Raw genomic sequence first — 57,671 nt, 5'->3', positions numbered from 1 at the left:
CCCTTTCCTTACAGCTTGTAATTTAATTAACATTTTACCGTCGTATAATTCTCCAGTAAATAATTGTGATAATTCTAAATTAAAATAAGCTTTCAATTCGTTATCTAAATCTATGCTATTAAATACTGTTGAATCAATACCAAAACTCGTTAATTCTTCTGGAGTTAAATCTACGATTTCTTCTATAGGATAAATTTTTCGTCCTTTATAATCTAAAAAATCTGAACCATCTTCATTCTTATAATTTTCTGTTCCAAATTTGCTTACTCGAGCTAATGAAAGCTTATAAGTCGTACAAAAATCTGGTTTCTCTATAATTATAGGTTCTGCTGCACATATTTCGGTTACATCTTTAGGATCTTGTTGAGTACTAAAAGCTAATAATGGGTTAATTCTAATATCATGGATATGAATACCATCACCTAAATTTACAGATACTGTATTAAACTGTTGTAACTCAACTTCATCATATATAAAATTAACTGGTCGAGATAAAATTGCTCTTCGTTTATCCTTAAAATTAAATAATCCAATATCTAAAACTCTAAATTTTTCTAAAAGCTCTTCCCCTACTTTTGCTCCTTTATTATAATAAACAATTTTAAAATTTCCTAATTGAAGTAAGCTCAAATTAAGAACATTAATATTCGGATAAGCTAATGTTATCTGAACTTGATCCCCGGGACGTGCCGCTTGTCTTAATTTAGCTCTTAAAAATTGTTTATTTAACACCCCTGCTGTTGCATTAAATAAGGTATAACTATCATAGTCATCGTCTATAGAATAATAAGGAAAAACTACAGATGATAAAGAAGATGCAACATTTAACACCTCAGAATAATTTCCCCAAAATGCATCTTCTGCCGATCTATTTAATTTAATATTCTGATTTTCAATTTTATCAGACCCTGACTTGACGTAAGATGCATCAACATCACGTTGATTGTCTGGATATTGTAACGATGAAGGTGGTGATACAATAATATCAGAATTAATTAAAGTACAATAATCGTCATTATTTGTAATTGTTTCTTCCTCTTCAATATAAGCATAAAATACTGATGCTAAATCTGCTACTCCGATTAATGATCCTAATTGAATACGTACACCATTAAATTCTACAGGTGATCCTGATGTAGTTGATGGAATAAAAGAATATTCAAATACATTATCACCTTTTAAAGCATCTAAAACACCTCCTTTAACCCCGTAGGTTGCACCTACTAAGTTTGGATTTACCCTTAAATTATTTACTGCTCTATCTTCTTTAATTGCTCTAACCGATAGCCCTCCTGCAACTTTTAAACCTGAATATTGTTCTCCTAATTTAATTACTACTTTTTTATTTTTTAGATTTAATAAATTTCCTGATTCATCTGTAAAATATAAATCTACCCCAACAGTACCTATACCTAATAGTACTACTCCACCAGTAAGTGTTGCAGCGTTAGCTCTATTTATACGAATTTCTCCATTGTAATCTTGAGGTATAGCTTGTTCTGGATTGGCAACACCGCTTAATCCTGAAATCCAAGACTTAACATGTGTTGCAAATGTTCTTTTAGTATATACATTACATTTTCTTACATCATATACAGTTATAACAACAGTTTGAGATACTTCACATCCCACAACAGGCGCTCCATCAATTGATTTAGCAGTTAATGTAAAACGATGTTCTCCTTCAGAAAGGGCTAAAGTAGGAGGTGTATTCCCTAAATTCTCTCCATTTTGATCATAATAAGTAAGCTCTACATTATTATTTGAATTGGTCCCGTTTACAGAAATTAATCCTTGCGGTAAAGTATATGTTACAGGCAACAAATCTCCATCTTCAGAATAACTTTGACCTGCTACTATAAATGAATTAACGTTATTTGGTAAAGAAAGATCCAATTTATAAGGCTCAACTGTGATTATATTAGACACAGAATTTAGTTCTTCAGATTCTGTATTATAAACAAAACGTCTAATTATAGTTTTCTCTGTAATATTAGGAATTGTAACATTATCTGTGTTAGAGAAAACTTTATCTGGTTTTTGTTCATTTTCTGAATCTAAATCTTTTAAAAATTCCCAATTTATGCCATTATCTCTACTTACTTCATATTTATATCTTAATCCAGATCCTGCCCCTTGTACATTAGAAGATGCTGATGTTTTATTTGATATTATAACACTCCCATTATAACAAGTATATTTTGATGTTGGTCCGTTAGAATTGTCGAAAGCAATCTCACCTGGATTTGGTGAATTAAAAATTTTTAAATTATATGAATTATTCAAAAGATTTACAGGATTAGAATATTCTAGATTAAAATTGATTGTTCTAATTTGATTATCTCCTACATTAAGCCTACCAAATCCCTTTTCTTTTTTGAATTTGGCTTCATAAAATTCACCAGGATTAATTGTTATATTATTATTTAGTTTAAAGAAGTGATCTCTACTTGTGTCGATTCTATAATCATCTGAGTGAGTAAATTGTCCATAACTATTTGTAAATGCTAGAATAATTTTATTTGATAACTCACCTGAATAACTTGTGTATGGTAAATTAAAAGATACTTTAATATTATTACCATTTGAGATTATTGGATTCTTCCCAACATTCGTTACTCTTATAGTGAAAACATTATCTTCTACGAAAGTTTTTTCATTTTGAACAAAAACCATTAAAGACAAATCGTTATCTACCAAATCGATATTAAGATTTTCAATAGATGAATTATTTTCAAAATAATTTTCTGAAACATTTAGCCCAGTTACTTCAGTTTTAGATAAAATTTTATTTTCAATAATAGCATTTAATTTTAAGCTAATAGTCAATTTTAAACTACCCTCAGCTGGAATTGTAACCGTACCAATCAAATTATTATCTTCATTTACTGTCAAATAATTAGAACTTAACGTAATTTCTTCATTAGATTTAATCTGCTTAATATCCCACGAATTGAATTCTACTATATTTTTATCTAGAATTAAAACATTTTCTGTATTTAATAACGCCTCATTTATTCTTACTAAAGCATCTTTATTAGAAGAATTAGAAATTTCAATAACATAATTTAAAATTTCACCATTTTTTCTTGACTCAGAATTATTAGTTTTATTAATAGATAAAACATCTTGTTTTTCTTGAAAAGAAAATGAATTATTCTTACAGAACCCATCAACACAAACTTTATAGTCAAACATCATTTGAGGCCTAGAAGTTACGATAGATGGATCCACTGTAACTATACCTGTTTGAGTATTTAACGAAACCCCATTAGTCCAGTTACCTACAGTTTCAATTGAAGCACCATTTGTACCTAAAACTATATTAGTCTCTAAACCATTTGAATTCATGTACTTATCATTTTCAATAATATTAAATGATTCGTGATTAACATTCCAAACAATATTATCAAACCCAAAAATGATATCTGGTTCAGCATATTTTATTTTAAAATAAGAATACTGATTGATTAAATTATATGAATTTTCATTTTTCCCTATCATTTTATGGAAAAAATCAGAGTTACTTACATTAGCTGACACATTAATTTGAAGCAAAACGAGTAAACAACTAAGGAAGTATTGAATATATTTATACATACTATAAGATGTTTATTTTACTTAACCTTTAAAACAATATTCATAAAAGAACCATTTCTAATTATTTTATTTGGATCTACTTGATAACTCAAAATTCCTTCAGGAGAAATTGATGTGTTTAAAAACAATGATTCATCTATAAAAGTTACATAATATTCATACTTATCACTAGAAGAAACGAAACCACATAGTCCTTTACTTGGATTTACATTACAGTCTAAATTTTGAATTTCAGAACTTGATAATGCTGAAGATGCTACGGGTTTTAAAAATTGCTCTTTAAAAATATTATATAAGTCTACCGTAAATATCGTTTGATCACCTTGAGTTACAGTAAAATTAGCATTATTCTCATCTGTAATTCTAGCATCATCAATTCTTGTAGGCAATGCTACAGAGGGCATATAAAAGAATTTAGACGATGAATCCATACGTTCCCAAATTCCTTCAATATTATCTCCTTCTGGGTGAGAATAATAAAAATATCCTGGAGAAGTAACTTTAACAGTTTTTCCAGCAGGAGCAGAATCCGCTTCAGTAACATATACAATTGCACCATTTTGAGCAGTTGTATATAAGTCATTTTTTGCTCTTAATTGATTTCCAGTAATACGAGGCGCAATAACTCCATCAATAACATTGTTATCATCCCCTTGTCCAATAATATCTAATGTTGCTTGAGGTGTATCGGTACCAATACCAACCTGAGCTTGCGCTAATGTAAAAGACATAGCGAATGCTACACCTAGTAAATATTTTTTCATGAAATTTAAAATTAATTAACCGGTGCGAAGATAGGACTTCTCTGAAAAATAAAAAGACCTAAAACATTAAAAATTAGCCAGAAATAATATTTCTCATAAAATATTCAACAACTATTAAACAAGTTGAATCGTTATAAGAATAGAATTTCTGACTATTTCTATTGATTTATACAAAAAGAAAGATTAAACGCTATTGTTTTTTACGCTTTTAATCTATTTATTTTATGAATAATTAAAGCACTTCTGCAACTACAAATGTTGATCCTCCGATGTAGATCATATCATTTTCTTCTGCTGCTGCTTTCGCAGCAGTGAGCGCTTTTTCAACCGAATCAAAATAATGGATATCTTTCAATTCTTTCGGTACAACCATTCGCAAATCATCGATGGGTAATCGACGAGGCACATCTGGTTCACAGAAATAATAGGTTGCCATTTTTGGGAAGAAGGATAAACTTTGCTGCACATCTTTATCATTAACAAAACCTAAAACTAAGTGCAAATGATTATAAGCTTGTTCATTAATTTGGTTGGCGACTTCAATTAATCCATGCGGATTATGAGCAGTGTCAGCAACAATTAATGGATGTTGACCTAAAACATCCCATCGACCTCTCAAATTTGTATTTTTTACCACATTCAAAAGTCCATTCGAAATGTTAGACGCTGTAATATTCCACCCTTGTGCTTGAAGTTGTTCCACAGCTGTTAAAACTGTACGTCTATTTTTTACTTGATAAGATCCTTTTAAATCAGATGGTAAATCTTGGAAGAACTTTTCTTCGGCGAATATAATTTCTGAATGTCGTTGAGCAGCTATTTCAGAAAATACTTTTTTTGTTTCCATTGTTGTTTCTCCAATAACAACAGGTGTATTCGATTTTATAATTCCTGCTTTCTCGAAAGCGATTTGCGCTAAAGTATCTCCCAAGAATTGAGTATGTTCTAAAGCAATATTGGTAATTACTGATAATTCAGGTAAAATAATATTCGTTGAATCTAATCGTCCACCTAATCCGGTTTCAATGACTGCGATATCAACTTGTTGCTGAGCGAAATATTCAAATCCCATTGCAATAGCAATTTCAAAAAATGAAGCGCCTTGGTCTAAAATTTTTTGTTCATGCTGAGCCACAAAATCTACAATAAATTCTTCTTCACACATCATTCCGTTAATACGAATTCGTTCCCGAAAATCTTTCAAATGTGGAGAAGTTGTTAAACCGACTTTATATCCTGCTTCCTGTAAAATGGATGCCAACATATGAGATGTACTTCCTTTACCATTTGTTCCAGCAATATGTATCGATTTGAATTTCTGCTGTGGATTTCCCAAGTATTCACATAATGCCGTAATATTGGTTAAGTCTTTTTTCATTGCAGAAGCGCCTACACGCTGAAACATTGGTAAATTAGAAAATAGCCAATCAATAGTTTCTTGATATGTTCTCATTGTTCATAATATTTATACGAAGATACGGAGGGATAAAATAAAAGTCGATTTCTTCCTAAGAAAAAATCGACTTTATCATATTTCATAATTCATTTAATCCGAATAATCTTGACGTTGCGTTAATGTCGTCTTCAGATAAAAGAACCCTAACAACGCTGCGGTTACAGATGCAACCAAAATCATCAATTTGGCTTCGTTGATATACGCCGGATCTTTAAATGCCAACATCGACACAAATATCGACATGGTAAATCCAATCCCTCCTAACATACCAACTCCAAAAACACGTTTAAAATTCACTGCTGTAGGAAGTTCACATAATCCCATTTTCACAGCTATCCATGTCATTAAAGTAATTCCCAAAGGTTTTCCAATTACTAACCCTAAGAATATCCCTGTTGCTAATGGTAAACTAAAATGTGAAAAACCACCTCCTTCTATTGTAATGGCTGTATTCGCTAAAGCGAATAAAGGTAAAATGATAAATGCAACTGGTATATGTAATGCTTCTTGAACTTTATAAGAAAGAGATTTAGAATCATCTTTATCAAAAGGAATGGTAAATGCAACTAATACTCCTGCTATTGTGGCATGAATTCCTGAGTGCAACATAAACCACCATACAATAATTCCTCCAATAATATAAGGAACGATTGATTTCACCTTCAATTTATTCATCACTCCAAGTACCGCCAAGACAGCTATTGCTATCCCAAATTGTGTAAAATCCAATGGGAGTTCTGGATTAGGATAGAATAAAGCAATAACCACTATTGCACCTAAATCATCAATTACAGCTAATGCTGTTAAAAATATTTTTAAAGAAAGAGGGACACGTTTCCCAAGCATCGTAATAATTGCTACGGCAAACGCAATATCAGTAGCCATAGGAATTCCAAATCCATTAATGGTATCTGTTCCCATATTAATGGTTGCAAAAATTCCTGCTGGAACCAACATTCCACCTAATGCAGCAAAAATGGGCAAAATCGCCTTTTTTATATTCGAAAGTTCTCCAACAAATATTTCTCGCTTAAGCTCAAGTCCGATTAGAAAAAAGAAAATCGCCATTAACCCATCGTTGATCCAATGAGCAAAAGAGTGACCAAATACATCCAAATGCCAAAGACTTTGATAGGACTCCGCAAATAGGGAATTGGCTACGATTAATGAAAAAATTGTACAGAAAATTAATGTTATACCACCTGATGTTTGGCTGTGAAAGAATTTTTGAAACAGTTTAGAAACCATCTTTTATAAATTGAATTTGCAGTAAAATTACAGAAGTTCAATTTTGTATACCAAATATTCCATAATGAAATGTTTTAAATATGCAGAATTAAAGTCTAAAGACGCATTTTATTATTTAATCTTCATTGCAATATTCTTAATCATTCTATAGGTTCATAAACTATTCCAGACGAATGATCTTTTATTGCTCCAGTAACCGATGCCAAACAATTTACTTTTCCTAAATATCTGCGATAGCCTAAATAAGCAAAAATCAAGGCTTCCTTAAAATCGATTAAATTATCATTTGGAATGATTAATTCAGTATTTGATTTCGATTTTAAAACGTTGAATAAGAATTGATTTCGAACTCCACCTCCAGTTATCAACACCTTGTTGATATCATATTCCTTGAAGGTATTATTTAATTGATGAACCATATGTTCAACACAGCTAAATAGCTTATCTTCAATGCATAAATCATACTTTTCAACAATTGTTAAAAACTCTTTTTCTACCCATTCAAAACCTAAAGATTTTGGATAAGATTGGTGATAGAACGCTAATTGATTCAATTCTTCCACAAGACTTTGATTGATTTTACCTGTGGAAGCGATTTGACCATCTTTATCATAATCCAATCCCAATTGATTCGCATAATGATTTAATATTATATTAATCGGACATATATCAAAAGCGATTCGTTTTCCATTACGATTCATCGAAATATTCGAAAACCCTCCCAAATTCAAACAAGCATCGTATTCATTAAATAATAATTCATCGCCAATCGGAACCAAAGGTGCTCCTTGTCCACCTAAAATTACATCTTGTGTACGGAAATCACAAATCACACGTTGCTGACATTTGGAAGAAATGGCCGCGCCATTTCCAATTTGTAATGTAAAATTTTTATCCGGTTGATGAAAAATCGTTTGTCCGTGCGAGGCTACAAAATCTAAATGTTCGATGTGGTATTTATCCACAAACAATTTGACTTGTTCCCCTAAATAATACCCAAACTGTACATCCAATTCGCACAATTGCATCGCCGATAATTGATACGCATCCTTCAATTGATTTTTCATTGCTGAAGAATAATTGATTCCTTCTGTTTGTAGAATTTCGAACGAAGTATCCGAATCAAATCGAACATAACAAATATCTAATCCGTCCAAAGAAGTGCCGGACATTAAACCAATGCAGTAAATGGGATTTTTCATACCGCTAATTTAGGGATTTTTGAGAAGGAGATATCATTCGTTATTTCGAGTAAAAATCTTTGATTTTTATGTCAAGAACTTAGACAAATTCCCGTTTTACTTCTCGATACAAATTTTCTGCAGAGCATTTCGAAAATTCACTCGAAGTGACGGAACTTAGAACAAAATTAAAAATCACAACCAAGGAAAACACCCAAAAAATAATAAACGCCTTCTTTTTTTGAATTTAAAATAAAAGATAAAAATCTTATCTTTGGTTGCATAAATTACAAACAAACATAAAATGGCACAAGACATTATCTTTGATTTGATCGAAGACGAAAAAGAAAGACAATTAAACGGAATAGAATTAATCGCATCAGAAAACTTTGTATCTGAAAATGTGATGCGTGCAATGGGTTCAGTTTTAACAAATAAATACGCAGAAGGTTACCCAGGAAAAAGATATTATGGAGGTTGTGAAGTGGTTGATCAAATCGAAACAATTGCCATTGAAAGAATCAAAGCTTTATTTAATGCAGAATATGCAAACGTACAACCACACTCTGGTTCTCAAGCCAATGCTGCCGTTTATTTAGCATGTTTAAAACCAGGGGATAAAATCTTAGGATTTGACTTATCTCACGGTGGACACTTAACACACGGTTCTCCTGTAAACTTCTCGGGAATGACCTATCAAACTTCTTTCTACGGTGTAGATAAAGAAACTGGTCGTATCGATTATGAAGCAATGGCTGAAACAGCTCGCAAAGAAAAACCTCAATTAATCATTTGTGGTGCTTCTGCTTACTCACGCGATATTGATTATGCCAAATTCCGTGAAGTAGCAGACGAAGTTGGTGCATTATTATTAGCAGACGTTTCTCACCCTGCTGGTTTAATCGCTCGTGGAATCTTAAATGACCCAATGCCTCACTGTCACATCGTAACAACAACAACACACAAAACATTACGTGGACCTCGTGGTGGAGTTATTATGATGGGGAAAGATTTCGAAAACCCTTGGGGATACAAAACGCCAAAAGGTGAAGTAAAAATGATGTCTCAATTATTAAATGCTGCTGTTTTCCCAGGAACACAAGGTGGACCATTAGAGCACGTGATTGGAGCAAAAGCAGTTGCTTTCGAAGAAGCTTTATCGGATGGATACATGGAGTATATTTTACAAGTGGTTAAAAATGCAAAAGCTTTAGCAGATGCGTTAGTAGCTAAAGGATACGATATTGTTTCTGGAGGAACAGATAACCACTGTATGTTAATTGACTTACGTAACAAAGGAATTTCTGGTAAACAAGCTGAAAACGCTTTAGTAGAAGCTGAAATTACGTGTAACAAGAATATGGTTCCTTTTGATGACAAATCACCTTTCGTAACTTCTGGTATCCGTTTAGGAACTGCTGCGGTAACAACTCGTGGTTTAGTAGAAGCAGATATGCAAACGGTTGCTGATTTCATCGACGAAGTATTAATGAACATCGATAACGAGGAAATTATTGATGCCGTTGCAGACAAAGTCAATGAATTTATGGCGGATCGTCCATTATTTCAAATGAATTAATTTACTAATTTATTAGTCATTAAATAATAGTATATAGAAAGTCCTAAGCACTGCTTAGGACTTTTTATTTTCACAAGTATTGACCAATTCGACATCGAATTCATTAACGACTTGTTTCCCCCATTCCATTAAATGTTCCAAGACGGGTATAAAACTTTTACCCAATTCGGTTAAACCATACATTACTTTTAAGGGTGGTTTATCTCCATAAACTTCGCGGTAAACCAAACCATCAGCTTCCAACTGTTTCAATTGTAAACTTAACGTACGTTCTGTCACATCTGGTAATTCCTTTCTTAATGCATGGTAACGTTTTTCTCCATCCATCAAATGAGCCAAAATAACCGTTTTCCATTTTCCGCCTACCATATCCATGGCTAAACTAATCGCACAAGGATATGTTTTCCCTACAATACGAGATGATGTATCAATCATAATACTTTCGACTATCCAATTGGATAGTTCTTGCGAAGGTAAACTTGCGGTACTAAATTTGCAACTATAAAAAGTATAGTTTAATGCAAAAAATAAATACAATCCTGCTGATGTTATTCACATTTATCTCAGGATTTGGACAAATCAATAATCAAAAGAATATGAAGGAGAAAATTTTATTTGTGATTACAAGTCACGAGGAAAAAGGAAATACAGGGGAAAAAACAGGTTACTACTTAGGAGAAGTAGCTCACCCTTGGAAAGTATTAGTGAATGCAGGATATGAAATCGATTTTGTGAGTCCGAAAGGTGGAGAATCTCCAATTGATGGATTCGATTTAGAAGATCCTATCAACAAAGAGTTTTATGAAAATGAATATTATCAGAACAAAATCAAAAACTCGATGAAACCGGAAGAGGTAAAACCAGAAGAATACCAATCGATTTTTTATGCAGGTGGACACGGAGCGGTTTGGGATTTTCCACAAAACGAAGCCATCGCTGCATTGGCTACAAAAATCTATGAAAACAACGGTATCGTTGCCGCTGTATGTCATGGACCAGCAGGTTTATTAAACATTAAACTTTCTAACGGCAAATACTTAATTGATGGAAAGAAAGTCAACGGGTTTACCAATGTAGAAGAAGAGGCAGTTGGTTTAACAGAAGTTGTTCCATTCTTGTTAGAAGATGAAATGAAAAAACGTGGTGGAATCTTCGAAGCGGTAGAACCTTGGCAACCTTATGTCGTAGTTGATCAACGTGTAATTACAGGACAAAATCCCCAATCCGCAACCAAAGTGGGCGAAGCAATGGTTGAAGCTTTAAAGTAAGAGGTATTAAATATTAGAAGTTAGAAAGTCCTGAGTTTTACTTGGGACTTTTTTTATGGTCCAATGCATAAGGTGGAAGGTGGAAGGCAAAATTACATATTGAAAATTTTATAATGCATAATCAAAAAAAAAGCAACCTCTGAATGAGATTGCTTTTTTAAAATATGTCGAATATTAAATTCTAATCTTACGCATTTAATGCTTCCGCACCACCAACGATCTCTAAGATCTCGTTTGTAATAGCAGCTTGACGAGCTTTGTTGTATTGAATTTTCAACGCTCTTTGTAACTCGCTTGCATTATCAGTTGCTTTATGCATTGCCGTCATACGTGCACCATGCTCAGAAGCGTTAGCATCTAAAACAGCTTTGTATAATTGCGTTTTTAACGTTTGAGGAATTAAATCATTTAAAATCTCTTCTTTCGATGGAGTGAAAATGTAATCTAATTCAGCTGCATTTTCTTCTGCCCCTTGTTCTAAAACTACAGGTAAGAATTGTTCGTCTTGAACGATTTGTACTGCCGCATTTTGGAATTGGTTGTATACGATACGAATTTGATCATATTTCCCTTCCTTAAATTGAGCTACTAATTCGTCAGCGATTTTTGCAACATCCGCAAAGTTTAAGTTATCCCATAAAGCCGATTCATTAGAAGCAACCATGCCAGTTTTTTTGTACGCTTCGTAAGCTTTCTTACCAATCGTAATTAACTCAACATTTTTACCTGCTAATTCACCTTCTAATAAAGCGTTAACTTTTTTAATAATACTAGAATTATATCCTCCACATAAACCACGGTTAGAGTTAATCGCTACTAAAAGTACGTTATTCACTTCACGTTGTTCTGTTAAAGCTCCTCCTACACCAGCATCTAAAGTAGAACTTACATTTTGTAAAAGTTCACGTAATTTATTTGCATATGGACGTAGTTGAACAATAGATTCTTGTGCACGATTCAATTTAGCAGCCGATACCATTTTCATAGCACTTGTAATCTGCATTGTTGAACCTACAGAAGTAATTCTACCACGGATTTCTTTTAAATTTGCCATATAACTTTATAAGTTGAAGGATTATATAAAATCAACAAGGAACCGAAGCTCCTCGTTGAAATAGATATTATTAATATTTAGCTGTTGTATCTGCTACCACTTGGTTTAATGTAGCGATGATAGCATCATCCCATTTACCTTTACGGATAGTTTCTAAAGTATCAGCGTATTTGTTTCTTAATAATTCAACAAAGTCAGCTTGCCACTCTTTTACTTTTTCAGTAGGAACATTTTTCAATAAACCATTTGTTCCTGCGAAAATTACAGCAACTTGCTCTTCTACTGGCATTGGAGAGTTCACTCCTTGCTTTAAGATTTCCACGTTACGAACACCTTTTCCGATAACCGCCATTGTAGCAGCATCTAAGTCAGATGAGAATTTCGCGAACGCTTCTAACTCACGGTATTGAGCTTGGTCTAATTTTAATGTACCAGATACTTTTTTCATTGGTTTAGTTTGTGCAGAACCACCAACACGAGATACAGAGATACCTACGTTGATCGCTGGACGAACCCCTGAGTTGAATAAATCTGACTCTAAGAAGATCTGACCATCTGTAATCGAAATTACGTTTGTTGGGATATATGCAGAAACGTCACCGGCTTGTGTTTCGATGATTGGTAAAGCAGTTAATGAACCACCACCTTTCACGATACCTTTCATTGATTCTGGTAAATCATTCATTTGAGATGCAATTGTATCATCAGCGATGATTTTAGCTGCACGCTCTAATAAACGAGAGTGTAAGTAGAAAACGTCACCAGGGTATGCCTCACGTCCTGGAGGACGACGTAATAATAATGACACCTCACGGTATGCTACCGCTTGTTTAGATAAATCATCATAAACGATTAACGCTGGACGACCTGAGTCACGGAAGTACTCTCCGATTGCAGCACCTGACATAGGAGCATATACTTGCATTGGAGCTGGATCTGATGCGTTAGCAGCAACTACTACTGTATATTTATCAGCACCGTGATCTTGTAATGTTTTCATGATTCCTGCAACTGTAGAACCTTTTTGTCCAACAGCAACATAAATACAGTAAACTGGTTCCCCTCTGTCGTAGAATTCTTTTTGATTTAAGATTGCATCAATAGCAACAGAAGTTTTACCTGTTTGACGGTCACCAATGATTAACTCACGTTGACCACGACCAACTGGAATCATCGCGTCGATAGAAACGATACCTGTTTGTAACGGCTCGTTTACTGGCTGACGGTAGATAACCCCTGGAGCTTTACGCTCGATTGGCATTTCATATAATTGACCTTCGATTGGACCTTTACCATCGATAGGATTTCCTAACATATCTACTACACGTCCTAACATTCCTTCACCTACGTTGATAGAAGCAATTTTATTAGTACGCTTTACAGTATCACCTTCTTTGATTCCTGTAGACGTTCCGAAAAGTACAATACCTACGTTATCTTCTTCTAAGTTTTGTACCATTCCCTCTAATCCATTAGAGAACTCTACTAACTCACCGTATTGAGCATTATCTAACCCATAAACGCGAGCAATACCATCCCCAACACTTAGAACGGTTCCTACTTCTGCTAATTCAACTGATGAATCGAAGCTAGAAAGTTGTTGTTTTAAAATAGCTGATACTTCAGCTGGATTTATTTCTGGCATCTTTGAAATATTTAATATTTAGGAATGTAATCGTTATTTGAAAATTGTTTTTTAAGTGAAGCTAATCTTGTCTTGATTGATGAATCAATTTGAGTATTTCCTACTTTTAAAACGAAACCTCCGATTAATGAAGCATCAATTTTGCGGACTACTTTCACTTGTGCATTTGCATCTAAACCTTCTTTAGCTTTAGCTACAATTTTGTCGATTGTTGGTTGATCCAACTCAACAGCTGAAGTAATTTCTGCTGTTACAACATTGTTCATGATATCGTAAATTGCATTGTATTGCTCTGCAATTTTAGATAAAATGTTTTCTCTTCCTTGTCTTACAACTAATGAAATGAATGTTTGAGAAGTTTTAGAGAAGCTCGCAAAAATTTGCGCTAAAGTAGCTTCTTTTGTTTTTGCATCTAAGATCGGAGAATTTAAGAAAACTCTTAAATCATCACTACCTTTAATGATCTTAACAACTTCATTCATCTCAGCATAGACAAGGTCAGTTTGATTTGCCTCTAAAGCAAATTGCATCAAACCTTTTGCATATCTATTTGCTGCTCTGAATCCTGCCATTATTAGTTGAATTTAACTTGGTCAATAACTTCGTTTACTAAAGACTCTTGAGCTGTTTTATCAGCTAATTCTTTAGTTAAGATTTTTTCAGCAATTTCAATTGATAATTGACCTACTTGGTTTTTGATATCAGCCATAGCAGCCGCTTTCTCATTAGAGATTGCAACTTTAGCAGACTCGATTAAACGGTCAGCTTCTGATTGAGCAGTGTTCTTCGCTTCGTTAACGATTTTATCTTTCATTTCACGAGCTTCTTTCAAGATTGCATCACGCTCAATTTTAGCTTCTTTGATTAATCTTTCGTTTTCTGCGTTTAATGCTACTAATTTTTCTTCTGCTTTCTTAGCTGCATTTAAAGCATCTTCGATAGATTTTTCTCTTTCTTGAACTGCAGATAAGATTGGTTTCCAAGCTACAGATCTTAAAATCACTAATAAGATGATAAAAACAATCGCCGTCCAAAATATAAGACCAACCGAAGGAGTGATTAAATCCATTTGTATGTTTTATTTGATATTTAAAATTTACTTTAATTTTTTAATAAGAATTAGCTCCTATAACCAACCGTTACGGGAGCTAAATCTGTGTCAAATTCTTATCCGTTACCTAATAACGCAACTACGATCCCGAATAAACCAGCACCCTCGATTAAGGCTGCAGCGATAATCATAGCTGTTTGAATTTTTGAAGCTGCTTCTGGCTGACGAGCGATACCTTCCATAGCTGAAGAACCGATTTTACCGATTCCGAAACCTACTCCTAATACTGCTAATCCAGCTCCTAAAGCTGCAATACTTCCTGAAATTGCCATAATAATATGATTTAGATATATTAAAAAATTATTTTATACTTATTTGTTCTTGTTGTAATTACTGCTTAGTGTGCATCGTGGTGTTCGTGTTCTGCAGTTGCAGTACCGATGAATAATGCCACTAACATTGTAAATACGAATGCTTGTAATACCGCTACTAATAACTCTAAACAGTAGATAAATAATGCTAATGGTAATGAACCACCGGCCATAAATTCTGTTTGGAAGATAAAAATTAACGAGATTAACGACATAATGATGATGTGACCTGCGGTAATGTTCGCAAATAAACGCACCATTAAGGCGAATGGTTTTGTTACAATTCCGATTAACTCGATTGGAGCTAATAAGATTTTAACTGGAACTGGTACACCTGGCATCCATAACATGTGTCCCCAGTACTCTTTGTTTCCTGAGACATTGATCACAATTAATGCGATTAATGCTAAAACAAATGTTACGGCGATATTTCCTGTAACGTTAGCTGCTCCTGGTAATAATCCTAATAAGTTATTTACCCAGATAAAGAAGAATAACGTTAATAAATAAGGCATGTATTTCGCGTATTTTTTCTCTCCGATATTTGGAATCGCAACTTCGTCACGAATAAAGATAATTACTGGCTCTAAGAAACCTGCAATTCCTTTAGGAACTAAATTTCCTTTTTTGTAGTTTGAAGCTACTGTAATAAATACTAAAACTAAGATCACGAAAGATAATAACATAGAAGCTACGTTTTTAGTAATCGAGAAATCTAATGGTTTAGCATTTTCTAAATGAGACTCACCTTTTTCGTCTACGTGGATATTTACAGTACCATCTGCGTCTGTTTTGTAAACTTTTTCGTGGTAAAGTAAATAGTGGTTTCCGTTGCTTTCAACAACTTCTTCTCCGTGGTGGAATTTAGATGACATGAAAACATTTAATCCGTTATCATCCCATAAAATTACTGGTAATGGAATAGAAACACTGTTCTCTCCTTCTCCCCATAAGTGCCACTCGTGTGCATCCGAAATGTGGTGCATAATCGTTGGTACAGGATTAAAAGTAGATTCACCAGCTTTAACTTTAGCCATTTCCTCTTCTTTCGCTTGCTTATCCTTTTGTACTAATTCACTGAACGTCTTTGGCGCATCCCCATGATGGTCTGCTGCATGAGCAAAACCAAATGTGAATAACATTAAAAACGTTAATAACGCTGAAAATTTCATGTATAATTCCTTTGTATCTAAATTGCGTGCAAAATTATAGTAAATTAACCACTTACCAAAACGTAATGCTAAAAATCATTAAAACTTTTTAAACTCCAATTTTATTAGGCGTAAAAACACTAAAACTTCGATGAGCAAAATTACGAAATAAGCCAATACCAAATGCAAAACATTTGATTTAATTTGTTCATTTACAATTATCAGCACCAAAACAATCGCCATTTTAGCAACCATCCCTCCCATAAAAGTAAATCCTACAAAATCAGAACTTTTCGCTTTTACGACGAAACCTACTTGTAAAATCATAAAGGTAATCAAACCCAAAATAATATAAATTTTGTACACTATTGGCGGATTTTCGCTCAAATTCATCGACAACACTACTCCGTAGTGAATTCCACCCGCAAGAAGAACACCAATTAAAAATAGTACTGCAATTTTAAAATATTCTTTTCCCATAAATTAGTCTTTTGGCAATTGGCGAATCACCGAAAATATTCCTCCAAACACTCCTATAAGCGATAATGCTGCTGTCCAATACGGTTGTTTTGTTTCATATTTCCCATCTAACCAATAACCAATTCCGGCAAAGATAGCAATCGTTAAGGCCATTTGAATTCCCATTCCAGAAAATTTCAAGAAATTATTTACGTTTTTTGTCTTAGGGTCTTGTTTCATAATAATTCCGTAATTTTGCAAAAAATTATTTCTAGTGGTAAAGATAGGAAACATAGAGTTACCAGACTTCCCTTTGTTACTTGCACCGATGGAAGATGTAAGTGATCCGCCATTCCGTCGTTTATGTAAGGAACATGGCGCAGATCTAATGTATACGGAATTTATTTCCTCTGAAGGATTAATTCGTGACGCCATAAAAAGTCGAATGAAGTTGGACATTTTTGATTATGAAAGACCAATTGGGATTCAAATTTTTGGTGGAGATGAAGAAGCAATGGCGATGTCTGCTAAAATTGTGGAGACTGTTGAACCTGATTTGGTAGATATTAATTTTGGGTGTCCAGTTAAAAAAGTAGTTTGTAAAGGGGCTGGTGCTGGCGTGTTAAAAGATATTGATTTAATGGTGAAATTAACCAAATCAGTTGTAGAAAGCACACATTTACCCGTAACAGTTAAAACACGTTTAGGATGGGATCATGATTCGATTAATATTGATGAAGTGGCGCAACGCTTACAAGATACCGGAATTAAAGCATTAGCTATTCACGGTCGTACACGTGCACAGATGTATAAAGGTCATTCGGATTGGTCGCATATTGCTCGTGTAAAAGCAAATCCAAATATCGAAATTCCAATTTTTGGAAATGGGGATATCGATTCGCCTCAAAAAGCCGTAGAATATAAAGAAAAATATGGTGTTGATGGTGTGATGATTGGGCGTGCAGCAATTGGATATCCTTGGATTTTTAATCACATCAAACATTATCGTGAAACAGGAGAATTGTTACCAGAACCGACCATTTTTGAACGCATGGAAGCGGCTAAAAACCACTTGAAATGGGCAATTGAATGGAAAGGAGAACGTACAGGAATTTTAGAAACACGTATGCATTATACAAATTACTTTAAAGGAATTCCTAATTTCAAACCTTATCGTACAAAGTTGGTCACACAAGATAATTTAGCTGACCTAGAGGCGACGTTTAATGAAATCGAAGAAGTATTTATTCCTACTTTATTAAATAGTTTGTAATCGATTTTAAGACTATAAAACAAATGGCCACTATTTATACTTTTTAGATAGTGGCTTTTTTTATGATTTAAATACCAAAAAGGGTTCAAAGGGTGATAAATTCCTCGACAACATACAGATGCAAGAACATGTTTTTTTACGATTAAAAATATTGCATTCGTATATATTTTATGATTCACTTAAATTCTTCTTTACAAAACGTAAATCATTGAATAATATATTATAAAATTATTCAAATCATGAATTTTATTTTACTATAAGTTCAAGCATTAGAAATTAGAATATTTGTCGTTATTTCGCAACCTTAATATAACCCCTACCATATAAACTTTAAAAATGTTTGCTATCATGATTGATTTTTGATCATCCATGACATGAAAAGTATATCATTTTATTTTCTAATGTTCTGCAGTATGCTATTGCATGCCCAGCTAATAGAAACACCTATGGATTCAGTCCATGAATCCGAAAAACATTTGTCTCCACCTCAAAAAGAATGGTCTGTTGATTTTTCTGGTTTTGTACAAGCGGATGTTATTATCGATAACAAAAAAGCAGTTTTTGTAGATGGATTTTATCCTTCTTACTTAGAATCCAATCGTACCGATTACCATTCTTACATTTCCATGCGTCAAACACAATTAGGATTAGGAATAACTAATAATTCTACTGGTATTAGAGGTTTTGTACAAATTGACTTCATTGGGCCAGACAATAAGACTCAACCCCGTTTAAGAAAAATATTCATTACCTACAAAAACTGGAAAATTGGTCAAGATTGGAGTACAGTGGATGATATTAATACTTGGCCTAATATCCTTGATTTTAATGGACCTAATGCAGCAGCTTATGGACGCCGAATGCTGATCCAATATGCAAAGCAAATCAATTCAAAAAACCGATTTGAAGTTGCGTTAGAAGATCCAGCCATTCCAAGTGTTACTTTACCTGATAACGATTTATGGAAATCTAAATCATTATATCCTAACTTAGTTGGAACGTATAAATATGGTCAGCATTCCTATGTTCGTGCAGCAGGAATTATTAGTCCAATTTCATATCAAGAACGACGAACATCAGAAGATGAATTTGAAACCAACACAAAATTTGGGTATGGGATTAATCTGACCTCAAATATTTACACCGATGAATTAAGCAATTTCAAATTAGGTGCATTTGCAGGTAAAGGGGTGTCAACTCGTGTCGTAGCATTTAGCGGAGACGGATATGATGCTGTTGTAGATGCGAGAACCCAACAATCCCTTAAAACACTTCCTGTATTATCTTTATTAGGTGCATATGAATATTGGTGGAATAAAAAGTGGAGTTCTGTACTTTTCTACAGCTACTCAACTGTTGGAAAAAAAGAATATATGGATGGGAATAGCAATAAAAATTTAAAATCGGTTCAGCATGTGGGATTCAATACCATGTATCAACCTACCGCAAATTTTAAAACGGGTATGGATTTTACTTACGGTTTTGTTGATCGATACAATGACAAATTAAGTGAACAAGCGCGTTTACAATTTTCAGCTGTTTATATGTTTTAATAAAAGCCATCTTGTTTAAGATGGCTTTTTTTTTATATGTGAATTCCGATTCCACCATTCTTGCAAATCGGATTCGTGTGCCAATCGGCATCGTCATCAAACAATAAATCAAATTGATGTTCTTGATAAAATTCTAATTTATCTTCTCCATCGGTATAAATGATTTTATTTTCGATTCCTAATTCTTTCGCATCTCTTAACAAATCTTCGTTTCGACCTTCTAATTTAGGTTCAAGATTCATTCTTTTATAATGTTCTAAATACTGTTCATTACTTGTACGAACGGTCATTATCCAAACATCGTGACCTTTACGAATTAATCGCTTTGCCAATTGAAACAAAACGTCATCGGTTAACGTATCATCATAGTCGAAAGCTACTTTCAATTTATAATTTCCTTCTTGATCTTTGAACATGATAAATTGATTTAATTAAAAACTTTACCTGACAATGCATTACGAATCTCTATATCTCTCTTAGTTTTCAATGCATACAATGCAAAAGTTCCTAACCAATGACTTCCCATATAATCGTCATTTGAAATATTATTGAACGAATAATTAAAATGATGATCGGCCCACGTGTTTAAATAATTTAATTCTGGTAATTTATTTGCAATTTGATACAATGCTGTTGCACGACTAAAATTTAATCCATCCAAATGTACCAATTGTCCATCCGTTCGATCCGAAACAATTCCTGGTTTTAGTTCGTGTTTTCGATCAAATAATGGTGGTAAAAACGCTTTTAACCATTTTTTATATTCTTTTTCAGGTGTAAACTTCGACATTAGTAAAGCTTCTTCTAAACAAGCCGAAAGAAAATCGGATCCACTTGGTTCAAAACCAAGATTACATCCTTTATCTTTTTGATATAATCGATTCGCATTTTCGATAATCGATTGTTCAAATGCTTTATCATTTACCGATCGAGCATAATCAATCGCTAAACTCAATCCAAAAGCCGTATTATCATGTGTTCCGGTACGCACAGGATAAACCAATTTTGGTAAATAGACTTTATACTTTTCAACAATCAAATCACTTAAGGGTTGAAGATTTTTCGCCCAACGTTGCGCATCTGCATCTTGCCATTTGTTCAATTCCATTTGTAGTTGAAGTAACCACGCCCATCCGTAAGTACGTTCGAAATTTCGGTTATTCTTATCTTCGAAAAAGGCTTTTTCTACGGCCACATTTTCAGCAGTGATTAATGCATTTAACTGTTGTCGAACTTCGCCATTTTTATCCAATTCCGGAAAATCTTTCATCAACTTTACAATCGACCAAAATCCGTGAACCGAAGAATGCCAATCAAAACATCCATAAAATATAGGACGTAATTGTTTCGGTGTTTTCAAATCCGCATCGCTTCCTAAAACATTTCCCAATTTGTTGGGATATTCTATCGTAATGCAATGCGTCGGTAATTCGAAAATCTTTTGTGCTTGTTCTATTTTCAACTCTTGTGCAAAAGCTGTAGAAGAGACTAAAGCAGATAAAAATAATAAGCGTTTCATAAAAGTTATTTTTACGAAGCTAATAAATTTATAAACAAAAAAACGACCTTCTCAGAAGTCGTTTTTATAACCTAAAATTAATTCCCAATAAAATATAACGTTGATTTAGAGAATAACTTGAAAAATTATTATAATAATCGCTAATATTTTTCATCTCAAAAGTTTTATTATTCAGCAGATTTGCACCTTTTAAATACAGAGTATAATTGTCTTTTTTCGGTTTGAAAAACATATAAGTATCTAAAAAATGATATTCACTTTTTGAATCTAAATTTGGTTTAAAATAGTCCCAAGTAATATTAAAGAATAAAGATTTACTTGGTTTGATTAAAACCTTAGCTGAATTTGATAGTGAAGAAAACTTAAATCGTTGATTGAAACCTTCTGTAAAATTTTGATTATTTAAATACGTAAGGTTGTTTTCGAAGTTAATAGGAAAATTAAAAGATGATTTTACAAAGAAATTCACATTAAAACTTTGATTAATATTTGTTCTTAAATCAGAATTATTTACTCTGTTTTGATAATTCATCCAATTGTAACCTAATCGTAATCTAAAATTACTTCTTAAAGGGTAATAATATTTTTCTAAAGAAGTTGAGGCATCAAAAGTTTTATTTTTTGTGTTTAATAAAAATGTTGAAACTTTCGTTAAATCATTTTCGATTACTATATCAGAGAATAGATTGTTTTGATTGATATAATAATTACTATTAATTCGCCACGTAAATTGATGATAGGCACTTTGATTGGAAAAATCTAAACTAAACTTCTGAAATTTTTGTAACTTAAATGTATCTGTATTATTGCGAAGCGTTCGATGATTAACTAAGATATAATTTTCATAAAAATTATTGTCTTGTGGTAATTTTTCGTCTGCTGTATAATTAAAACTTAAACTATTTTGAGGATCAAAGCGATAGATTAGATTTACATTTGGATTAAAAACAAGATGATATAAATGATTTTGCTTATTCTTGATCCAATAATTTTTAAACTTCAATGAATTTATCCACGTTAATTTTCCTAAAACAAAAGTGTATTTACCTTCTATTGCACTATTAATAATGTCATATTTCATATTATTGAAATATTGATTTTCTAAAATGGTATTTTCTTGAAAAATTTGTGATGATAATTTATTATTTACTAAACTTTGAATAGCATTTAGTTCGTATTTACCCAACGAATTACGACCATAGAAATTAAATCCTATAGAAGTGAAATATTTATCAAAAGCACTAAATTGATTGGTATTTGTGATATGTTGATTTAATCCTAATAAGTCAACACCTGGTGAAAGTGTAAATTCTTGAGGTTTTTCATTTATAGAAAATTGCGAATGCAATTGTAAACTTTGTTTATTGTTGATTTTTTCTGTGTATAAAAAATGATTTCTTAAATAATTGTTTTTGGAATATAAACGACTTTGGAAATTGTTTCTATAATTCGATTCATATAAATTATCAATTGTTGTATGGTTATAACGATAAACAAAATCATATTCAATCATCGATTTAGTTTTATTTTTCCATGTTAGTTTTACATTCAAATCGTAAAGTGTAGGTCTTTTGATTACTTCATTTAACTCAGAAAAAATTAGTTCATTTTCATCAAATAAGTAATTCGTTAAATTTGACGATTCATATTGTATACGATCTTTTAACGCAGTAAAATTTAATCGAAGATTAGTTGCTTTCGAGATTTTGAAAATGGTATTTGTATTTCCGTACCAATATTTATTGTTGTTGGCACGTTGCGCACCTACATCACTGTTAAATGTATTTTCACTAACTAAATTTGCTCCCAAATTTTCTTGAATTTTAGATTGTGCAACATCTGAATTTCCAGAAAAATAATCAAATGGAGTTTCATTTAATCCAGTATTATTATAAGAAATTGTAGTGAAATTTTTAATAGCATTAGAAACCGTCAATTCATTTCCTTTTACTTGGATTCTATCTTCTAGCCCTCCTGCCAAATCAAAATTAAAAGAAACGTCAGCCATTCCTTTTTTCAATTTAAGATTAAGAGCAACTTGATCGGTATGTTTTATATTTTTAAGAAGAGGATTTTCTTCAAAATTATCTATCGCTTGTACTTGATCGATGATATCTGGCGAAATGTTTTTAGAACCATTGGTATATTGATGACCAAATAAATCATCACCATCAAGCAATAATTTTTCGATGGGCTTATTTTTATATTTTATTGTCCCATTATCCTCTACAGTAATTCCAGGCATTTTCTTTAGAACATCTTCTATGCTCTTATCCAAATCACTCTTATAATGATTAACGTTATAATTTACGGTATCATCTTTTATCGTAAAAGGTTTTGTACTCTTAATTAAAACTTCTTTTAATTGTACATTACTTTTAGATAAAATAAAATTGATTTGATTTTCTAATTTCAAATCAGATTTGATGATTGACTGATATTCTTTTTCGTATCCTAACTTATAAACTTCTAAATAAATTGTATCATTAACTTCGGATAAATCCAACTGAAATTGTCCATTAAATTTAGTGGTCGTAAATTTTTCGATTAATTGCGTCGATTGATTTTTCACCAATACAGAAACAGATGAAAGTGGTTTTCCATCTTCATCTGTTATATTTCCTTTAATAAGTTGTCCATGCACAAGATTTCCTAAAAATATTAGAAAACCTAAGATTATATTCTTCAAATTTTATACAATTAATCAACCAAACATTCAATTTGACATTTAGGCATACTTTCAGAACTTGTACTACCATCAGCATTAATTTCAGTTTTGTTAGCCTCTTTATATTTTTGTTGATAAAGTCTTTGATATTCTTTAAAATCGATAAACTTTTTAGTCTCCTTATACGGATTATCAATTATTATGTCTTCGTTTTTTAACTGAATTTGTGTAGCTGTTATTTTGAATTCATTATCCAAAGAATAAACTTCTAATATTACTCCTGGTAAACCATCAAATTTCCAAGGCCCTCCATGTGTAAAGCCTAATTCTGTCGTAAAAAAAGCATGATATGTTCGTCCAAAATGATGTACAACTGCACGTTGACATTCGTACCCCAATACGTTTTTTGTTTGATTGGTTAGTTCCCAATTAAAAATTTGAATGGGATCTTTTGTAGGAAAATGTCTAAACTCAATTACATTGTCATAATAGATTGTGTCTTTTAAATAATCTTTAAAATAAGCAACAAAATTATTTTTTGATTTTACTTGTATAATATTATTCGCCTCTAATTCTTCATCATTAAATCCATTTCTACTATGATCTATAATAAATAAAGATTTATCTTCACTCATTTTTAATAAAGAAGGAACAGTATAATTTGGTGCATTCTTCCAATTGTATTCATATTTATAACTTATTTTAAGGTTACTTTGTGCAATTAAAAACGTACTTATTATTATTAATAAACAACTTAAAGTTTTCTTCAATTTCATTGTATAAAATTTATTTTCATCAACATCCCAAATAAATAAATAAATAAATAAATAAATAGCAAAAATTAATTAGTTAAAAATGAGTAACTTTAATTAATATTATCATTAATTCATCGATAAGCTTAGAGTAATTTAATCTACAGATTTAAAATTTTCAAACGCTTCTTTCGCTTGTTTACTTTGAGGAAACTGATTCACATTATATTCAAAATACTTCTTCGCTAAATCAAATTTCTTTTGTTTGACTAAATAAGTAGCCACTAAATGAATATAGGTTTCTTGCGGTTGAAATGTATAATTTCTTTTCGATGAAAACGCTTTAAATGTATTTTCAATTAGATTTGGTTGGTTTGGAACATCTTTAATATTGATGCGATAACCATCGAACATCCAACGCATAAAATCAATGTTTCCAATCATTGGTACCGATCCGTGTTCTTCGTCTGCATATTGACGGTAAGTATAATTTAACGATTGATTTTTTGAATCGTTAATCAATGAATGAACCGCTTTTATTCCTCCATAATGCTCTTGCAAATGTCCAAAATTTTGACGTTCACCTACTTGGGTAATCATCAAAAAGCGATTTTTAAAATCATTCGATTTTACATTTTGATATAAATTTTTCAATTCAAAATCGTTGAACCAAATACTTGGATCGTGGGCTACATACCCGTTAAAAGTTTCTGGTTGATGATATAGTGTTTTTAAAGCAAAATATCCACCCAAAGAATGCCCAAGCAATAGGCGATAATCTTGTACACGATAATGCTTTTCGATAAATGGAAACAATTCCATTTGGATAAATTGAAGAAAATGCTTGTCGTTATGATGGGTAAAATCTTTGGTACGATCACCATTTTTATTGGTTATTCCGACAACAATCGATTCGGGCATTTCTTGGTAATGTCCTTTTTGAAATTTATTGACAATTCCTGTTAAAAACGTAAATTGATCCTCAGCATCCAAAACATAAATAACCGGATATTTCGCGGGATGCAATCTTGTGTCGGAATAGGAAGCAGGCAGATTAATCCATATTTCTCTTTCAGTTCCAAGAATTTTGGATTGAATTTTCTGAATCTCACCAATCGTAACTTTTTCTTGTGCAAAGGTCAATTGACTGATAAATAAAACAATTAAATAAAGTAGTTTTTTCACTATGTTGATTTTTCTTTAAAATTAATTATTTAGAATCAATCTAAAGAATGATTTTACACATAAAAAAAACGACCTCATCAGAAGCCGTTTTAAAGTTATTATGAATACTCTTCGATAGATTCAGACTCACAATTTAATTATGTAAAAATATTCCATTTCAATCCCACTTGGAATTTGAAAGCGCGGTATGGAACACCTGGTGCAGAAAAATAATTTGGTTCTTTAGAAAACATTGAATTCAAATGTTCCGCACGAATATAAAAACGCATATTTTGTACTTTAAAATTCAAGAAAGCATCAATAATAGGAAAGTTTCCAATTTCTTGAATATTCTCTTGATCCTGAAGCATCATTTCACCAATGATTGGATTATAGCGTAAGGCGTCATATTTCGTAAAATACGATCCGTTAAGACCTGCTTGTACTTCTGCTTTACCCTCAAAAATTTTACCTTGCCAATATAAGGTTTCACGTAACATAAAATCAGGCAATGGCATATATCGCTCATTCTTCGTTACGTTTTGGTATTGCAGTGTAGAAACTAAGTGAAAGTTTTTAGCAAACTTCAAATGGTTCGCAAATTTTAATTTGAAATAATTAATGTTATCATCCAATTGCTTCGGTAAATAATCCGAATCAACGTACACATAATGATCTAAGTTATGTACTGCAGCCTCAACTGAAGTATTGATTTTATCAAACGATAATATCCCATAAATTTTTTGAGAATTTTCTTTTGCAAAATCATTCAGATAATTATAATCCGCATAGAAACTTTGATTATAAATCATATTTAGCGATGGCATATTTGATTGTGCTAATATACCCGCCGTTAACGTATAACCTGCTACCGGTTGAATGTCCAATGCAGCATCCAAGTTGTACAATCCATTGTATTGACTACCTTGCAATAATTCTGCATTCGCTCTTAATTTCACTTTTTCATTCCAATCGAAATTCAATTGACCTACCACCCCAAAAAGACTTTCGGACCATTTGGTTGGCAATGGTTGAACTGTAATCTCGGGATTATTATTTACCAATAATTCATCTACACCAATGGATACATTCTGAAATTTAATCCCTGCTTCAATGGCTAAACGATCATTCCATTGAAATCCAGCAGTGGTAATATTACTGAAGTTTTTTGAAAATTTATAATCCGTATTGTAGCTCCCTATTACAGGAGAAGTAAAGTATTCTGGTGTTTGTTGTTCAAAACGTAATTTCTGCTTCTCGTAAGAAATTGTATTTTTCAATTGAATGGGATGATACACCGAAGAATCAGTTGGATTGATACGTTTTAAAATACCGTAAGATCCCGTTAAATGCACACGACGTGCATCAAATTCTGAACGCGCATTTTGCAAATTCATTTTGATGTTTCTCACATTCGATAAACGACGATCGTCTTGATATATAAAATCATAAATATCTTGTACACCACCATTCTCCGAATTTAAAAATTTCTGAGAAGCCCAATGCCCTTGAATTTTTAAACGTTCATTCTTGGATTTAAAATTGGTCGAAAATACAAAGGAATTGTTTTTACTTGCTTCTTGTGCAAATCGTCCTTCAGAATTTAAACCACGATAGTGTAAAGTATAGTTGAATTGTTTGCTAATATTATGCGAAAACGTCGTTGACAGAAAATTTCCTTCCTTGACTCCTGCTTCATAAATAAATTCGGTATAAGGTGTTTTAACATCATAATATTTAATATCATCAACGCCGTAGTAATTATACTTTTTACCGTGAGGAAGTAAAGCAATGGCAAATGGCTTATCTTGCAATTCGAGATCCACCACTACTGATCCACTATTTGGAAAAATCATTTTACCAAATAAATCTCGCTTCAGAAAATTCTGATTATAATAGTTCTTTATCGATAAAGTCGTATCGATAATTGACGTTTTAGAATTTTCAGTCCAATATTGATAATCCTGAATTTTAGTTTTAAAAATCTGGATGGAATCATTGGTTGTATTTCCCTTTAAAGGTTTTAAAGATTTGGTTTGTATTGAGTCGCTAGATTGTGCATTAACCCAAGCTGCGAAACTCAATAAAGACATGAAAAAATACTTCTTCATAAAATTGTTATAACAATACAAAAGTAATGCAAAATATGAGAGAACAAAAAAACCCACTCGCATGGAGTGGGTTAAAATTTATATAATTTTAGTTGGACTTATTGCCAGTCTGGATATTGTTTGATTTCTGGTACCATATCACGTTCTGTTAATGGCATTGGGAAAACAAAAATTCGATCATTTGCCGGAACATCACAACGACCTGCTCCACAATTTGTCACTTTATCGAAACCTAAGTTATTACGTTTTAAATCATAAAAACGATGACCTTCTCCAATAAATTCTTTTTGTTTCTCTAATAAGATTCCTTCTAAAACATTTCCTTCATTATATACAGCAGAGCTTCCACGAGACGCTACATATTCATTTAGTAATGTTACAGCTTGACCTTTTTGTCCAGCTTTCGCTAAAGCTTCCATCTGAACAAATAATGCCTCTGTCATACGGAACACTTTTATATTTCCAGCATAATTATTATTCGCATTATCCACAATCACATAACGAGGATACTTACGTAACCAAACCCCTTTTGGATCATCTGTGTTTGGGGTACCTGCTGTATTAAACAATGCACGACGAACATCTGAAGTCTCGAACGAATTATAAAATGATAAACGTGCTAATAACGATCGATGTGCTCCTGTATTAGAATAAAAAGCTGCTGGGTGAGAGTTGATTCCTAATGTATTTACTAACGTTTGTTCAATCTCCCAAATGGTTTCATTCTGATCTTCATGTTTTGTAACTTCATTAGCCGTAAAATAATCGTATAATTGACTTGATTCAATCATTTCGAAATTTGCTGGTGAATTGTACAAGACTTCAGAAGCCAATTGCGCAGCTCGTTCATAATCTCCAGCTTTACCTCTTGTTAATAACACTTTGGATAAAATAAATTTTCCCGCTGTTGGAGATAAATAAGATTTAGATGCACGGCTTGATGGAGACATCTCAGTAATACCTTCTTCAAGATCTTTAACAATCTGATCATACACTTCTTCAACAGTTGCGCGACCTTTATTATCATAAATGTTATAGATTCCTAACTTTAAAGGCACACCATATTCTTGATGCATTCCTGAAGTTGGATTAGGAGCAAATAATTGCATTAAATAGAAATATGATAAACCTCTAATAATTTTTGCTTCCCCTTGAAGACTTTTGACTTGATCCGTTTCTGGTAAATTTTGCTCATTAATTACAAAGTTTACACGTTGAATCGCTGTATATAATCCTTGGTATTGACCAAAGGATGTATCACCAATCCATGACAATGCATTTTCTGTTTGGTAATATCCATCATTTGTTTGAGAAACAAAGATATTGTCAGAGATTAAATCACCATAAATCAATAAATTGGCTCCGAAATTTGTAGAAGAAGCTAAAGATGTATAACCTCCAACAACAAAACGCTCCATCTGCTCAACATTTTTAAGACCATCTGTTGGTTCAAAAACATCACCAATTAAAGGACGCTCATCCAATCTTTCCTCATCACAAGAATAGAAAAATGGTACTAATGCTAAAACTGCTATTTTAAATAAATTCTTTCCTTTCATAATAAAATCATTAATTGTGTGAATTAGAAATCAATTTGGAATCCTAAAGAGATTGATTTCATAATTGGAGAGGTATAATCATATAAACCTTTTCCTGCCCAACCTCCATAAGCATTTGAATTTGATTCTGGGTCAAAAGTCAAGTCTTTATCGAAAGTATATAACCATAAGTTAACCCCCTTCATATAGATAGTTAAGTTATCAATACCCGTTTGCTTTTTAAATTTATCTCCAAACGAATAAGCAACACGAGCTTCTTTTAAACGGATATGATCACCATCTCTCATCCAACGAGAAGATAATAAATTCGATTGAGAAGCATTTCCTGCTAACTGAATAGGGTTTTTTGCATCTTTATTGTCTGGTGTCCAAGAATCATATAACGCATCTGTTGTTTGGTTATAGTTTAATGAAGTTCCATCACCTAACACATAATTTTGCCACATGTTATGAACAGCATATTCAAATTGTCCTGTGAAGAATACACTTAATGAAATTCCTTTGTAAGCAAATTCACTTTTAATACCTGCTGTATATTTTGGGAATGGTGAAATACCTTGCCACACACGTTTTGCTTGACCTTTATCTGTTGTCGTAGCCGTACGCGTTTCATCTGTATAGTATAACGCAGCACCCGTCTCGCGATCTACACCAGCCCATGTATAAGTGTAATATTCTCCAATTTCATGACCTTCTCCTAAGGCTCTAATTCCGTTCCCTGAAGCAGCAATAATTTGATCCGGATTATCTGAGAATTTTTCTAGAATATTCTTGTTGTACGCAAAGTTTCCATAAAGGTTCCAACGGAACTCTTTATTGATTGGTTTTGCATTAATCGTCATTTCTACCCCTTTGTTCGAAATTTCCCCAATGTTAGTTAAATAACTTCCTGGAGTACCATTTTGTGGAGCAATTACACCATTATAAATTGCATCTACCGTTCGTTTATGGTACACATCAACACCGAAAACTAATTTATTTTCAATAAATCCTAAATCTGCTCCAACGTTCCATTGTTTCGAAATCTCCCATGATAAATTTGGATCTCCAGCTGTACCAATGTACTCACTTGAAGTATTATCACCATATAAACCTAACGATGAAATTGAGTAAGCATTATATTGAGATCCCCAGTTATCTGCGTAAGGAATATTACCAATTTCACCATAATTTGCTCTTAACATGAAAGTTGATAAAACTTTAGGTGCAAATAATTCTTTTGCTAAATTATAACTACCTCCAACAGACCAGAAAACTCCTGATTTATTATTGATTCCTAACGTTGAATTGGCATCATGTCTTAATTGAGCAGATAATGTGAATTTAGTATTATAGATATAGTTTAAACGAGAAAAATACGAAATCTGAGTCCATTTATAAAAACTATCAGAAGTTCCTAATCTTTCTTTTCCATACGATAAGTAAGGTCTCGGTTCTTCTAAATCAGAAACCGTTGCATAATATCCATTGTATTTATGCTCTTGGTATTCTACCCCAGCCCATGCAGATAAATCGTGCATATCATTGAAAACGTTACGATAAGAAACCGAGTTTTGCCAGTTCCAGTCAAATACATTGGTAGCAGCCTTAGAAACCATACCATTGTAATTTAGACCATCACCCATCGTTGGTCCCCAATATTCCTTTTCGTCTAATTTTTGGAATTGCGCTCCAAATAATGTATATAAATAGAAGTTTTTAGCAAATTGCCATTCTCCATTGATCGAACCTAAATAGGTTTGAATTCCTCCTTTTAAGAAATCTGTATTTTGTAAAGCTACTGGATTGAAGTTATCATTACCAGGCCCTAAAGCTAATTGGTTGTATGAACCATCAGCGTTGTAGATTGGACGCGTTGGCGAAATAGCCCATGATTGTAACCAAGGATTACGGAAAGCTCCACCATCACTAACAGATGTTCTTTCAACATTTGTAAAGTTTAAGCTAATCCCTAAATTTAATTTATCCTCAATTTTATGTTCAAGTGCTGTATTCACACTTAAACGATCAAATTTTGAATTTAATACTAATGGTTTGTTTTCATAGAATGATCCTCCAATACGGAAAGATGTATTTTCTGAACCTCCAGAAGCAGAGAAATTGTACGTACGAACAGAAGCTGTTTTTCGCATGACAGCAGATTGCCAATCGGTATCCGTTACTCCATCATAATTTAAGTAAGAATCTCTAAAGTAAGTTGTAGCTGCTTCTCTGCTGGCATAAGCACCCGTATTGAAATAGGCTAAACCTCCCCATTGGATATACTCGTCCGCATTCATCCAGTTTTGCTTATCATAAGCAATGGATTGCATCGCCATATCCGAAGATAAATTAAATCGTGTTTTAGATCCATATTTACCTTTTTTCGTTTTAACGACGATTACACCGTTTGCACCACGTGCTCCATATAAAGCCGTAGCCGATGCATCTTTTAAAACTGTTACATCTTCAATCATATTTGGATCAATTGAGGCAATTGGATTCCAAGATTCCATTAATCCTGCATTATCTGAACCTTTACCTACAACCACTCCATCAATAACATATAATGGATTTGGAGTACCAATGATGGATCCAACCCCACGAATTGTAATGATATTTGTTGACCCTGGATCTCCTGAATTCGTTGAGAATACTAAACCGGCTACACGACCATTTAAAACCTCATCAATCGATGCAGTTGGAGCTAATTCAAAATCCTCCTTTTTAATGATATCGTATGCTCCTACTTTTTGAGAAGCGTCCATTTTAATCCCTCCAACCAAATTAACTGTTCCTAAATTAATTTCATCTTTTGGATTTTGGAATTTAATTTCACCGATATGGTTTGAAGCAACTTTAATGACTTTCTCCTCCCCATTAATATCAATTACTTTTAACGTATCACCAATTTTTGCATCGATTGAAAATGCACCCGACTCATCGGTCAAAACTGTTGCACCAGTTCTTTCTAATATAACTTCTGCTGCCTCTAATGGGAATCCATTAGAGTCCTTAATTACCCCTGTGATTTGCGCATAGGCCATACCACCCATTAGGAATAATGATAATACGCCTAATGACGTAAGTTTTTTCCTCATTTGTTAATTTTTTAGTGCTAATTATGACAAATATGTATAATTTAACAGAAATTAACAAATTTTAATTCAGAAAAATCATTAAACGCAATAAACATTTAACATTATAAACGAAAAAAGGGATTCTTTTAAGAATCCCTTTTTAAGTTTTTATGTATCAGAACATTTTAAAATGTATACGTCGTTCCGTCTTTACCATCTTTTAATTGGATGCCTAAAGCAGCTAACTGATCACGTATTTGGTCAGATAACGCCCAGTTTTTATCTGTACGTGCTTGAACTCGCATATCAATTAACATTTTGATGACTCCATCTAATTTTTCTGTATTTGCATTACCATCTTCTTCATTTTGAATTCCTAAAACTTCAAAAACAAATCCTTTGATGGTTGTCGCTAACACTTCTAAATCTTCTGCAGTAATCGTCTCAGAACCATCTTTGATTGAATTAATCATTTTAACCCCATCAAATAAATGCGCAATTAAAATTGGCGTATTAAAATCATCGTCCATGGCAGCATACAACTTAGTTGCCCACTCTTGAATATTTACTGAAGATGTAGCACTTGTCGTTAAACCTTCTAATGTTTTAATTGCTTCCATTAAACGATTGTATCCTTTCTCTGAAGCCAATAACGCATCATTAGAAAAATCTAACATTGAGCGGTAATGCGCTTGCATCATAAAGAAACGAATCACCATCGGAGAGAAACCTTTCTCGAAGAAATCATTATCCCCTGTGATTAATTCGTTTGGTAAAATGGTATTTCCTGTCGATTTCGACATCTTTTGTCCATTCAAGGTTAACATATTGGCGTGTAACCAATATTTTACAGGCGAATGACCATAAGCACCTTTGGCTTGTGCAATCTCACATTCGTGATGAGGGAATTTTAAATCCATTCCTCCTCCGTGGATATCAAACTGTTCTCCTAAATATTTTGTCGACATTACCGTACACTCTAAGTGCCATCCTGGGAAACCATCTCCCCAAGGTGAAGGCCAACGCATAATGTGCTCTGGTAATGCTTTTTTCCATAACGCGAAATCTTGAGGATTACGTTTTTCATCTTGCCCATCTAAAGTTCTTGTATTTGCAAATAACTCTTCGATGTTACGGTTGGATAAAACACCATAATCACCACCTTCTTCGTTGTATTTTTTGACATCAAAATACACAGAACCATTGGACTCGTAAGCTAATCCTTTGGCAATTAAATCTTGCGTAATTTCAATTTGCTCTACAATGTGTCCCGTTGCAGTAGGTTCGACATTTGGTGGAAAGTTGTTGAATTTTCTTAAAACTTCGTGGAAATCTACGGTATATTTTTGTACAATTTCCATCGGTTCTAATTTCTCTAAACGTGCTTTTTTAGAGATTTTATCTTCATCTGTATCGTCTAATAAATGCCCCACATCCGTGATATTACGAACGTAACGCACTTTGTACCCTAAAAATTGAAGGTAACGATAAATCATATCGAAAGACATAAAAGTACGCACGTTTCCTAAGTGAACATTGCTGTAAACCGTAGGTCCACAAACATACATCCCAACGTAATCTTTGTTAATTGGCTCGAATGTCTCTTTTTGTCCCGATAAGGAATTGTGTACTTTTAATTGATGTTCTTTTACCATCTTTTCGATTTTATGTTTTGATTCTTATACTTGAAAAGGTGTTTTCATCCCGATATAGGCAATAAACTCTTTTCTTAATTGCTCATCATCTTTAAATGCTCCACCAAACTCTGCTGTAACAGTGCTTGATTCGATATCTTTAATACCACGAGAATTCACACATAAGTGTTTTGCATCGATAATACATGCCACATCATCCGTACCTAAAGCTTCTTGCATCGCTTTTACAATTTGCATTGTTAGACGCTCTTGTACTTGAGGACGTTTAGCATAATATTCTACAATACGATTCATTTTTGATAATCCGATTACTTTTCCTTTCGAAATGTAACCTACGTGAGCACGACCTACAATTGGCAAGAAGTGGTGTTCGCACGTGGAATAAACGACGATATCCTTCTCAACCAACATTTGGTTGTAGTTATATTTATTGTCGAAAGTAGACATACCTGGCTTACGCTCTGGTAATAATCCTCCAAAAATCTCTTTCACGAACATCTTCGCTACACGTTTTGGTGTCCCTTTCAAACTATCATCTGTTAAATCTAAACCTAAAGTTTCCATGATGTGACGGAAATCCGATTCAATCATAGCAACTTTTTCTTCTACTGACAACTCAAATGCATCGTCTCTTAAAGGAGTCTCTAAGTTCGCTGACATGTGGTCGTCTCCTATCTCGTCATGAAGATGTTTATCACACATTACTTTAAAATTTTAGCAAATTTATAAAAGTTGAGGAGATAAAACCTTATCTCATGTCAATTATTAGCTCTATTTCAATAGTATATTTTAAACAATCCGAGAAAAGTTTATCTTTGGTTGAACGCAAACTACCATAAATGAAAACAAAAACTCTAGGAGTAGACTTTATTTCTTTCGAAGATTTTAAAGCAATTCAAGCTGGAAATAACCAAATTTTACTGACAGAACAAAGCAAAGCTCAACTCTCCACTTCACAACAAAATGTAGCTAAAATCGTAGCTTCTGGTCAAACCGTTTACGGCATCAATACTGGTTTTGGACCTTTATGCGACACCAAAATATCCGAAGAAGAAACCAGAAAATTACAACATAACTTATTAATCAGCCATGCCGTTGGGGTCGGAAATCCAATTAAAAAGGAATTATCCAAGACCATGTTAGTAGCCAAAGCACACGCATTAGCCAAAGGTTATTCGGGTGTAACCTTAGAAGTCGTGGAACGAATTCTATTAATGGTGGAGAAAGATATTATCCCCGTTGTCCCTGAAAAAGGTTCAGTTGGTGCCTCTGGAGATTTAGCGCCTCTATCTCATTTATTTTTGCCTCTGATTGGAGAAGGTAAAGTATGGGAAGGAGACAAAATTATTTCAACGAAAGAAGCTTTAGCCAAACACAATTTACAACCCCTACATTTATCGGCTAAAGAAGGTTTAGGATTAATCAATGGAACTCAATTCATCTTATCACACGCCTTACACGGCTTAAAGAAATTTGAATATTTATTAAACTTAGCGGATGTCGTGGGTGCTTTATCCTTAGAAGCTTACGAAGGTTCTCCAAGTCCGTTCAAAGCCGAATTACACGAAATTCGTGCGTTCAAAGGAACGGTTTTGGTTGCCGAACGTATGCGAAAATTATTAGAAGGCTCGGGCATTGCTCATTCACATATCAATTGTGGACGTGTCCAAGATCCTTATTCGTTACGATGCATTCCCCAAGTACATGGCGCATCAAGAAATGCCTTTTTCCATTTACAAGAATTAGCTGAAATCGAATTGAATTCAGTAACCGATAATCCGATTGTCATTTCAGATGAAGAAGCGATTTCAGGCGGAAACTTCCACGGGCAACCATTAGCCATGGCGTTAGATTATGCAACTGTTGCCGCTTCTGAATTAGGAAATATCTCCGATCGTCGCCAATATTTATTAATCGAAGGAAAATACGGTTTACCCAAATTATTAACGGAAAGCTCTGGTTTAAATTCAGGATTTATGATTCCGCAATACACTTCTGCGGCTTTATGTACAGAAAACAAAACCTTATGTTTCCCTGCTTCTGCCGATAGTATTCCAACTTCTTTAGGACAAGAAGACCACGTTTCGATGGGAAGTATATCAGGACGAAAATTCAATCAAGTGTTAGATAATGTGGAACGTATTTTAGCCATCGAGTTAATGTATGCGTGTCAAGGATTAGAATTTAGAAGACCAAAACAAAGCAGTCCCTATTTAGAACAAGTTTTTGCAGCAGTACGCGAAGTTTGTCCAAAATTAGAAGATGATCGTTTGATTGGTGAGGATATGAATAATATTATTGACTTGTTACAAACCGAGGAGTTTCAAGAATTAATCATGAAGTTTTAAAATTAAAAGCTATCATCCTTGTCAAGGTTTAAAACTTTGACAAGGATTTTAAAACAAATAAAGAGGATAGAATAGAAAATGGATATCAGAACATTACCTATCGAAGCGGATAAATTTTACCATATTTATAATAGAGGAATCAATGGTGAAATCATATTTAAATCAGAAAGGAATTATGATTTTTTCATTCAAAAATTAAATCAGTATCTCACACAAGTAGCTGACATTTATGCTTATTGTTTATTACCGAATCATTTTCATCTGTTAGTAAAAATTAAGTCATTAAATGAATTAACTAGCCTTGTCAAGGTTCAAAACCTTGACAAGGCTGCATCTAAAGGTTTACATTCTCCTCGAAATATATTTTCAAAACAATTTTCTAAAATTTTTAATTCTTACACACAAGCATTTAACAAAGAAAATAAAAGACATGGTGCTTTAATAGAATCACCTTTTAAAAGAAAAGCAATTAGCTCAGAGGAATATCTTAAAAACGTAATCATTTATATTCATCGAAACCCTCAGTCACATGATTTGATCGACAATTTTAGAGAGTATAAATATTCTTCTTATGGGAAAATTCTAAACCATGCGGAAAATTTAATTCATGTTAATAAATTAATTAAACTTTTTGATGATAAGGAGAATTTTATAAGTAGTCACAATAAAGAAACGGATTATAATCCTTGTCAAGGTTTGGAACCTTGACAAGGATGTTTCACAAATTAACAACCTAAATATATTTCAGCTTCACATCACCAATAAAAATAACTATGTTTCGATTTCAACTTAAATCACTTTTAATCGCCATATTCATCTTCATTTTAGAAGTAATTATTGCGCTTTACATACACGATCAAATTATCCGTCCTTATGTCGGTGATATTTTAGTAGTTATTCTAATCTATTATTTCATCAAAGCATTTTTAACCCTAAAACCTTTATACATCGCAATCTTTACGTTGATATTGGCTTTTACCGTTGAAACTTTACAATATTTTAAATTCATCGAAATCATCGGATTACAACATTCAACTTTAGCAAAGGTATTGATCGGAACATCTTTTTCGTGGATCGATATGCTTTGTTACATCATTGGATTTGGATGTTTATTCGTGATGGATAAAGATTTAAGAAGAAACATGTCAAGCTGATTTTAGTTCAGCTTCACATTAAGAAGTTGAGATTCTAAAACATTCTGATCAACATAAAATCGTAAAACTTAAAACGATTAACGTAGAACTTAAAACCACATAAAAATGACATTTCAAGAACAAATAAAACAAGGAATTCCAGTCGAACTTCCTGCAAAAAAAGCATATAATCCAAATGTAAGTCACGCCCCAAAACGCAAAGAAATCTTATCAGAAGAGGAGAAAAAATTAGCCTTAAAAAATGCCTTACGTTATTTCGAACCTCAACATCATGCCGAATTAATTCCTGAATTCAAGGAAGAATTAGAGAAATATGGTCGCATTTACATGTACCGTTTCAAACCAGATTATGAGATTTACGCACGTCCAATCGAGGATTATCCCGGAAATTCTCAGCAAGCGAAAGCGATTCAATTAATGATTCAGAATAATTTAGATCCTGCGGTCGCTCAACATCCGGATGAATTAATTACCTACGGTGGAAATGGTGCCGTATTCCAAAACTGGGCACAGTATTTATTAACGATGAAGTATTTGTCGGAAATGACCGATGAACAAACGTTGGTCATGTATTCGGGTCATCCGATGGGTTTATTTCCATCCCATAAAAATGCACCACGTGTAGTGGTTACAAATGGTATGGTGATTCCGAATTATTCGAAACCGGATGATTGGGAAAAAATGAATGCTTTAGGCGTTTCTCAATACGGTCAAATGACGGCCGGAAGTTACATGTACATCGGGCCACAAGGAATTGTACACGGAACAACGATTACAGTTTTAAATGGTTGTCGTAAAATTGATGACCAAGGAACGGCAGGGAAATTATTTGTTACTGCAGGTTTAGGTGGAATGTCAGGTGCACAACCAAAAGCTGGGAACATTGCGGGAGTAGTTTCAGTAACGGCTGAAGTCAATCCGGCAGCTACGTGGAAACGTCACGAACAAGGTTGGGTCGATGAAGTGATATCGGATTTGGATGAATTGGTCAAACGTGTTCGCGAAGCCAAAGAAAAGAACGAAGTCGTTTCAATCGCTTACGATGGTAATGTCGTTGAAGTTTGGGAGAAATTCGATGAAGAAAATGTATACATCGATTTAGGATCCGATCAAACTTCTTTGCATAATCCTTGGGCTGGTGGTTATTATCCTGTAGGATTAAGTTTTGAAGAAGCGAACGAAATGATGGCAAATGATCCAGAATTGTTCAAACAGAAAGTTCAAGAATCGTTACGTCGTCATGCAGAAGCCGTAAATAAACATACTGCGAAAGGAACCTACTTCTTCGATTATGGCAATGCGTTCTTATTAGAAGCCTCTCGTGCTGGAGCGGATGTGATGGCCGAAAACGGCATCGATTTTAAATACCCTTCGTATGTACAAGACATTATGGGACCAATGTGTTTCGATTATGGGTTTGGGCCTTTCCGTTGGGTATGTACTTCAGGAAAAACAGAAGATCTACAAAAAACAGATGAAATTGCTTGTCAAGTATTAGAAGAAATCATGCAGCATTCGCCTGAAGAAATCCAACAACAGATGCAAGATAACATCACATGGATTAAAGGGGCACAACAAAATAAATTAGTCGTAGGATCACAAGCACGTATATTATATGCCGATGCCGAGGGTCGAATCAAAATTGCCAAAGCATTTAATGATGCGATTGCCAATGGTGAAATTGGACCTGTTGTCTTAGGTCGAGATCACCACGATGTTTCGGGAACAGATTCTCCTTTCCGCGAAACCTCCAACATTTACGATGGATCGAAATTCACAGCCGATATGGCGATTCACAATGTGATTGGTGATAGTTTCCGAGGAGCTACTTGGGTTTCGATTCACAATGGTGGCGGCGTTGGTTGGGGCGAAGTGATCAACGGGGGATTCGGAATGTTATTGGACGGATCTTCAGATGCAGAACAACGTCTAAAATCAATGTTACATTGGGACGTGAACAATGGAATTGCGCGCCGTTCATGGGCAAGAAACGAAGAAGCTATTTTTGCTATCAAACGTGCCATGGAAGAAGAACCTTTACTAAAGGTAACTTTACCGAATATGGTAAATGAAGAATTACTTTAAATCAAATCAAAAAACCACTTCTATCGAAGTGGTTTTTTGATTTATAATACAATATTAAGAACTAAACTGTTCTATCAACACATTCGTCAAGCAGAAATGAGGGCTTCTATTCTTTGATATGAAGAAGGTAAAAAATAATGAAAGACGAGACAATGCATAGTGTAACACCGAAGAAAGACCGAACAAACCTCCTTGCTCAGGCATCTCTCAGGGATTTATCACGTGGTAATCATGCCGTAGAAGGCGGCATAGAAGATTTATAAATCAGATGCTAAAAGGAAGATTTTGAGCGGATTCACACTCTGTGACAAAGATAAAAAATATTCCATTTCAGTGGGATGGTTTTCACTTCAAAAAACATTTTTAAATAATCCATTGACCTACATCAATTCATTCACACACAACTTCTTATCCTACATCAAGACTAACCTTAGCAAGCGATCGTAAATTTGTGAAACAAAAAAGAAATACGTTTTTAACATCAAATTTTCAGCTATGAACACAAAAAATATAGAAGCCGTAATTGCACCAAGAACACCTCATTTTGTAGGCGATGGATTTAGAGTTCACAACTTTATTCCAGGGAATAATTTAACGATGCGAAGAATGGATCCCTTCATTATGATGGATTATAATTCTAAATTTAATTTCCCAGCGACAGACATTCCAAAAGGAGTTGGCGTTCATCCTCACCGAGGATTTGAAACCGTAACCATTGCCTATCAAGGAAGTGTTTCTCATCACGACAGTGCGGGCGGAGGTGGCACAATTCACCAAGGCGATGTACAATGGATGACAGCTGCATCAGGTGTTTTACACAAAGAATATCACGCAGAAGAATTTTACAAAAAAGGCGGAATCTTTCAAATGGTTCAGCTTTGGGTCAATCTTCCTGCAAAAGATAAAATGAGTGCCCCAAAATATCAAGCCATCGAACATCAAAATATTCCGATTGTTGAAGTGGAAAAGGGATGGGTAGAAGTGATTGCCGGTGAATATCAAAATGTAAAAGGAAGCGCAAGCACATTTTCTCCTGTACATATGCAAAATGCGAAATTAAATACAGGCGGAAAAGCTGAATTTAGTTTCCCTGCTCATTATAATACATTAGCTTTGGTCATCGAAGGAACCATAAAAGTGAATGGTGATACAACTGTACCAACCGATCATATGGTTTTGTTTGGGAATGTTGGACAAGAATTTACCATTGAAGCAATGGAAGATCAGACCGTGGTATTCATTTTGAGTGGAGAACCATTAAACGAACCTATTGCTTCTTATGGACCATTTGTGATGAATACACAAGAAGAAATCCGTGAAGCTTTCGAAGATTATAACAACGGTAAGTTTGGAACTTTAGATTAATCAATCAACAATATAAAAAACAATGGAATTTGTAAAAACAGATGACGGAAAACGTGGAATGGTTCAAGCAATGGACGGTTCAACAGAGGCGGGTGCAATGACATATACTTGGGCCGGTTCAGACAAAATTATTATCGATCACACTCACGTGGATGAAGCATACGGTGGACAAGGGGTTGGTAAACACATTTTAGAAAACATTTTGGATTGGGTAAGAACCGAAAATGTAAAAGTGATTCCATTATGTCCGTTTGCCAAGGCACAATTTGACAAGAACGAAAGCTTTAGAGACGTATTGGCATAATTATATATCCGATCTTTTGAGATCGGATTTTTTATGATTATAAATAGACTTTAAACAGAAAAATATTATTTAATCAAACTGCATATTTATACGTTAATAATTTATACATTCAATTGAACTTCCGATAATTTTTCCCTAAAAAGTATTATTAATTGAAATAAATTTTATTCTTATTGAAATTCAATACCATAGAGTTAAAATTTTTTGCTTTATGTGTCTCTAGTCAATAAATTTGCATCAGAATTATTTCTATTGAATACTCGTAATGTAAATATCGTAATGAAGTGGAACTGCATGCATTCTTGTCTGACTGAATGAAGTGGTTCGATACATTATATCCTATAATTTAGCCTCTCATTCGTTACGTCTTGAGGGGCTTTTTTCGTATTAATCTAATGATTGAATTAAAAAATATTAATAAAAAATTTAAAACTTCAACCCAAACCATTACGGCTTTGGATGATGTTTCATTAACCATAGATGAAGGAAAAATTTTTGGTGTCATTGGACAATCTGGTGCTGGGAAAAGCACCTTGATTCGTTGCATCAATTTATTAGAAACGCCTGATTCAGGAGAAGTTTGGGTAAATGGTGTTGATTTAACTTCTTTGGCGCAAGCGAAATTAACATTAGAACGAAGAAAAATTGGAATGATCTTTCAACATTTCAATTTATTATCTTCTCGTACGATTTTTCAGAATGTGGCTTTTCCGTTAGAATTAACAGGCGCTACGAAAAGTGAAATCCAATCGAAAGTCAATGAATTATTGGAATTGGTTGGAATTCTAGATAAAGCCAACGAATACCCTGCCAACTTATCGGGAGGTCAAAAACAACGGGTAGCCATTGCTCGTGCTTTAGCCAGTAATCCATCGGTTTTATTGTGTGATGAAGCAACAAGTGCGTTGGACCCATCCACAACGAAATCAATTTTAAACTTATTGAAAGAAATCAATCAACGTTTAAATATTACGATTGTATTAATTACCCACGAAATGGAGGTAATCAACGCCATCTGTGATGAGGTTGCGGTGATGAAGAATGGAAAAGTTGTAGAACATGGTTCTGTTGAAACGATTTTCACGAATCCAAAAGAGCAAATCACTCACGATTTCATCAAAAAATCATTGGATATTGAATTGCCTTCTGTGTTTAAATCAAAACTTGAAAATGATGCAACAGCTGATTCAGCAGTGATTTATAAAATTAGTTTTAGCAACCAACCGAATTATAATTCGACAATTGCTGAAATTAAAAATCAATATCAGTTCACGCCCGAAGTCATTACTTCTCGTATCGAATATGCTGGAAGTATTAATTACGGAACGATGTTCATTAAAATTGATCAAATCAACAACCAAGAAGCAACCATCGAAAACTATTTCAAAAACAATCAGTTTAACATCGAAAAAATAGGCTATGTCAGAATCAATCATTAATCTTTTAGTGAAAGGAACGTGGGAAACGATTGTCATGACGTTTGTCGCTGGATTTTTCGGTTTCGTCATCGGATTACCTTTAGGAATTATTTTGTTTTTAACGCGCAAAGGACAATTCTTAGAACATAAAATCGTGAATCAAACCTTATCCTTTTTCGTAAATGTGTTCCGTTCGATTCCATTCATCATCTTAATTGTTTGGATGATTCCCTTTACACGTGCCATCGTCGGCTCATCCATCGGAATGGCTGCGGCATTAGTTCCTTTAAGTGTAGGAGCAGCTCCATTTATTGCTCGATTAGTTGAAAATAGTTTATTGGAAATTCCGGAAGGCTTAATTGAAGCAGCTCGCGCAATGGGCGCTAAACCCATGCAAATTATTACGAAAGTATTATTACCTGAAGCTTTACCTTCTTTGATCAATGCTGCAACCATTACCTTAATTACTTTGGTGGGCTATTCTGCCATGGGTGGTGCAGTTGGTGCCGGAGGTTTAGGACAAATCGGTTATCAATATGGATATGTTGGTTATGATACTTTAATCATGAATGTGGTTTTAGTTTTATTAATCATTATCGTTTTTATCATCCAATTTACGGGTGATTTCTTATCAAAAAAATTCAATCATAAATAAAAATATATCGAATGAAAAAGTCAATCATAAAGTCCGTTTTAGCAGGAATTTCGTTTTTAACGATTTTTGCTTGTGGCGAAAAAAAGAATGATGGAACCGGAGCACTAAAAGTAGGTGTAATGGCTGGCCCTGAATATGCGTTAGCGGAAACAGCGCAAAAAGTGGCGAAAGAAAAGTACAATTTAGATGTTGAATTGGTTTCGTTCAACGATTATATCGTACCAAATGAAGCATTAAATAACGGGGATATTGATGCCAATGCTTACCAAACGCAACCCTTCATCGATTCGCAATCAGAACAACGTGGGTATAAATTCGCAGCCATCGGTAATACCTTCGTTTACCCTATCGTCGGTTATTCAAAGAAAATTAAATCGTTAAATGATTTAAAAGATGGAAGCACCATTGCCATTCCGAATGATGCACCAAACGGGGGACGTTCCTTAATTTTATTAAACAAATTAGGGTTGATTCAATTAAAAGAAGGAGTTGGTTTATTCCCTAAATTAACAGACATCGTTGCTAATCCTAAGCAATTAGACATTATCGAATTAGAAGCACCTCAATTAACTCGTGTTTTAGACGACGAAAAAGTTGTCATCGCGGTAATCAATAACAATTTCGCGGGACAAGCGGGATTAGATGCGACAAAAGATGGGGTATTTACAGAAGATAAAGAATCGCCTTATATGAATTTGGTTGTTTCCAGAGAAGACAACAAAAACGATCCTCGCATCAAGCAATTTTTACAAGCATACCAATCGGAAGCGGTTGAACAAAAAGCAAAAGAAATTTTTAAAGATGGAGCCATCAAAGGATGGTAATTCATATTCATATACTATTGAAAGCAATCCTAAGGATTGCTTTTTTTATGGGCCTTATTTTCGTTTCTTAACGTATATCAATGCAATCTATTCCGTGTTGTTGTACTTTTGAATTGTGGATCGAAAAAAATTTTTAAAATTGTTAGCAGTAGCCCCATTAGTCGGAAGTGCGATGAGCCTTCAAGAATTAGGTCAATTCACCGATACATTAGGTGAAACTGACGAAATGCCTGTTTTATTTTTAGGACATGGAAGTCCAATGATTGCCATTGAGGAAAATCAGTTTGTAACCGGTTTTCGTGATATTGTTCAAAAAATTCCTACTCCTAAAGCCATTTTGTGTGTCTCGGCCCATTGGGAAACGAGAGGTACTTTCGTCACTGCAATGACAACTCCTCCAACCATTCACGATTTTGGAGGATTTCCACAAGCCTTACACGATGTGCAATATCCAGCAGCGGGTGATCCGGCATTGGCACAAGAAATTAAGAATTTAGTTCAATCAACAGAAGTGGGATTGGATGTTGAATGGGGATTGGATCACGGGGCTTGGACGGTGATTAAACATATGTATCCTGAGGCGAATATTCCGATTGTGGAATTTAGCTTGGATTACAGAAGAACACCAGAACAGCATTATCAATTGGCTCAAGAATTAAAAGCCTTACGCAAGAAAGGGGTTTTAATTATTGGAAGTGGAAATATTGTGCATAACCTACGTGCTGTAGCTTGGAATCGCATCAATGATACCTTTGGCTTCGATTGGGCACTTGAAGCTAATAATATTGTGAAAACTGCAATTATGGAGAGAAATCACAAACCTTTGATGAATCCATTCGAGCAAGGACAAGCTTTCCAATTGGCTATTCCAACTCCAGAACATTATTTGCCTTTATTATACGCTTTAGCTTTACAAGGAAACAAAGACGAAATTGCGTTTTTCAACGACGAACCAGTTGCTGGTTCATTATCGATGACATCGGTCTATATCGGACAAAACATATGATTCTTTTAATCCATTAATTGGTGTTAACAAAAAAAGTAGAATAGCTAAAGCTATTCTACTTTTTTATTTTTTCAACCCTCTAAAAAGGGCAAAAGCTATAATTAAAAATAATCCTATTAAAATTAAGTAACCAATAATTCCGACATTAAATGTAACCTCTACTTCTCCAAAATTATTCATCTGTAAACGGTTTAATATCCTTCTGCTTTGTCATCTCCACGTGGATCTGCACCTGCTTGATACGTTCCATCCGCATTCACTAATATCCCTTCTACTCGACCATACGGTTGGCGATCTTTTAATTCGTACCCTTTAATTTTTAAAGAATTTCTCACTTCATTTGAGATAGCATTTGGTTCAACATCGATGCGATCCGGTAACCATTGGTGATGAAAACGTGGTGCAGCAACAGCTTCTTGCATCGTCATTCCAAACTCTAATACATTTAAAATCGTTTGAAAAACCGAAGTAATAATCGTTGATCCACCTGGTGTTCCAACCACCATGTATAATTTTCCATCTTTTTCTAAAATGGATGGCGACATTGAACTTAACATACGTTTAGCAGGTGCAATTGCATTGGCTTTACCGCCTACTAAACCATATAAATTTGGCGTACCTGGTTTTACTGAGAAATCATCCATTTCATTGTTCAATAAGAATCCAGCACCATCTACCACGACCAAAGATCCATAAGAACCGTTTAGAGTTGTCGTTACTGAAACAGCATTTCCGTCTTTATCTACAATTGAATAATGTGTGGTTTCCATCGATTCTTTTCCAATGATTTCTCCTGCCTTAATCTCTGAACTTTTAGAAGCACGCTCGAAAGAGAAATCATTCATTCGATTCACATTGTACGCTTTATTCAATAATTGCGCTTGGGGCACATGAATAAAATCAGGATCTCCTAAATGCTCTGCACGATCGGCATATACACGACGTTCGGCTTCGACCATCACTTGAACCGATTTTTCGGATTGAAATCCCCATTCTTTTAATGGATATTTTTCAACGGATTGAAATAATGAAATTAATGCTATTCCCCCACTGGATGGCGGTGGCATTGAAATAACTTTATATCCTTTGTATTCTCCTGAAACAGGTGTTCTCCACACCGATTGGTAGTTTTTTAAATCTTTTTTGGAAATGATCCCGTTTCCACGCTTCATTTCTTTTACAATCAAATTTGCTACTCGACCTTCATAAAAACCTTTACAGCCTTTTTGTTGAATTAGTTTTAACGTATTGGCTAAATCGGATTGAACAAAAAGATCCCCTTTTTTCCAGTTATTTTTTAGAGTAAAAGGATTCGAAGATGGGTTATATTTTTTGAAGTTTTCAAACTTTTCGTTTAATTCATCGGCCTGCATTTGAGTAATGGGAAAACCTTTTGCCGCTAAATCAATTGCAGGTTGAAGCAATTCATTCCAACTTAATTTTCCATATTTCTGATGCGCTTTAACCATTCCATCTACTGTTCCTGGAACTCCTGCCGCTAACTGACCGTATAAACTAAGTTCTGTAATGACATTTCCATCCTCTCCCCAATACATATCTTCCTTGGCTGCTAAAGGAGCTTTTTCACGGTAATCTAAAGCATCAATATTTCCTTTATGATCACGATAAACCAAGAATCCTCCGCCACCAATGTTTCCTGCATTGGGATACACCACTGCCAAAGCAAATTGTACGGCAACAGATGCATCGATAGCATTCCCTCCATTTTTTAGAATATCTACTCCGACTTTTGAAGCTTCGGGATGAGCAGATACGACGACACCATTTTTATAATTGGTTTGTGCAAATCCTTGAATTGCGATTAAAATAAATAATAGTAAAAAGTTTCCTTTTTTCATTTCATGTGTATTTAAAACAAAAGTAAGTTTTAAAATCACTTAAACAAAAAAAAGGCGATTCCATAAAGAATCGCCTTTTAAATTATATTGATTAAGAAATTATTTTAATTTCTTTTTCACCTCTACTGTTTCGAAAGCTTCGATGATATCACCAATTTGGATATCGTTGTAGTTCTTAATATTTAAACCACATTCGTAACCTTTCGATACTTCTTTCACATCATCTTTGAAACGTTTTAATGAAGCTAATTCACCTTCGTGAACTACTACACCATCACGGATGATACGAATTTTAGACGTACGGTACACTTTACCATCTAATACCATACAACCTGCAATTGTACCTACTTTAGATACTTTGAATGTTTCACGGATTTCGATGTTACCTGTAACTTGTTCTTTTAACTCTGGAGATAACATACCTTCCATCGCTTCTTTGATGTCATTAATTGCATCATAGATGATCGAATATGTACGGATTTCGATTTCTTCTTTCTGAGCTAAATCACGAGCATTTGTACCAGGACGTACGTTGAATCCTAAAATAACCGCATCAGAAGCAGAAGCTAATAATACGTCAGATTCTGTAATTTGTCCAACCCCTTTATGTAAGATGTTAACAATAATCTCGTCTGTTGATAATTTTTGTAAAGAGTCTGTTAATGCTTCTACAGAACCATCCACGTCCCCTTTCAAGATAATATTTAACTCTTTGAAGTCACCTAAAGCTAAACGACGTCCAATTTCATCTAATGTAATATGTTTCTGCGTACGGATCGTTTGCTCACGTTGTAATTGCTCTCTACGAGATGCAATTTGTTTCGCTTCACGTTCATCATCATATACTTTAAACTTATCTCCTGCTGTTGGTGCACCGTCTAAACCTAAGATTGTTACTGGCGTTGATGGTCCAGCTTTTTTCACTGGTTTACCACGCTCATCTAACATTGCACGAACTTTACCGTGATTAGAACCTGCTAAGATGTAATCTCCAACTTCTAAAGTACCGTTTTGTACAATCATTGTTGATACATATCCACGACCTTTATCTAAAGCAGCTTCTACAACTGTACCAGATGCTTTACGGTTTGGATTAGCTTTTAATTCTAATACTTCCGCTTCTAATAAAACTTTATCTAATAATTCATCTACACCTAAACCAGATTTAGCAGAGATTTCTTGTGATTGGTAAGAACCACCCCAATCTTCAACCAATAAGTTCATTTGAGCTAATTGCTCTTTTACTTTTTCTGGATTCGCTGCTGGCTTATCAATTTTATTGATAGCGAAGATCATTTTAACATCAGCTGCTTGTGCGTGAGAAATTGCCTCACGAGTTTGTGGCATGATTTGATCATCTGCTGCAATTACAATAATCGCGATATCTGTCACTTGAGCTCCACGAGCACGCATAGCTGTAAAGGCTTCGTGACCAGGAGTATCTAAGAACGCTACACGTTTACCATTTGCTAATGTAACGTTATACGCTCCGATGTGCTGTGTAATACCTCCAGACTCACCTGCGATAACATTTGCCTTACGGATGTAGTCTAATAAAGACGTTTTACCGTGGTCAACGTGTCCCATTACAGTTACAATAGGCGCTCTTTCTACTAAATCTTCTTCAGCATCTACTTCTTCTTCTTCAGCAGTTTCATCTTCAGCTGTTGCGAATTTTACTTCGTAACCGAAATCATCTGCTACTAATTGAATTGTATCCGCTTCTAAACGTTGGTTCATGGTTACCATAATACCTAACGCCATACATGCAGAGATAACATCCATGACAGAAACGTCCATTAATGAAGCTAATTCATTAACCGTTACGAATTCTGTTACTTGTAATGTCTTGTCTTTTTCCATTGCCTCTTGTTCCATTTCGGCTTGGAAACGACGTTCATTACGTTTATCTCTTCTGTGTTTAGCAGATTTTTTATTTTGACCTTTAGACGTTAATTTATCTAAAGTATCTTTAATTTGTTTTTTAACATCCTCATCGCTCAATTCAGCTTGTGGAGCACGGTGTCCTTGACCTGGACGGTTGTTTCCAAAACGGTTTCCACCTTGTCCTCCTGGGCGATTTCCACCTTGTCCTCCTGGACGATTTCCACCTTGTCCTCCTGGACGGTTTCCACCTTGTCCACCTTGACGGTTTTGACCACCTTGACGGTTTCCACCTTGACCTTGACCTCCTGGACGATTTTGACCACCTTGTCCTCCTTGGCGATTGTTGTTATTTCCTTGTTTTGGTGCTCCACCTTCTGTTGTTTTCACATCTTCTGGTTTCACTCCCTTTTGAATACGTTTACGTTTCTTTTTGTCTGCTGGATTGTTTGATCCTTTTTTGTCGTCTGCTTTTTTAGGTGCTTTTTCGAATTTTGATAAATCGATTTTTGCTCCTGTAAAATTAGGACCATCCAACTTCGTATATACAGTCTCAATTTTCTGAGGTTCTGCTGCTACTTCTTTTTCTTCTTTCTTCACTTCAGGCTTCGCTTCCGATTTTACTTCAGGTGTACTAACCACTGCTTCTTGTTTCGGCTCTTCTTTCTTCACTTCGGCCTTTGGTGCTTGGGCAGCAGGCTTCTCCTTCACCTCTTTTTTAGGTTTAGGAGCTTCCTCTTTCTTAGTTTTACCTGTATTATTTATTTTATCTAAATCGATTTTACCAATTACTTTCGGATGAGATTGCTCTTCCTGAATTGGTGCTTCCACTTCTTTTTTCGGCTCTTCCTTCACAGGTTGAGCTTTAGGAGCTTCAGCTTCGATTACTTTTTCTTCTTGTTTCGCAACAATTTTCTCTTCCTTTTTCGATTTTAAAGCATCTAAATCAATCTTACCGACTGTTTTTGGACCCTCTAGCTCTACTTTGTTTGATTTAATCACTTCAGGTTTTTGAGCTGCAGCTTTTTCTTCAGCTTCTTTTTTCTCAGCAGCTTTAATTCCTGATAATTTGTTAATGACAATCTCCCCGGAAGCTTGTTTTTGCTTAGCATCTGAACGGAACTCATTAACTAAAATATCATAAGTAGGCATATCAATTTTAGAGTTCGGATTCTTTTCTACTGCAGTACCCTTCCCCTCTAAAAAATCAACAGCACGATCTATAGATATGTTTAACTCCTTTAATACTTTACTTAATCTGATTGTTTCCGGCATATATGCTAATCTTTTTATAATGTTTGCAAATTTACGAATTGTTTATGATTTAAAGACAATTAATCTTCAAACTCTGATTTTAAGATGTTAATTACATCCTGAATTGTTTCCTCTTCAAGGTCTGTACGTTTCACTAAATCATCTACATCTTGCTCTAAAACACTTTTCGCTGTATCTAGTCCAATTGCTTTGAAGGCATCAATTACCCACGCATCAATTTCATCACTAAATTCAGTTAACTCAACGTCTTCGTCTTGAACTCCTTCTCTGAAAATATCAATTTCCATTCCAACTAATTTAGAAGCTAAACGAACGTTATATCCTCCTTTACCAATTGCTTTAGAAACTTCTTCTGCTTCAACGTATACTAATGCTTTATTTTCTTCTTCGTTAATTTCGATTTTAGAAATTTTCGCAGGGTTTAAAGCTCGTGTAATTAACAAGCTCATGTTGTTTGTATAGTTGATAACGTCGATGTTTTCGTTACGTAATTCACGTACAATAGAATGGATACGAGATCCTTTCATCCCTACACATGCTCCTACAGGATCGATACGATCATCGTATGATTCTACAGTTACTTTTGCTTTATCACCAGGGATACGAACTACATTTTTAATGGTAATTAATCCATCAAAAATTTCTGGAATTTCTTGTTCAAATAATTTTTCTAAGAACTTAGGAGAAGTACGAGATAAAATAATTTGAGGTTTAGACCCCCTTAATTTTACATCATCTACTACAGCTCTTAACGTATCACCTTTACGGAAGAAGTCTGATGGAATTTGATTTTCTTTTGGTAAAATCATTTCATTTTGTTCTTCGTCTAAGATAATTACGTGTTTGTGACGAACATGGTGAATTTCACCTGAAACTACTTCTCCGATAATTCCTTTGAATTTCTCGTATAAGTTAGAGTTATCATGCTCCATCACTTTAGAAATTAACGTTTGGCGTAAAGTTAAAATCGCACGACGCCCTAATGATTCGATTGGAATAAGTTCAGATACTTCTTCACCAATTTCAAAATCAGGTTGAATTTTACGTGCTTCTGCCAATTCAATTTCTAATGCATCGTCTTCAGAGAAACCATCCTCAACCACGATACGGTTGTGCCAGATCTCTAAATCTCCTTTATCAGGATTTACGATGATATCGAAGTTATCATCAGAACCATATTTCTTTCTTAAAACGCTTTGAAGAGTTTCTTCTAAAATCTTCATCAACGTAATACGGTCAATATTTTTGTCGTCTTTAAAATCTCCGAAAGACTCGATTAATGCAAGATTGTCCATTTTACATTTAGTTTATTAAAATGTTACTTTGATGATCGCTTTTTTGATCTCAGTGTAATTAACTTTTTGTTCTTTTTCTACAGTTACCTTCCCTTTTCCTAGAGGTTTTGGCTCACGTGTTTCCCACCATAATGTTACACCTTCATCGTCTGCATCGTCGATTTCGCCTTCGATTTTCGTATCATCTTTTAATGTTACTTCCAATAAACGACCAATGTTTTTCTTATACTGACGTGGCATCACAAGTGGAGAACCAACTCCTGGTGTAGAAACTTCTAACGCAAAATCACATTCTTCTCGATCCAGATTGTGTTCTACGTATCGACTGATACGAACAATTTCTTCGATTGATAATCCTTCATCTCCATCTGCTAAGATGGAAATTTTATCGTCCGGTGAAATTTTCCAGTCGATTAAAAACAATGCTGGATTTTCAGCGATTGCTTCTTCTATTAATTGTTTTACTTTATTTGAATCCATATACAACGAAAAAGAGAGCTATAACCAGCCCTCCTCCATTTAGTTCTTCTAAAATTCTATGCAAATTTAGGAATTATTTTTTAAACAGCCTAATTGATTACTATTTATCTGATTTATTTTCATTTATCTTTTGGTTTAATTGATAAAAATATCCCAAATAAATAATCCAAAAAGGACTAAACAGAGAATTAAATCAAATCCCGTTGTGACCAAAAAGCCAACAAATGAACCAAATGCAGATTTTAAAGCAAGATTAAATTCTTTTTTTGCGAAAAATAATTCACCCAAAAGCGCTCCTACAAATGGACCAATAATAAATCCGATGGGTGGAAAGAAAAATCCGATAATTAATCCGATGATGGATCCCCATACACCATATTTAGTTCCACCAAATTTCTTGGTGAGTGCTACCGGTAGTACGTAGTCCAAAATAGCCCCGATGATGACAAATAGACCTGCAATGATTATGACTTCCCATCCAAAACTACAATCACCACTGAATAATTTGAATACGAGAATTCCTATCAATGCTAAGGGTGCTCCGGGTAATGCTGGAAGAATAACCCCTACAAATCCAATAAGAATTAAAATTCCAGAAATAAGGTTAATGATCGAATCGTCCATATTTATATTTTATTTTAACTTTATACAACGAACAAAATGTACCTTTGTACGACGAATTATTTTCTCCTATAAATGAAGAACCTATTGCAAGATAAATCATTTTACCAAGAGTTTGCAGACAGTGTAAAAATATTTTTTAATGATCAGTTTAAAATTGATTTATCCGAAAATCTTTTTACAGCAATAGAGATAATCTCTTGGGTCGCAATACTTTTTGCGATTAATTTCTTTTTGCGTTCGATCTCGATTCCACTTTTAAAGAAATTAGCCAACAAAACTTCTTTATCTTGGATTAAAGCATTGTACATCCACAAAGGGTTTGTTTCATTTATTCATCTGATTACTCTTTCTTTTGCCTCGAAAATGAATTTTCTGTTGTTTAAAAACAATGGAGCGATTTTATTTTTGATCGAACGAGTAACTGAACTTGCCTTATTGATTGTTTTTACACAATTGATTTTCCGAATTATTAACACCATCATTTACATTTATAACGAAGATAACAGTTATACCACGGTTGGGGTCCGCACTTTTGGGCAAATGATGAAGTTTGTGATTACCTTCTTCTCCATCATTGCTGGAGTAATGATTTTGTTTACGGTAAATACTTCTACCATTATTACTGTTTTGGGAGCGATGACAGCTGCTGTTTTATTAATATTTCGAGATGCTATTTTTGGTTTTGTTTCAGGACTACAAATTGCCTATTCGAAAGTCATCAAAGTAGGAGATTGGGTAACCTTATCGAAAGGAAATGTCGAAGGAATCGTCCGTGAGATCAACATCAATCTGGTTCGAATAGAAAAATTTGATAAAACCATTGCTACAATTCCTACGGTAGATGTTGTTACCTCTCAAGTGACCAACCATATGCCTATGATGGCCAGTGGTACCCGACAAATAAAACGTCCCATTTCGTTTAATGTCAATTCGTTTAAATTTTGTTCTGATGAAATGTTAGACAATTATGAAAACATTGCTTTATTAAAACAATATATTGTCAATAAACGAGAAGAAATTAAAATTCATAATCAAAAGATCGAACATTCAACCATTGACATTAACGGTCAACAATTGACCAATATTGGCGTGTTCCGAATTTATGTTGAAAATTACTTAAAAAGTATTCCTACGGTATCACAATATGATCCCATCATTATACGACAATTACCTGTTACAATGGAAGGAATGCCTTTGGAAATAGGATGTTTCGCAAAATCGTCCAACAATTTTGAATTTGAGCGTATTCAATCTGATATATTTGATCATTTGTATACCGCTTGTCGTAAATTTGATTTACAAATTATGCAGTCGATTTCTGCAACAGATATAAAAACAAACAACAGATCATAGCAAAATGACAAAACTTAGTGTTAATATAAATAAGATCGCTACCATCCGTAATGCACGTGGTGGTAACACGCCTAATTTAATTGAAGCGGCAATCAAAATCCAAGAGTTCGGTGGGCAAGGAATTACCATCCATCCGCGTCCAGATGAACGCCATATCCGTTACCAAGATGTTTACGATTTAAAACCTGTGGTAACCACTGAATTTAATATCGAAGGTAAACCGATTGATAGTTTTATGGAATTGGTCTTAGCCAATCAACCTGAACAAGTGACTTTAGTTCCTGATGCTGAAGATGCTATTACATCAAATTCGGGTTGGGATACCATTAAATATCAAGATTATTTAACTGATGTGATTAAAACCTTTAAAGAAGCTGGAATTCGAACTTCAATTTTCTTAGATCCTAATCCATCTTTAGTGGAAGCGGCAGCAAAAACAGGAGCTGATCGCATAGAATTATATACGGAAGAATTTGCTACACAATATGCTTTAGGAAATTTAAACGCCATTCAACCATATAAAGAAACAGCCTTATTAGCTATCGAACATGGTTTAGCGGTAAATGCTGGTCATGATTTAAGTTTAGAAAATATTCAATATTTTATCGAACAAATTCCTCAGATTGCAGAAGTTTCAATTGGTCATGCTTTAATTTCAGAGGCCTTATATATGGGATTAGAAAATACCGTACAAGCTTACTTGAGAAAAATCGAAGTCGCAAACTTATAGTCTTATGGAAACACCCATCTTACACAGTAAAATTATTGGTTCTGGATCTCAACACTTTATTATCTTTCATGGTTTATTTGGACAGTTAGACAATTGGAATACCCACGGAAGACAATTTGGTGAAATCTACACGACCCATTTGGTTGATCTAAGAAATCATGGTCGTAGTTTTCATTCGAATGAAAGCTCGATTGAAGCGATGAGTGATGATATTCTTCGATACATGGACGCTCATGGCATTCAAAAGGCTCATTTATTAGGGCACTCATTGGGTGGGCGAATTGTTATTGATTTTGCCATGCGTTACGCTGAACGTTTAGACCATTTGATTGTTGCTGATATGGCACCAAAAGCCTATCAACCTCATCATAATGCCATTTTCAAAGCTTTAGGATCAGTAGACTTTGAAACCATTACTTCTCGTAAAGATGTGGAAGAAACCTTAAGCCAATACATCCAAGAAGTTGGAGTACGTCAATTTTTATTAAAAAACGTTTACCATGCCGAAAACGGTAAATATGCATTCCGTTTCAATCTTCCTGTATTGCGTGAACATTATGAAGATTTGGTAGGAAAACCTTTGGCAGAAGGAGTATTTAACGGTCCAACGTTATTCTTAAAAGGTGCGAAATCGGATTATATATTGCCGGAAGATGAGTTCATTATTAAGAAACAATTTCCACAGGCAAAAATTCAATCCATTGCCAATGCTGGTCACTGGTTACATGCTGAAAATCCAAAAGATTTTATTGAAGCAATTTTAGAATTTTTAGAACAATAAATAAAAAAACCGAGCAAATTGCTCGGTTTTTTTTATGCTTTTATGATTCGATCTACAGGAACGGAAAATTTAAATTTAGCCCCTACTTTAAACTTAAAGGGAAAATAACAAACCATTTTTTGTCCATTAGATATAAAACGAATTAAATAATCTCTTCCCTGAAATTTACAATCAATGATTTCTCCCATAAATTCCCCATCATCATGCACCCAAATTTCTTCCGGATAGACCAATTGAAAATAATTTAATTTATCAATTTCATTTAATTTCAAATGATTGAATATTCCAACTTCTAAAAGATTAACAAATCCAAAAAGTTTGGCCACATAACTGTTGTAAGGCTTATTTCTAATCTTTTCAACTTCTTCAAATTGTAAGTTTCTACCTTTTTGAAGCACTAAGATTCGATCCGAAGTATATAAGGCATCTTCTAAATCATGCGTTGTAAAAATAACGGTGATGTGATGCAGCTTACACCAATCTAAAATTCGTTCGCGAATGGATAGTTTCAGTGTTTGATCCAAATTAGAAAAAGGTTCATCCAATAGTAGAACTTCCGGCTTTTGAGCCAGCGCTCTTGCAATAGATACTCGTTGGCGTTGTCCACCACTTAATTTATTGGGGAATTCATCTTTTAAATCGAGCATTTCTACAACACGCAATGCTTCATCAATTTGGCTTTGTTTCGTTTCTAAATCAAAATTACTTAAGTATTTTCCTACATTTTCCCCGACCGTCACAAAATCAAGTAAGTCATAATCTTGCGCAACATACTTCATCATTTTGTGTCCTGGAATAATATTAAATGCAGGACCTAACAATTTTTTTTGTCCCCAAAAGATTTCACCCTCTATAAAATCTTCTAAACCATAAATGAGTTTTAGCAACGTTGATTTTCCACTTCCACTTTCTCCAATAATACTTATAATTTCGCCTTGATTTACAGCAAAGGATACTTGATTTAGAGCCTTGTTGGTTGCATGAGGGTATTGGAAGCTTAAGTTTTTAACGTCTAACATTTGTGTTGAGATATGGGTTTAATTGTTATAGTATTAATTAGATTTATTAAATTTAACAACAAAAATAAGTTTTCTATATTGATATAGGTCAATGTGGAAACTAAATTAAACAGATAAATTAGCAAAAAAAAATTAATCAATAGTTATGAAAAAATTATTTTTAAGCTTAGCCGTTGTTTCTGCAGTAGCATTAACATCTTGTGGAGGAAAAACTGAAACTGTAAACGCTACAGAAGCGCAAGAATCTGCAACTGCAACTGAAGGAGCAAAAACGTACGCTGCTGATGTAGAAGCATCTACTGTAAACTGGAAAGGAGGAAAAACATTTGAAGACATCAACAAACCAGAAGAAGGACACTGGGGAGTAGTAAAATTAAAAGAAGGAACAGTTACAGCAAACAACGGTGTTTTAGAATCAGGTAAATTTGTAGCCGATTTTACAACATTTGAATCAAAAGATTTAGATGCTGATCCTGAAACAAAAGCGAAATTAGATGGACACTTAAAAGCTGCTGATTTCTTAGATGTAGAAAAATTCCCAACTGCAACGTTTGAAATTACAGGTGTTAAAGCTATTGAAGGTGGAGACTACAATTCAGAAATTTCAGGAAACTTAGATTTCCGTGGTACACCTAAGAATGTTACATTCAAAGCGAATGTTACTGTCGCTGATGATGTCGTAACGATCAAATCAGAAGAATTTGGAATCAACCGTAAAGATTTCGGAATCACTTTCACAGGTGGTGGTGGATCAATCATCAAAGACGAAGTTTTATTACAAGTTGATTTAACTGCAAAAGCACAATAATCGAATTATAATTTATATCATCCTGAAAGAGTTCTCGTTGAGAACTCTTTTTTTTGTGCCCTTTTGGGATAGAAAATAAATATTTATTTTTTTATGATAATTAATTCATGTTCTTTATATTCGTGTTACAATATTATTTACTGTTACATTAAAATGAAAACAATTAAGTTCTTCCATCCAGAAGAAACCTTTAATTACAATATCGAAAAAAGCCTTTGTAAGGTCGTTTATCAAGGTGATAAACAAGTTTTATTAATCGAAATT

General features: G+C 34.0%; 49 protein-coding genes (2 of these 49 running past the window's edge). 19 read left to right on the top strand and 30 right to left on the bottom strand.

The window, feature by feature from the left end:
- The 5 genes from AC1QSP_RS11810 to AC1QSP_RS11790 form a co-directional block, all read right to left on the bottom strand.
- On the bottom strand, positions 1-3,600 hold the 5' portion of the coding sequence (locus AC1QSP_RS11810) for a hypothetical protein (protein ID WP_484078869.1). It extends 96 nt beyond the left edge of the window; the window shows 3,600 of its 3,696 coding nt (coding positions 1-3,600); it begins with the start codon at positions 3,598-3,600; its stop codon lies beyond the left edge, outside the window.
- A 17-nt stretch (positions 3,601-3,617) separates the two neighbouring features.
- Positions 3,618-4,364: a hypothetical protein gene (locus tag AC1QSP_RS11805; protein ID WP_484078868.1), complete on the bottom strand. Its 747-nt coding sequence runs from the start codon at positions 4,362-4,364 to the stop codon at positions 3,618-3,620.
- Between the two features lie 232 nt (positions 4,365-4,596).
- Positions 4,597-5,817 carry a bifunctional folylpolyglutamate synthase/dihydrofolate synthase gene (locus tag AC1QSP_RS11800; RefSeq protein ID WP_484078867.1) on the bottom strand — a complete coding sequence of 407 codons (1,221 nt, stop codon included), beginning with the start codon at positions 5,815-5,817 and terminating at the stop codon, positions 4,597-4,599.
- 93 nt (positions 5,818-5,910) lie between these two features.
- Positions 5,911-7,068: a Na+/H+ antiporter NhaA gene (gene nhaA / locus AC1QSP_RS11795; protein ID WP_484078866.1), complete on the bottom strand. Its 1,158-nt coding sequence runs from the start codon at positions 7,066-7,068 to the stop codon at positions 5,911-5,913.
- 140 nt (positions 7,069-7,208) lie between these two features.
- Positions 7,209-8,270 carry an anhydro-N-acetylmuramic acid kinase gene (locus tag AC1QSP_RS11790; protein ID WP_484078865.1) on the bottom strand — a complete coding sequence of 354 codons (1,062 nt, stop codon included), beginning with the start codon at positions 8,268-8,270 and terminating at the stop codon, positions 7,209-7,211.
- A gap of 283 nt (positions 8,271-8,553) precedes the next feature.
- Here AC1QSP_RS11790 and glyA point away from each other — a divergent pair, with 283 nt between their 5' ends.
- Positions 8,554-9,828, top strand: coding sequence for a serine hydroxymethyltransferase (glyA, locus tag AC1QSP_RS11785; protein ID WP_484078864.1), 1,275 nt, complete (start codon positions 8,554-8,556; stop codon positions 9,826-9,828).
- 54 nt (positions 9,829-9,882) lie between these two features.
- On the opposite strand, the gene AC1QSP_RS11780 is transcribed toward glyA, so the two are convergent.
- Positions 9,883-10,263, bottom strand: a complete 381-nt coding sequence (locus AC1QSP_RS11780; RefSeq protein WP_484078863.1) for a winged helix-turn-helix transcriptional regulator — start codon at positions 10,261-10,263, stop codon at positions 9,883-9,885.
- An 83-nt stretch (positions 10,264-10,346) separates the two neighbouring features.
- On the opposite strand from AC1QSP_RS11780, the gene AC1QSP_RS11775 reads away from it, so the two are divergent.
- Complete coding sequence (locus AC1QSP_RS11775; protein WP_484078862.1) at positions 10,347-11,096, top strand: type 1 glutamine amidotransferase domain-containing protein; 750 nt, start codon at positions 10,347-10,349, stop codon at positions 11,094-11,096.
- 187 nt (positions 11,097-11,283) lie between these two features.
- Here AC1QSP_RS11775 and atpG read toward each other — a convergent pair whose 3' ends face one another.
- The 8 genes from atpG to AC1QSP_RS11735 all read right to left on the bottom strand — a co-directional run bounded on the left by atpG (position 11,284) and on the right by AC1QSP_RS11735 (position 17,067).
- On the bottom strand, positions 11,284-12,150 hold the full coding sequence (gene atpG / locus AC1QSP_RS11770; protein WP_484078861.1) for an ATP synthase F1 subunit gamma: 867 nt from the start codon (positions 12,148-12,150) through the stop codon (positions 11,284-11,286).
- 70 nt (positions 12,151-12,220) lie between these two features.
- Positions 12,221-13,795 carry a F0F1 ATP synthase subunit alpha gene (gene atpA, locus AC1QSP_RS11765; protein WP_484078860.1) on the bottom strand — a complete coding sequence of 525 codons (1,575 nt, stop codon included), beginning with the start codon at positions 13,793-13,795 and terminating at the stop codon, positions 12,221-12,223.
- A gap of 11 nt (positions 13,796-13,806) precedes the next feature.
- Positions 13,807-14,367, bottom strand: coding sequence for an ATP synthase F1 subunit delta (gene atpH / locus AC1QSP_RS11760; protein WP_484078859.1), 561 nt, complete (start codon positions 14,365-14,367; stop codon positions 13,807-13,809).
- 2 nt (positions 14,368-14,369) lie between these two features.
- On the bottom strand, positions 14,370-14,864 hold the full coding sequence (locus AC1QSP_RS11755) for a F0F1 ATP synthase subunit B (protein ID WP_484078858.1): 495 nt from the start codon (positions 14,862-14,864) through the stop codon (positions 14,370-14,372).
- 98 nt (positions 14,865-14,962) lie between these two features.
- On the bottom strand, positions 14,963-15,172 hold the full coding sequence (gene atpE / locus AC1QSP_RS11750; RefSeq protein WP_121934815.1) for an ATP synthase F0 subunit C: 210 nt from the start codon (positions 15,170-15,172) through the stop codon (positions 14,963-14,965).
- A gap of 71 nt (positions 15,173-15,243) precedes the next feature.
- Positions 15,244-16,389, bottom strand: a complete 1,146-nt coding sequence (gene atpB / locus AC1QSP_RS11745; protein ID WP_484078857.1) for a F0F1 ATP synthase subunit A — start codon at positions 16,387-16,389, stop codon at positions 15,244-15,246.
- 78 nt (positions 16,390-16,467) lie between these two features.
- Positions 16,468-16,848, bottom strand: a complete 381-nt coding sequence (locus AC1QSP_RS11740; RefSeq protein WP_484078856.1) for a hypothetical protein — start codon at positions 16,846-16,848, stop codon at positions 16,468-16,470.
- Between the two features lie 3 nt (positions 16,849-16,851).
- The gene (locus AC1QSP_RS11735) at positions 16,852-17,067 is read right to left on the bottom strand and encodes an AtpZ/AtpI family protein (RefSeq protein ID WP_484078855.1); all 216 of its coding nucleotides are present in this window, start codon (positions 17,065-17,067) and stop codon (positions 16,852-16,854) included.
- A gap of 34 nt (positions 17,068-17,101) precedes the next feature.
- Here AC1QSP_RS11735 and dusB point away from each other — a divergent pair, with 34 nt between their 5' ends.
- The gene (gene dusB / locus AC1QSP_RS11730) at positions 17,102-18,100 is read left to right on the top strand and encodes a tRNA dihydrouridine synthase DusB (protein WP_484078854.1); all 999 of its coding nucleotides are present in this window, start codon (positions 17,102-17,104) and stop codon (positions 18,098-18,100) included.
- A 446-nt stretch (positions 18,101-18,546) separates the two neighbouring features.
- The gene (locus AC1QSP_RS11725) at positions 18,547-19,653 is read left to right on the top strand and encodes a DcaP family trimeric outer membrane transporter (protein WP_484078853.1); all 1,107 of its coding nucleotides are present in this window, start codon (positions 18,547-18,549) and stop codon (positions 19,651-19,653) included.
- A gap of 32 nt (positions 19,654-19,685) precedes the next feature.
- Here the strand turns inward: AC1QSP_RS11725 and AC1QSP_RS11720 are convergent, their stop codons facing one another.
- The 10 genes from AC1QSP_RS11720 to folE form a co-directional block, all read right to left on the bottom strand.
- Entirely contained in the window at positions 19,686-20,069 is a 384-nt protein-coding gene (locus tag AC1QSP_RS11720) for an HAD family hydrolase (protein WP_484078852.1), read from the bottom strand.
- A gap of 11 nt (positions 20,070-20,080) precedes the next feature.
- Complete coding sequence (locus AC1QSP_RS11715; protein ID WP_484078851.1) at positions 20,081-21,172, bottom strand: DUF2891 domain-containing protein; 1,092 nt, start codon at positions 21,170-21,172, stop codon at positions 20,081-20,083.
- A 64-nt stretch (positions 21,173-21,236) separates the two neighbouring features.
- The gene (locus AC1QSP_RS11710; protein WP_484078850.1) at positions 21,237-23,861 is read right to left on the bottom strand and encodes a TonB-dependent receptor; all 2,625 of its coding nucleotides are present in this window, start codon (positions 23,859-23,861) and stop codon (positions 21,237-21,239) included.
- Between the two features lie 11 nt (positions 23,862-23,872).
- Positions 23,873-24,616, bottom strand: coding sequence for a GLPGLI family protein (locus tag AC1QSP_RS11705; protein WP_484078849.1), 744 nt, complete (start codon positions 24,614-24,616; stop codon positions 23,873-23,875).
- A 132-nt stretch (positions 24,617-24,748) separates the two neighbouring features.
- Positions 24,749-25,777, bottom strand: a complete 1,029-nt coding sequence (locus AC1QSP_RS11700; RefSeq protein WP_484078848.1) for an alpha/beta hydrolase — start codon at positions 25,775-25,777, stop codon at positions 24,749-24,751.
- Positions 25,778-25,914: 137 nt separating this feature from the next.
- Positions 25,915-27,867: a putative porin gene (locus AC1QSP_RS11695; protein ID WP_484078847.1), complete on the bottom strand. Its 1,953-nt coding sequence runs from the start codon at positions 27,865-27,867 to the stop codon at positions 25,915-25,917.
- A gap of 98 nt (positions 27,868-27,965) precedes the next feature.
- On the bottom strand, positions 27,966-29,426 hold the full coding sequence (locus AC1QSP_RS11690) for a RagB/SusD family nutrient uptake outer membrane protein (protein WP_484078846.1): 1,461 nt from the start codon (positions 29,424-29,426) through the stop codon (positions 27,966-27,968).
- A 23-nt stretch (positions 29,427-29,449) separates the two neighbouring features.
- Positions 29,450-32,506 (bottom strand): SusC/RagA family TonB-linked outer membrane protein, encoded by a 3,057-nt coding sequence (locus tag AC1QSP_RS11685; protein ID WP_484078845.1) that lies wholly within the window; start codon positions 32,504-32,506, stop codon positions 29,450-29,452.
- Between the two features lie 164 nt (positions 32,507-32,670).
- A complete protein-coding gene (gene cysS, locus AC1QSP_RS11680; protein ID WP_484078844.1) occupies positions 32,671-34,140 on the bottom strand; it encodes a cysteine--tRNA ligase in 1,470 nt (489 codons plus the stop codon).
- Between the two features lie 24 nt (positions 34,141-34,164).
- Positions 34,165-34,842, bottom strand: a complete 678-nt coding sequence (gene folE, locus AC1QSP_RS11675; RefSeq protein ID WP_484078843.1) for a GTP cyclohydrolase I FolE — start codon at positions 34,840-34,842, stop codon at positions 34,165-34,167.
- 137 nt (positions 34,843-34,979) lie between these two features.
- On the opposite strand from folE, the gene hutH reads away from it, so the two are divergent.
- The 10 genes from hutH (at position 34,980) to ygiD (ending at position 45,299) form a co-directional block, all read left to right on the top strand.
- On the top strand, positions 34,980-36,488 hold the full coding sequence (gene hutH, locus AC1QSP_RS11670; RefSeq protein WP_484078842.1) for a histidine ammonia-lyase: 1,509 nt from the start codon (positions 34,980-34,982) through the stop codon (positions 36,486-36,488).
- Between the two features lie 78 nt (positions 36,489-36,566).
- A complete protein-coding gene (locus AC1QSP_RS11665) occupies positions 36,567-37,196 on the top strand; it encodes a transposase (RefSeq protein WP_484078841.1) in 630 nt (209 codons plus the stop codon).
- A gap of 65 nt (positions 37,197-37,261) precedes the next feature.
- Positions 37,262-37,642: a ribosomal maturation YjgA family protein gene (locus AC1QSP_RS11660; protein WP_484078840.1), complete on the top strand. Its 381-nt coding sequence runs from the start codon at positions 37,262-37,264 to the stop codon at positions 37,640-37,642.
- Between the two features lie 105 nt (positions 37,643-37,747).
- Positions 37,748-39,727: a urocanate hydratase gene (locus AC1QSP_RS11655; protein ID WP_484078839.1), complete on the top strand. Its 1,980-nt coding sequence runs from the start codon at positions 37,748-37,750 to the stop codon at positions 39,725-39,727.
- 495 nt (positions 39,728-40,222) lie between these two features.
- Positions 40,223-41,092: a pirin family protein gene (locus AC1QSP_RS11650; protein WP_484078838.1), complete on the top strand. Its 870-nt coding sequence runs from the start codon at positions 40,223-40,225 to the stop codon at positions 41,090-41,092.
- A 22-nt stretch (positions 41,093-41,114) separates the two neighbouring features.
- On the top strand, positions 41,115-41,396 hold the full coding sequence (locus AC1QSP_RS11645; RefSeq protein ID WP_484078837.1) for a GNAT family N-acetyltransferase: 282 nt from the start codon (positions 41,115-41,117) through the stop codon (positions 41,394-41,396).
- Between the two features lie 395 nt (positions 41,397-41,791).
- Complete coding sequence (locus AC1QSP_RS11640) at positions 41,792-42,835, top strand: methionine ABC transporter ATP-binding protein (RefSeq protein ID WP_484078836.1); 1,044 nt, start codon at positions 41,792-41,794, stop codon at positions 42,833-42,835.
- Complete coding sequence (gene metI / locus AC1QSP_RS11635; protein ID WP_484078835.1) at positions 42,816-43,469, top strand: methionine ABC transporter permease MetI; 654 nt, start codon at positions 42,816-42,818, stop codon at positions 43,467-43,469. The genes AC1QSP_RS11640 and metI overlap by 20 nt, the downstream gene beginning before the upstream one ends.
- A gap of 11 nt (positions 43,470-43,480) precedes the next feature.
- On the top strand, positions 43,481-44,293 hold the full coding sequence (gene metQ / locus AC1QSP_RS11630) for a methionine ABC transporter substrate-binding lipoprotein MetQ (protein WP_484078834.1): 813 nt from the start codon (positions 43,481-43,483) through the stop codon (positions 44,291-44,293).
- A gap of 172 nt (positions 44,294-44,465) precedes the next feature.
- Positions 44,466-45,299 carry a 4,5-DOPA-extradiol-dioxygenase gene (gene ygiD / locus AC1QSP_RS11625; protein WP_484080406.1) on the top strand — a complete coding sequence of 278 codons (834 nt, stop codon included), beginning with the start codon at positions 44,466-44,468 and terminating at the stop codon, positions 45,297-45,299.
- 191 nt (positions 45,300-45,490) lie between these two features.
- Here the strand turns inward: ygiD and ggt are convergent, their stop codons facing one another.
- From ggt to AC1QSP_RS11600, 5 genes are all read right to left on the bottom strand, one after another.
- Entirely contained in the window at positions 45,491-47,158 is a 1,668-nt protein-coding gene (gene ggt, locus AC1QSP_RS11620; RefSeq protein WP_484078833.1) for a gamma-glutamyltransferase, read from the bottom strand.
- A 99-nt stretch (positions 47,159-47,257) separates the two neighbouring features.
- Positions 47,258-50,317 (bottom strand): translation initiation factor IF-2, encoded by a 3,060-nt coding sequence (gene infB, locus AC1QSP_RS11615; RefSeq protein WP_484078832.1) that lies wholly within the window; start codon positions 50,315-50,317, stop codon positions 47,258-47,260.
- Between the two features lie 59 nt (positions 50,318-50,376).
- On the bottom strand, positions 50,377-51,612 hold the full coding sequence (nusA, locus tag AC1QSP_RS11610) for a transcription termination factor NusA (RefSeq protein WP_484078831.1): 1,236 nt from the start codon (positions 51,610-51,612) through the stop codon (positions 50,377-50,379).
- 15 nt (positions 51,613-51,627) lie between these two features.
- Complete coding sequence (gene rimP, locus AC1QSP_RS11605) at positions 51,628-52,092, bottom strand: ribosome assembly cofactor RimP (RefSeq protein ID WP_322971095.1); 465 nt, start codon at positions 52,090-52,092, stop codon at positions 51,628-51,630.
- 135 nt (positions 52,093-52,227) lie between these two features.
- The gene (locus AC1QSP_RS11600) at positions 52,228-52,716 is read right to left on the bottom strand and encodes a DUF456 domain-containing protein (protein ID WP_484078830.1); all 489 of its coding nucleotides are present in this window, start codon (positions 52,714-52,716) and stop codon (positions 52,228-52,230) included.
- 72 nt (positions 52,717-52,788) lie between these two features.
- Here AC1QSP_RS11600 and AC1QSP_RS11595 point away from each other — a divergent pair, with 72 nt between their 5' ends.
- The 3 genes from AC1QSP_RS11595 to AC1QSP_RS11585 are packed head-to-tail and all read left to right on the top strand — an operon-like array spanning position 52,789 to position 55,580.
- A complete protein-coding gene (locus AC1QSP_RS11595; RefSeq protein ID WP_484078829.1) occupies positions 52,789-54,069 on the top strand; it encodes a mechanosensitive ion channel family protein in 1,281 nt (426 codons plus the stop codon).
- 4 nt (positions 54,070-54,073) lie between these two features.
- Entirely contained in the window at positions 54,074-54,799 is a 726-nt protein-coding gene (locus AC1QSP_RS11590) for a pyridoxine 5'-phosphate synthase (RefSeq protein ID WP_484078828.1), read from the top strand.
- Positions 54,800-54,803: 4 nt separating this feature from the next.
- Complete coding sequence (locus AC1QSP_RS11585; RefSeq protein ID WP_484078827.1) at positions 54,804-55,580, top strand: alpha/beta fold hydrolase; 777 nt, start codon at positions 54,804-54,806, stop codon at positions 55,578-55,580.
- 32 nt (positions 55,581-55,612) lie between these two features.
- Here the strand turns inward: AC1QSP_RS11585 and AC1QSP_RS11580 are convergent, their stop codons facing one another.
- A complete protein-coding gene (locus AC1QSP_RS11580; protein ID WP_484078826.1) occupies positions 55,613-56,599 on the bottom strand; it encodes an ABC transporter ATP-binding protein in 987 nt (328 codons plus the stop codon).
- A gap of 145 nt (positions 56,600-56,744) precedes the next feature.
- On the opposite strand from AC1QSP_RS11580, the gene AC1QSP_RS11575 reads away from it, so the two are divergent.
- Both AC1QSP_RS11575 and AC1QSP_RS11570 read left to right on the top strand, forming a co-directional pair.
- Positions 56,745-57,407: a YceI family protein gene (locus tag AC1QSP_RS11575; protein ID WP_484078825.1), complete on the top strand. Its 663-nt coding sequence runs from the start codon at positions 56,745-56,747 to the stop codon at positions 57,405-57,407.
- Between the two features lie 153 nt (positions 57,408-57,560).
- Positions 57,561-57,671 carry the 5' portion of a hypothetical protein gene (locus AC1QSP_RS11570; RefSeq protein WP_484078824.1) on the top strand. The gene runs 390 nt beyond the window's last position, so the window shows 111 of its 501 coding nt (coding positions 1-111); its start codon is at positions 57,561-57,563; its stop codon lies beyond the right edge, outside the window.

Source organism: Faecalibacter sp. (assembly GCF_057177045.1).
Note: the sequence above shows the minus strand (reverse complement) of the source record. Positions and strands in the feature narration are given on the sequence as shown.

Excerpts from the sequence above, each read along its gene's own strand:
- AC1QSP_RS11805 (WP_484078868.1), bottom strand. The coding sequence starts at position 4,364 with ATGAAAAAATATTTACTAGGTGTAGCATTCGCTATGTCTTTTACATTA.
- AC1QSP_RS11800 (WP_484078867.1), bottom strand. The coding sequence starts at position 5,817 with ATGAGAACATATCAAGAAACTATTGATTGGCTATTTTCTAATTTACCA.
- nhaA (WP_484078866.1), bottom strand. The coding sequence starts at position 7,068 with ATGGTTTCTAAACTGTTTCAAAAATTCTTTCACAGCCAAACATCAGGT.
- AC1QSP_RS11790 (WP_484078865.1), bottom strand. The coding sequence starts at position 8,270 with ATGAAAAATCCCATTTACTGCATTGGTTTAATGTCCGGCACTTCTTTG.
- glyA (WP_484078864.1), top strand. The coding sequence starts at position 8,554 with ATGGCACAAGACATTATCTTTGATTTGATCGAAGACGAAAAAGAAAGA.
- AC1QSP_RS11780 (WP_484078863.1), bottom strand. The coding sequence starts at position 10,263 with ATGATTGATACATCATCTCGTATTGTAGGGAAAACATATCCTTGTGCG.
- AC1QSP_RS11775 (WP_484078862.1), top strand. The coding sequence starts at position 10,347 with ATGCAAAAAATAAATACAATCCTGCTGATGTTATTCACATTTATCTCA.
- atpG (WP_484078861.1), bottom strand. The coding sequence starts at position 12,150 with ATGGCAAATTTAAAAGAAATCCGTGGTAGAATTACTTCTGTAGGTTCA.
- atpA (WP_484078860.1), bottom strand. The coding sequence starts at position 13,795 with ATGCCAGAAATAAATCCAGCTGAAGTATCAGCTATTTTAAAACAACAA.
- atpH (WP_484078859.1), bottom strand. The coding sequence starts at position 14,367 with ATGGCAGGATTCAGAGCAGCAAATAGATATGCAAAAGGTTTGATGCAA.
- AC1QSP_RS11755 (WP_484078858.1), bottom strand. The coding sequence starts at position 14,864 with ATGGATTTAATCACTCCTTCGGTTGGTCTTATATTTTGGACGGCGATT.
- atpB (WP_484078857.1), bottom strand. The coding sequence starts at position 16,389 with ATGAAATTTTCAGCGTTATTAACGTTTTTAATGTTATTCACATTTGGT.
- AC1QSP_RS11740 (WP_484078856.1), bottom strand. The coding sequence starts at position 16,848 with ATGGGAAAAGAATATTTTAAAATTGCAGTACTATTTTTAATTGGTGTT.
- AC1QSP_RS11735 (WP_484078855.1), bottom strand. The coding sequence starts at position 17,067 with ATGAAACAAGACCCTAAGACAAAAAACGTAAATAATTTCTTGAAATTT.
- AC1QSP_RS11725 (WP_484078853.1), top strand. The coding sequence starts at position 18,547 with ATGGATTCAGTCCATGAATCCGAAAAACATTTGTCTCCACCTCAAAAA.
- AC1QSP_RS11720 (WP_484078852.1), bottom strand. The coding sequence starts at position 20,069 with ATGTTCAAAGATCAAGAAGGAAATTATAAATTGAAAGTAGCTTTCGAC.
- AC1QSP_RS11715 (WP_484078851.1), bottom strand. The coding sequence starts at position 21,172 with ATGAAACGCTTATTATTTTTATCTGCTTTAGTCTCTTCTACAGCTTTT.
- AC1QSP_RS11705 (WP_484078849.1), bottom strand. The coding sequence starts at position 24,616 with ATGAAATTGAAGAAAACTTTAAGTTGTTTATTAATAATAATAAGTACG.
- AC1QSP_RS11695 (WP_484078847.1), bottom strand. The coding sequence starts at position 27,867 with ATGAAGAAGTATTTTTTCATGTCTTTATTGAGTTTCGCAGCTTGGGTT.
- AC1QSP_RS11690 (WP_484078846.1), bottom strand. The coding sequence starts at position 29,426 with ATGAAAGGAAAGAATTTATTTAAAATAGCAGTTTTAGCATTAGTACCA.
- AC1QSP_RS11685 (WP_484078845.1), bottom strand. The coding sequence starts at position 32,506 with ATGAGGAAAAAACTTACGTCATTAGGCGTATTATCATTATTCCTAATG.
- cysS (WP_484078844.1), bottom strand. The coding sequence starts at position 34,140 with ATGGTAAAAGAACATCAATTAAAAGTACACAATTCCTTATCGGGACAA.
- folE (WP_484078843.1), bottom strand. The coding sequence starts at position 34,842 with ATGTGTGATAAACATCTTCATGACGAGATAGGAGACGACCACATGTCA.
- hutH (WP_484078842.1), top strand. The coding sequence starts at position 34,980 with ATGAAAACAAAAACTCTAGGAGTAGACTTTATTTCTTTCGAAGATTTT.
- AC1QSP_RS11665 (WP_484078841.1), top strand. The coding sequence starts at position 36,567 with ATGGATATCAGAACATTACCTATCGAAGCGGATAAATTTTACCATATT.
- AC1QSP_RS11660 (WP_484078840.1), top strand. The coding sequence starts at position 37,262 with ATGTTTCGATTTCAACTTAAATCACTTTTAATCGCCATATTCATCTTC.
- AC1QSP_RS11655 (WP_484078839.1), top strand. The coding sequence starts at position 37,748 with ATGACATTTCAAGAACAAATAAAACAAGGAATTCCAGTCGAACTTCCT.
- AC1QSP_RS11650 (WP_484078838.1), top strand. The coding sequence starts at position 40,223 with ATGAACACAAAAAATATAGAAGCCGTAATTGCACCAAGAACACCTCAT.
- AC1QSP_RS11645 (WP_484078837.1), top strand. The coding sequence starts at position 41,115 with ATGGAATTTGTAAAAACAGATGACGGAAAACGTGGAATGGTTCAAGCA.
- AC1QSP_RS11640 (WP_484078836.1), top strand. The coding sequence starts at position 41,792 with ATGATTGAATTAAAAAATATTAATAAAAAATTTAAAACTTCAACCCAA.
- metI (WP_484078835.1), top strand. The coding sequence starts at position 42,816 with ATGTCAGAATCAATCATTAATCTTTTAGTGAAAGGAACGTGGGAAACG.
- metQ (WP_484078834.1), top strand. The coding sequence starts at position 43,481 with ATGAAAAAGTCAATCATAAAGTCCGTTTTAGCAGGAATTTCGTTTTTA.
- ygiD (WP_484080406.1), top strand. The coding sequence starts at position 44,466 with ATGAGCCTTCAAGAATTAGGTCAATTCACCGATACATTAGGTGAAACT.
- ggt (WP_484078833.1), bottom strand. The coding sequence starts at position 47,158 with ATGAAAAAAGGAAACTTTTTACTATTATTTATTTTAATCGCAATTCAA.
- infB (WP_484078832.1), bottom strand. The coding sequence starts at position 50,317 with ATGCCGGAAACAATCAGATTAAGTAAAGTATTAAAGGAGTTAAACATA.
- nusA (WP_484078831.1), bottom strand. The coding sequence starts at position 51,612 with ATGGACAATCTTGCATTAATCGAGTCTTTCGGAGATTTTAAAGACGAC.
- rimP (WP_322971095.1), bottom strand. The coding sequence starts at position 52,092 with ATGGATTCAAATAAAGTAAAACAATTAATAGAAGAAGCAATCGCTGAA.
- AC1QSP_RS11600 (WP_484078830.1), bottom strand. The coding sequence starts at position 52,716 with ATGGACGATTCGATCATTAACCTTATTTCTGGAATTTTAATTCTTATT.
- AC1QSP_RS11595 (WP_484078829.1), top strand. The coding sequence starts at position 52,789 with ATGAAGAACCTATTGCAAGATAAATCATTTTACCAAGAGTTTGCAGAC.
- AC1QSP_RS11590 (WP_484078828.1), top strand. The coding sequence starts at position 54,074 with ATGACAAAACTTAGTGTTAATATAAATAAGATCGCTACCATCCGTAAT.
- AC1QSP_RS11585 (WP_484078827.1), top strand. The coding sequence starts at position 54,804 with ATGGAAACACCCATCTTACACAGTAAAATTATTGGTTCTGGATCTCAA.
- AC1QSP_RS11580 (WP_484078826.1), bottom strand. The coding sequence starts at position 56,599 with ATGTTAGACGTTAAAAACTTAAGCTTCCAATACCCTCATGCAACCAAC.
- AC1QSP_RS11575 (WP_484078825.1), top strand. The coding sequence starts at position 56,745 with ATGAAAAAATTATTTTTAAGCTTAGCCGTTGTTTCTGCAGTAGCATTA.